53 protein-coding genes, 1 tRNA gene and 1 riboswitch (1 of these 55 cut by a window edge) are annotated in these 56506 nt (G+C 64.6%); of the genes, 26 read left to right on the plus strand and 28 right to left on the minus strand.

What is annotated here, in order from left to right; translation table 11 throughout:
* Positions 1-22: 22 nt before the first annotated feature.
* The 4 genes from H8A95_RS03630 to H8A95_RS03645 form a co-directional block, all read right to left on the minus strand.
* Positions 23-223, minus strand: coding sequence for a hypothetical protein (locus H8A95_RS03630; RefSeq protein ID WP_229181889.1), 201 nt, complete (start codon positions 221-223; stop codon positions 23-25).
* Positions 223-1326: a hypothetical protein gene (locus tag H8A95_RS03635; RefSeq protein WP_229181891.1), complete on the minus strand. Its 1104-nt coding sequence runs from the start codon at positions 1324-1326 to the stop codon at positions 223-225. Before H8A95_RS03635 ends, H8A95_RS03630 begins: the two co-directional genes overlap by 1 nt.
* A 123-nt stretch (positions 1327-1449) precedes the next feature.
* A complete protein-coding gene (locus H8A95_RS03640; RefSeq protein WP_229181892.1) occupies positions 1450-2379 on the minus strand; it encodes a dihydrodipicolinate synthase family protein in 930 nt (309 codons plus the stop codon).
* A 36-nt stretch (positions 2380-2415) separates the two neighbouring features.
* The gene (locus H8A95_RS03645) at positions 2416-3582 is read right to left on the minus strand and encodes an NADH:flavin oxidoreductase/NADH oxidase (protein ID WP_229181894.1); all 1167 of its coding nucleotides are present in this window, start codon (positions 3580-3582) and stop codon (positions 2416-2418) included.
* Between the two features lie 247 nt (positions 3583-3829).
* Between H8A95_RS03645 and H8A95_RS03650 the strand changes: the two genes are divergently transcribed.
* Complete coding sequence (locus tag H8A95_RS03650) at positions 3830-4849, plus strand: LLM class flavin-dependent oxidoreductase (protein ID WP_229181896.1); 1020 nt, start codon at positions 3830-3832, stop codon at positions 4847-4849.
* A gap of 526 nt (positions 4850-5375) precedes the next feature.
* On the opposite strand, the gene H8A95_RS03655 is transcribed toward H8A95_RS03650, so the two are convergent.
* The 3 genes from H8A95_RS03655 to H8A95_RS03665 all read right to left on the minus strand — a co-directional run bounded on the left by H8A95_RS03655 (position 5376) and on the right by H8A95_RS03665 (position 7395).
* Positions 5376-5627, minus strand: coding sequence for a DUF3551 domain-containing protein (locus H8A95_RS03655; protein ID WP_338027771.1), 252 nt, complete (start codon positions 5625-5627; stop codon positions 5376-5378).
* Positions 5628-5671: 44 nt separating this feature from the next.
* A tRNA-Gly gene (locus tag H8A95_RS03660) sits at positions 5672-5745 on the minus strand.
* 102 nt (positions 5746-5847) lie between these two features.
* Positions 5848-7395 carry a glycosyltransferase family protein gene (locus tag H8A95_RS03665; RefSeq protein ID WP_229181897.1) on the minus strand — a complete coding sequence of 516 codons (1548 nt, stop codon included), beginning with the start codon at positions 7393-7395 and terminating at the stop codon, positions 5848-5850.
* Positions 7396-7564: 169 nt separating this feature from the next.
* Here H8A95_RS03665 and H8A95_RS03670 point away from each other — a divergent pair, with 169 nt between their 5' ends.
* The 4 genes from H8A95_RS03670 to H8A95_RS03685 all read left to right on the plus strand — a co-directional run bounded on the left by H8A95_RS03670 (position 7565) and on the right by H8A95_RS03685 (position 9960).
* Positions 7565-8143: a methylated-DNA--[protein]-cysteine S-methyltransferase gene (locus tag H8A95_RS03670; protein ID WP_229181899.1), complete on the plus strand. Its 579-nt coding sequence runs from the start codon at positions 7565-7567 to the stop codon at positions 8141-8143.
* Between the two features lie 10 nt (positions 8144-8153).
* Positions 8154-8993 (plus strand): helix-turn-helix transcriptional regulator, encoded by an 840-nt coding sequence (locus H8A95_RS03675; RefSeq protein WP_229181900.1) that lies wholly within the window; start codon positions 8154-8156, stop codon positions 8991-8993.
* 57 nt (positions 8994-9050) lie between these two features.
* Positions 9051-9410: a VOC family protein gene (locus H8A95_RS03680; RefSeq protein WP_163153565.1), complete on the plus strand. Its 360-nt coding sequence runs from the start codon at positions 9051-9053 to the stop codon at positions 9408-9410.
* Between the two features lie 133 nt (positions 9411-9543).
* Positions 9544-9960 (plus strand): SRPBCC family protein, encoded by a 417-nt coding sequence (locus tag H8A95_RS03685; protein ID WP_229181902.1) that lies wholly within the window; start codon positions 9544-9546, stop codon positions 9958-9960.
* Positions 9961-10141: 181 nt separating this feature from the next.
* Here the strand turns inward: H8A95_RS03685 and H8A95_RS03690 are convergent, their stop codons facing one another.
* From H8A95_RS03690 to H8A95_RS03700, 3 genes are all read right to left on the minus strand, one after another.
* Positions 10142-11584, minus strand: a complete 1443-nt coding sequence (locus H8A95_RS03690) for an MATE family efflux transporter (RefSeq protein WP_229181903.1) — start codon at positions 11582-11584, stop codon at positions 10142-10144.
* Between the two features lie 120 nt (positions 11585-11704).
* Positions 11705-12760 carry a hypothetical protein gene (locus H8A95_RS03695; RefSeq protein ID WP_229181905.1) on the minus strand — a complete coding sequence of 352 codons (1056 nt, stop codon included), beginning with the start codon at positions 12758-12760 and terminating at the stop codon, positions 11705-11707.
* Between the two features lie 293 nt (positions 12761-13053).
* Positions 13054-14160, minus strand: coding sequence for a 2'-deoxycytidine 5'-triphosphate deaminase (locus H8A95_RS03700; protein ID WP_163162336.1), 1107 nt, complete (start codon positions 14158-14160; stop codon positions 13054-13056).
* 133 nt (positions 14161-14293) lie between these two features.
* Positions 14294-14373: riboswitch (SAM riboswitch) on the plus strand.
* 75 nt (positions 14374-14448) lie between these two features.
* On the opposite strand from H8A95_RS03700, the gene H8A95_RS03705 reads away from it, so the two are divergent.
* Positions 14449-15657 (plus strand): O-succinylhomoserine sulfhydrylase, encoded by a 1209-nt coding sequence (locus tag H8A95_RS03705; RefSeq protein WP_229181907.1) that lies wholly within the window; start codon positions 14449-14451, stop codon positions 15655-15657.
* 161 nt (positions 15658-15818) lie between these two features.
* Here H8A95_RS03705 and H8A95_RS03710 read toward each other — a convergent pair whose 3' ends face one another.
* From H8A95_RS03710 to H8A95_RS03730, 5 genes are all read right to left on the minus strand, one after another.
* Positions 15819-16592 carry an SDR family NAD(P)-dependent oxidoreductase gene (locus tag H8A95_RS03710; protein ID WP_163162334.1) on the minus strand — a complete coding sequence of 258 codons (774 nt, stop codon included), beginning with the start codon at positions 16590-16592 and terminating at the stop codon, positions 15819-15821.
* Between the two features lie 136 nt (positions 16593-16728).
* Positions 16729-17874, minus strand: a complete 1146-nt coding sequence (pimD, locus tag H8A95_RS03715) for a pimeloyl-CoA dehydrogenase small subunit (RefSeq protein ID WP_229181909.1) — start codon at positions 17872-17874, stop codon at positions 16729-16731.
* Positions 17875-18122: 248 nt separating this feature from the next.
* Positions 18123-19313, minus strand: a complete 1191-nt coding sequence (gene pimC, locus H8A95_RS03720; protein WP_195786408.1) for a pimeloyl-CoA dehydrogenase large subunit — start codon at positions 19311-19313, stop codon at positions 18123-18125.
* 204 nt (positions 19314-19517) lie between these two features.
* Positions 19518-21197 carry a dicarboxylate--CoA ligase PimA gene (gene pimA / locus H8A95_RS03725; RefSeq protein WP_229181910.1) on the minus strand — a complete coding sequence of 560 codons (1680 nt, stop codon included), beginning with the start codon at positions 21195-21197 and terminating at the stop codon, positions 19518-19520.
* A 157-nt stretch (positions 21198-21354) separates the two neighbouring features.
* Complete coding sequence (locus H8A95_RS03730) at positions 21355-23451, minus strand: 3-hydroxyacyl-CoA dehydrogenase NAD-binding domain-containing protein (protein ID WP_229181912.1); 2097 nt, start codon at positions 23449-23451, stop codon at positions 21355-21357.
* A 181-nt stretch (positions 23452-23632) separates the two neighbouring features.
* Between H8A95_RS03730 and H8A95_RS03735 the strand changes: the two genes are divergently transcribed.
* From H8A95_RS03735 to H8A95_RS03785, 11 genes are all read left to right on the plus strand, one after another.
* A complete protein-coding gene (locus H8A95_RS03735; RefSeq protein ID WP_163160473.1) occupies positions 23633-24499 on the plus strand; it encodes an IclR family transcriptional regulator in 867 nt (288 codons plus the stop codon).
* A gap of 69 nt (positions 24500-24568) precedes the next feature.
* Positions 24569-25366 (plus strand): ABC transporter ATP-binding protein, encoded by a 798-nt coding sequence (locus H8A95_RS03740; RefSeq protein ID WP_229181913.1) that lies wholly within the window; start codon positions 24569-24571, stop codon positions 25364-25366.
* Positions 25363-26076 carry an ABC transporter ATP-binding protein gene (locus tag H8A95_RS03745; protein ID WP_028339070.1) on the plus strand — a complete coding sequence of 238 codons (714 nt, stop codon included), beginning with the start codon at positions 25363-25365 and terminating at the stop codon, positions 26074-26076. The genes H8A95_RS03740 and H8A95_RS03745 overlap by 4 nt, the downstream gene beginning before the upstream one ends.
* Positions 26077-26088: 12 nt before the next feature.
* Complete coding sequence (locus tag H8A95_RS03750) at positions 26089-26967, plus strand: branched-chain amino acid ABC transporter permease (RefSeq protein ID WP_229181914.1); 879 nt, start codon at positions 26089-26091, stop codon at positions 26965-26967.
* Positions 26968-26969: 2 nt separating this feature from the next.
* Positions 26970-27992, plus strand: a complete 1023-nt coding sequence (locus H8A95_RS03755; RefSeq protein ID WP_229181916.1) for a branched-chain amino acid ABC transporter permease — start codon at positions 26970-26972, stop codon at positions 27990-27992.
* Positions 27993-28021: 29 nt separating this feature from the next.
* Positions 28022-29251, plus strand: a complete 1230-nt coding sequence (locus H8A95_RS03760) for an ABC transporter substrate-binding protein (RefSeq protein WP_229181917.1) — start codon at positions 28022-28024, stop codon at positions 29249-29251.
* A gap of 118 nt (positions 29252-29369) precedes the next feature.
* Positions 29370-30596: an ABC transporter substrate-binding protein gene (locus tag H8A95_RS03765; RefSeq protein WP_229181918.1), complete on the plus strand. Its 1227-nt coding sequence runs from the start codon at positions 29370-29372 to the stop codon at positions 30594-30596.
* 225 nt (positions 30597-30821) lie between these two features.
* Positions 30822-32051: an ABC transporter substrate-binding protein gene (locus tag H8A95_RS03770; RefSeq protein ID WP_229181920.1), complete on the plus strand. Its 1230-nt coding sequence runs from the start codon at positions 30822-30824 to the stop codon at positions 32049-32051.
* A 158-nt stretch (positions 32052-32209) separates the two neighbouring features.
* On the plus strand, positions 32210-33436 hold the full coding sequence (locus H8A95_RS03775; protein WP_229181922.1) for an ABC transporter substrate-binding protein: 1227 nt from the start codon (positions 32210-32212) through the stop codon (positions 33434-33436).
* A gap of 263 nt (positions 33437-33699) precedes the next feature.
* Positions 33700-34932 (plus strand): ABC transporter substrate-binding protein, encoded by a 1233-nt coding sequence (locus H8A95_RS03780; RefSeq protein WP_420839326.1) that lies wholly within the window; start codon positions 33700-33702, stop codon positions 34930-34932.
* A gap of 22 nt (positions 34933-34954) precedes the next feature.
* A complete protein-coding gene (locus H8A95_RS03785; RefSeq protein ID WP_229181924.1) occupies positions 34955-36238 on the plus strand; it encodes a glycerate kinase type-2 family protein in 1284 nt (427 codons plus the stop codon).
* A 123-nt stretch (positions 36239-36361) separates the two neighbouring features.
* On the opposite strand, the gene H8A95_RS03790 is transcribed toward H8A95_RS03785, so the two are convergent.
* Positions 36362-36880, minus strand: a complete 519-nt coding sequence (locus H8A95_RS03790) for a MarR family winged helix-turn-helix transcriptional regulator (RefSeq protein WP_163160463.1) — start codon at positions 36878-36880, stop codon at positions 36362-36364.
* Between the two features lie 179 nt (positions 36881-37059).
* Between H8A95_RS03790 and H8A95_RS03795 the strand changes: the two genes are divergently transcribed.
* Genes H8A95_RS03795 through H8A95_RS03805 form a run of 3 tightly spaced genes read left to right on the plus strand, consistent with a single transcriptional unit; the run spans position 37060 to position 40603 of the window.
* The gene (locus H8A95_RS03795) at positions 37060-38100 is read left to right on the plus strand and encodes a branched-chain amino acid ABC transporter permease (RefSeq protein ID WP_229181925.1); all 1041 of its coding nucleotides are present in this window, start codon (positions 37060-37062) and stop codon (positions 38098-38100) included.
* Positions 38101-38105: 5 nt separating this feature from the next.
* Positions 38106-39875, plus strand: a complete 1770-nt coding sequence (locus H8A95_RS03800) for a branched-chain amino acid ABC transporter ATP-binding protein/permease (protein WP_229181927.1) — start codon at positions 38106-38108, stop codon at positions 39873-39875.
* Positions 39872-40603 (plus strand): ABC transporter ATP-binding protein, encoded by a 732-nt coding sequence (locus tag H8A95_RS03805; RefSeq protein WP_229181929.1) that lies wholly within the window; start codon positions 39872-39874, stop codon positions 40601-40603. The genes H8A95_RS03800 and H8A95_RS03805 overlap by 4 nt, the downstream gene beginning before the upstream one ends.
* An 80-nt stretch (positions 40604-40683) precedes the next feature.
* Here H8A95_RS03805 and H8A95_RS03810 read toward each other — a convergent pair whose 3' ends face one another.
* The 9 genes from H8A95_RS03810 to H8A95_RS03850 all read right to left on the minus strand — a co-directional run bounded on the left by H8A95_RS03810 (position 40684) and on the right by H8A95_RS03850 (position 50011).
* Complete coding sequence (locus tag H8A95_RS03810) at positions 40684-41835, minus strand: ABC transporter substrate-binding protein (protein ID WP_229181931.1); 1152 nt, start codon at positions 41833-41835, stop codon at positions 40684-40686.
* 164 nt (positions 41836-41999) lie between these two features.
* Positions 42000-42419 carry an acyl-CoA thioesterase gene (locus tag H8A95_RS03815; RefSeq protein WP_050425479.1) on the minus strand — a complete coding sequence of 140 codons (420 nt, stop codon included), beginning with the start codon at positions 42417-42419 and terminating at the stop codon, positions 42000-42002.
* A gap of 61 nt (positions 42420-42480) precedes the next feature.
* Positions 42481-43242 (minus strand): SDR family NAD(P)-dependent oxidoreductase, encoded by a 762-nt coding sequence (locus H8A95_RS03820; RefSeq protein ID WP_229181932.1) that lies wholly within the window; start codon positions 43240-43242, stop codon positions 42481-42483.
* A 20-nt stretch (positions 43243-43262) separates the two neighbouring features.
* Positions 43263-45146 (minus strand): feruloyl-CoA synthase, encoded by a 1884-nt coding sequence (locus H8A95_RS03825; RefSeq protein ID WP_229181934.1) that lies wholly within the window; start codon positions 45144-45146, stop codon positions 43263-43265.
* Positions 45143-45946 (minus strand): crotonase/enoyl-CoA hydratase family protein, encoded by an 804-nt coding sequence (locus H8A95_RS03830; protein ID WP_229181935.1) that lies wholly within the window; start codon positions 45944-45946, stop codon positions 45143-45145. Before H8A95_RS03830 ends, H8A95_RS03825 begins: the two co-directional genes overlap by 4 nt.
* Before the next feature lie 496 nt (positions 45947-46442).
* Positions 46443-46904 carry a DUF3237 domain-containing protein gene (locus tag H8A95_RS03835; protein WP_229181937.1) on the minus strand — a complete coding sequence of 154 codons (462 nt, stop codon included), beginning with the start codon at positions 46902-46904 and terminating at the stop codon, positions 46443-46445.
* Between the two features lie 4 nt (positions 46905-46908).
* Positions 46909-48213 carry a TRAP transporter large permease gene (locus H8A95_RS03840; RefSeq protein ID WP_229182019.1) on the minus strand — a complete coding sequence of 435 codons (1305 nt, stop codon included), beginning with the start codon at positions 48211-48213 and terminating at the stop codon, positions 46909-46911.
* A gap of 18 nt (positions 48214-48231) precedes the next feature.
* Positions 48232-48741, minus strand: a complete 510-nt coding sequence (locus tag H8A95_RS03845) for a TRAP transporter small permease (RefSeq protein ID WP_229182021.1) — start codon at positions 48739-48741, stop codon at positions 48232-48234.
* Positions 48742-48988: 247 nt separating this feature from the next.
* Entirely contained in the window at positions 48989-50011 is a 1023-nt protein-coding gene (locus tag H8A95_RS03850) for a TRAP transporter substrate-binding protein (protein ID WP_229181938.1), read from the minus strand.
* A gap of 271 nt (positions 50012-50282) precedes the next feature.
* Here H8A95_RS03850 and pobA point away from each other — a divergent pair, with 271 nt between their 5' ends.
* The 3 genes from pobA to H8A95_RS03865 all read left to right on the plus strand — a co-directional run bounded on the left by pobA (position 50283) and on the right by H8A95_RS03865 (position 52803).
* Entirely contained in the window at positions 50283-51452 is a 1170-nt protein-coding gene (gene pobA / locus H8A95_RS03855; protein ID WP_229181939.1) for a 4-hydroxybenzoate 3-monooxygenase, read from the plus strand.
* Between the two features lie 194 nt (positions 51453-51646).
* Positions 51647-52225, plus strand: coding sequence for a glutathione S-transferase family protein (locus H8A95_RS03860; RefSeq protein WP_229181940.1), 579 nt, complete (start codon positions 51647-51649; stop codon positions 52223-52225).
* A 122-nt stretch (positions 52226-52347) separates the two neighbouring features.
* Positions 52348-52803: a PaaI family thioesterase gene (locus tag H8A95_RS03865; protein WP_229181941.1), complete on the plus strand. Its 456-nt coding sequence runs from the start codon at positions 52348-52350 to the stop codon at positions 52801-52803.
* Between the two features lie 17 nt (positions 52804-52820).
* Here the strand turns inward: H8A95_RS03865 and H8A95_RS03870 are convergent, their stop codons facing one another.
* Positions 52821-53714, minus strand: a complete 894-nt coding sequence (locus tag H8A95_RS03870; RefSeq protein WP_229181943.1) for a LysR family transcriptional regulator — start codon at positions 53712-53714, stop codon at positions 52821-52823.
* Between the two features lie 129 nt (positions 53715-53843).
* Here H8A95_RS03870 and H8A95_RS03875 point away from each other — a divergent pair, with 129 nt between their 5' ends.
* On the plus strand, positions 53844-54479 hold the full coding sequence (locus H8A95_RS03875; protein ID WP_229181945.1) for a pyridoxamine 5'-phosphate oxidase family protein: 636 nt from the start codon (positions 53844-53846) through the stop codon (positions 54477-54479).
* On the opposite strand, the gene H8A95_RS03880 is transcribed toward H8A95_RS03875, so the two are convergent.
* Positions 54476-55204: a glutathione S-transferase family protein gene (locus tag H8A95_RS03880; RefSeq protein ID WP_229181947.1), complete on the minus strand. Its 729-nt coding sequence runs from the start codon at positions 55202-55204 to the stop codon at positions 54476-54478. The genes H8A95_RS03875 and H8A95_RS03880 overlap by 4 nt on opposite strands.
* Before the next feature lie 64 nt (positions 55205-55268).
* Entirely contained in the window at positions 55269-55502 is a 234-nt protein-coding gene (locus tag H8A95_RS03885) for a hypothetical protein (RefSeq protein WP_229181948.1), read from the minus strand.
* 158 nt (positions 55503-55660) lie between these two features.
* On the opposite strand from H8A95_RS03885, the gene H8A95_RS03890 reads away from it, so the two are divergent.
* On the plus strand, positions 55661-56359 hold the full coding sequence (locus tag H8A95_RS03890; RefSeq protein WP_163160610.1) for a helix-turn-helix transcriptional regulator: 699 nt from the start codon (positions 55661-55663) through the stop codon (positions 56357-56359).
* On the plus strand, positions 56359-56506 hold the start of the coding sequence (locus tag H8A95_RS03895) for a YkgJ family cysteine cluster protein (RefSeq protein WP_229181950.1). Its footprint extends 188 nt past the window's final position; 148 of the gene's 336 nt are visible here — the first part of the coding sequence; the start codon lies at positions 56359-56361; its stop codon lies off the right edge, out of view. Before H8A95_RS03890 ends, H8A95_RS03895 begins: the two co-directional genes overlap by 1 nt.

The raw sequence follows: 56506 nt of genomic DNA on the forward strand, positions 1-56506 counted from the left end.
TGCTAGCGCGTTTCAGCCGAAGTCAGGGAAAGCGAATCCGCAGCAGCGGCAGCTGCTGAAGCCTGTCGAGCAGGCGCACGATCTGGCCTGCCGCCATGCCGAGGCAGGCGAGGATGAAGTGGCGGCGGGTCAAGCCGCGCTCGCGGTCCACGAATTGCAGGCGCTGAAGACGCGGTTCGGGAGGAGCGTGCGTACGCAGGGCAGGAAGCGTCGTCATCTGCATCAGCCGATCGGAATGCGGATTTCCGGCGCCGCGGTCATCTGCTCGATCGTGGCGTCGAACGACAGGCAATCCGGATTCTCGCCCGGCATCCGGCGCAGGGTCTCGGCCAATTGCTCCTGCTCCAGCAGGAACGAGCGGCCGTCGCGCAGGCGGGCGTAGGCGGCCCACGGCACGAATTTGGTGAACGGAAACCGGAATCCCTCGCGCGGCGACACGTCGATGTTCAGGCCGGAGACGAACAGGACATTCTTGGCCGCAAATGCCGGCTCGCGCAGAATGCTCCGGTAGGCGCGGTCGAACTCAGCCTGGGTAACGAAGCGGGCGGCATCCAATGCCGGATGCGGCGACGTCACCAGCGCCGGCATGACCGGAGCGAGCACTGCCTCGAGAATGTCGTGGCCCTCGGGACCCTCGGCCAGCGCACGGCGGAATTGAAACAGATCGGGTGACAACGCCGTGCCGATCGGCGCCGGCGTCTCGCGAAAGAACTCCTCGCCAAGCCGCTCGCGGATCGCCGGGCTCGCGCGAAACAGCTTCGACGTGCTCAGCACGTTGAGCGGCTGCAGCGGCGTCTCGACCATGCGGTCGAGCGACAGGAAGACGCCGTCGCTGCGGCTGTCGTCGAGATACTGATTGTCGATCTGCAACACCGGCTCGCCGTCGAGCCGGCCGCACTGCACCTGCCGGCACGCGAGCGCGTACTCGTCCTCGTACCAGCGCAGCACGCCGCAGAGCTTTCCGCAGCAGTCCCCGAACCTGCAATCTTCGGTGCGGTGGCGCTGATAGACACCGAAGCGGCCATCATCGGGATTGTAGCCGACATGGCTGGCCTGGATCAGCACCAGGTGCTCGCCGTGATGGGCAAAAGGCCCGTGGCGGTTGATCGCGACCTTGCCGCCGACCCGCCCGTGGTCGAACGGAAAGGTTCCGAAATGCTGGGCCAGCAGCATCACCGGATAACCCTGGCTCTCGTCCGAGCAAAAGGCGCGCGACGGCAGCAAGTGCTGCCGTTCGAAGCCGAGCGAACGGCAGTAATTGTAAAGCCGCGGCACGAAATGCCCGTAGCGCATCGCAAAACGGCCAACCCGGAAGGTTTCGATCATCCGCTTCCGCCTGACCGGTCCGACATATCCAGCGCGCGCGGGGACACCCCGCTCCCCATACCGGTCAGGAACGGTAGATGGCGTTGTTGACGGTTATGTGAATGCGGCAGCCGGGTGGAGAGCTCAGCGCCCCCAGCGCAGCACGACCGGATCGAGCGTGCGCGCGATCTCGATCAGCCCGGCGCGTGTCGCCGGATGCAGCGGTTGCAACGGGTGGCGCACCGCATCCGATTTGATGACGCCGCCCTCGCGCATCAGCACCTTGCAGGCCTGCAGCCCGCATTGCCGGTTCTCGTAATTGATCAGCGGCAGCCAGCGCGCATAGGCCTGCACGGCCTCGTCGCGGCGGCCGGCGAGGAACGGATCCATGATCTGGCGGATGCCGTCGGGATAGCCGCCGCCGGTCATTGCCCCGGTGGCGCCGGCATCGAGATCGGCCATCAGCGTGATCGCCTCCTCGCCGTCCCACGGCCCCTCGATGACGCTGCCGCCCTTCTCGATCAGGCCGCGCAGCTTGTTGGCGGCCATCGGCACCTCGATCTTGAAATACCTGACATTGGCGAGCTCCTTGGCCATCCGCGCCAGGAAATCGACCGACAGCGGCGTGCCTGCGACCGGCGCGTCCTGGATCATGATCGGGATACGAATCGCGTCGGAGACCACGCGATAGAACTCATAGATCGCCGGCTCGCCGACGCGGAAGGTCGCGCCGTGATAGGGCGGCATGATCATCACCATCGCAGCGCCGGCGGCCTCCGCCTCGCGGCTGCGCGCGGCACACACCACCGAGGAGAAATGCGTCGTCGTGACGATCACGGGGATGCGGCCCGCGACGTGCTCGAGCACGGCATGCATCACGGTCTCGCGCTCGGCATCGGTCAGCACGAACTGCTCGGAGAAATTGGCGAGGATGCAGATGCCGTGCGAGCCGGCATCGATCATGAAATCGACGCAGCGCCGCTGTCCGTCGAGGTCGAGGTTGCCGTTGGCGTCGAAGATGGTCGGCGCGACCGGGAAGACGCCGCGATAGGGACGCTTTGCGATTGTTGCCATATGACGACCTCCCAACTTTCTTGTCAGCTGTTCTCGTTAAACGTTGCGGAACGGCAGCGGCGGGCCTTCGAGCTTGCGCAGGCCCGGTTCGCGCCGTTCCAGCCACCAGCCATACTGCTTCGGCCAGGACGTGAACACTTCGCCGCTTCCGCCGCCAAGCGCAAGCTCGGCATGCAGCGGCCAGTTCGGATCGAACAACGCCTCGCGGCCGATCGCGACCAGATCGGCCTGACCGTTGGCCAGAACATCTTCCGCCTGCCGCGGATGCAGGATCAGGCCGACCGCGATGGTGGCGACCTCGGCGGAGCGGCGGATTTCATCCGCATAAGGCACCTGGAAGCTGTAGCCGCGTGGAATCCGCGCCGCGGTCGCCGAGCCGAGCAGGCCGCCCGACGAGCAATCGATCAGATCGGCGCCGCGCGCCTTGGCTGCCCTGGCGAACGCGATCTGGTCCTCGAGCGTCAGGCCGCCGTCGACACCGTCGACCGAGGAGATCCGCACCGACAGCGGCCGCTCCGCGGGCCAGGCAGCGCGCACGGTCTCGATGATCTCGAGCGGATAGCGCATCCGCCCGGCACGGTCGCCGCCATAGGCGTCGTTGCGCCGGTTCGACAATGGCGAGAGGAATTCGTGCAGCAGATAGCCATGCGCGCAGTGCACCTCGACGAACTCGAAGCCGGCCTCCACCGCGCGCAGCGTGGCGCGCCGCCATTGCTCGCGCAACGCTGCGAGCTCATCGACCTCGAGCGCGTGCGGCATCAGCCAGCCCTCCTCCATCGGGATCGCGCTCGGCGCCACCGTCCGCCACGGCAGATCGCCGCGGGCGTGGTCGGCCTCGTCGAGTGCGGCATTGCCGTACCAGGGTCGCTGCATGCTGGCCTTGCGGCCGGCATGCGCGAGCTGGATCGCGGGCACGGCGCCATTGTCCTTCAGGAAGGCGGCGATGCGCTCGAGCGGCGCGATCTGCTCGTCGTTCCAGATCCCGACATCGCCATGGGTGATGCGGCCCTCGGCGGCAACCGCCGCGGCCTCGACCATCACGAGCCCGGCGCCGCCCTGGGCAAATTTACCGAGATGAACAAGGTGCCAATCATTGGCGAGGCCGTCGGTCGCCGAATACTGGCACATCGGCGAAATCAGGATGCGGTTTCTGGAGGTCACGCCGCGAAGCGTGATCGGCTGAAACAGAAGCGGCTGCGACATCGGGACCTGCGGGAGCGTGTTGGCTGGAGAAATCGTGGCCGAAAGCTAGGCGGCGCGCCGGGGGATCGCAAGTCACACCGCGACGCAGGCGGCAAGACCTGCGCGCATGCGGCACGCACGCAGCGGCGCAATCGGCGAAACCCGCAACATTTGCTGCAGAAAATCATCGCGGCTGGTAAACACTTTCCGCCACCGTGGGGTCGAGCCACGGTTCGCAATTCGCACCGGACATGCCTACATAGCCGTCATGAAGAAAATCGGATTCCTTTCGTTCGGGCACTGGACGCCCTCGCCGCAATCCCAGGCCCGCTCGGCCGCAGATGTGCTCCTGCAATCCATCGACCTCGCGGTCGCCGCCGAAGAGCTGGGCGCGGATGGCGCGTATTTTCGCGTCCATCATTTCGCACGCCAGCTCGCCTCGCCCTTCCCGCTGCTGGCGGCGGTCGGTGCGAAGACCAGCCGGATCGAAATCGGCACCGCCGTGATCGATATGCGCTACGAAAATCCGATGTACATGATCGAGGACGCCGGCGCCGCCGACCTGATCGCGAGGGGACGCCTGCAACTCGGCATCAGCCGCGGCTCGCCCGAGCAGGTGATCGATGGCTGGCGCTATTTCGGCTATCAGCCCGGCGAGGGCGAGACCGACGCCGACATGGGCCGCCGTCATGCCGAGATCTTCCTCGATATGCTGCGCGGCGAGGGATTTGCGCAACCGAATCCACGGCCGATGTTTCCCAATCCGCCCGGGCTGCTGCGGCTCGAGCCGCTCTCGGAGGGCTTGCGCGAACGGATCTGGTGGGGCGCCGGCTCCAACGCCACCGCAGTCTGGGCGGCGAAGCTCGGGATGAACCTGCAAAGCTCGACGCTGAAGAGCGACGAGACCGGAGAGGCCTTCCACATCCAGCAGGCCGCGCAGATCCGGGCATATCGTGCCGCCTGGAAGGAAGCGGGTCACACCCGCGAGCCGCGGGTCTCGGTGAGCCGCAGCATCTTCGCGCTGGTCGACGATCGCGATCGCGCCTATTTCGGCAGCGGGCAGGAGGAAGACCAGATCGGCTTCATCGACGAGCGAACGCGCGCGATCTTCGGCCGCGGCTACGCCGCCGAGCCGGAGAAGCTGATCGAGCAGCTCAAGACGGACGAGGCGATCGCGGAGGCCGACACCCTGCTCCTGACCGTCCCCAATCAGCTCGGCGTCGCCTACAACGCGCATGTGATCGAGAGCATTTTGACTCACGTCGCGCCTGCCATGGGATGGCGGTGAGCTTGCGCACGATGCGGACCCGCGGCGGCCGTCCTTCCAGGGGGTGTGGTTGAAAGCGGACGACCAGCCGCGGGCTTGAACCGACCGTTCTCTGCCGGAGGCTGGCCGGTTCTACAGGGCCAATGCCGGAACCCGCGAGATCGTTCCGGCGGAACTCTGTTCTCAAACGCGGAGAACTACGGAAACATAACCGCGCGCTGTGAGAAGAACAGGTTGAGTACAGTTCGTTAGGCGTGCACGTTGCGTGAACAGATCGCCGTAGTATCCCGGGTTAATCGCGGGAGGCCTTTCCGCAGGCTTGCCTCGGTCAGGAATCCTGATCGCGATCACGGTGAGCGAGATCGTCGCGGAGGCGATCGACGCGCTCATCGAGCCGCCGGTTCAGTTCCTCATCCTCTGGCGAATTGCTGCTGCGACGGGCGCGAACGACAAATACGCATCCGACCAGAACGATCGCAAGGAGTGCGAAGTACCACCATTCCATGCATTGATCTCAACTGGGCGCTCGCGAGCGCGAGCACAAAAGTTATCGTTCAAGCCTGTAACGGCGCGCCGACCTTGGCGCGTAGTAGGGGTTGACCAGACAGGTCGCCGGCAGCCCGTTAGCGCCGACCTGGCACTGATCCAGAGACGTGAAGACACAGTCCATCCGCTCGCCGATCAACACGCCGTAAACATGCATGCAGACCGGGTAGCGCGGATCGTAGGTTTGTGCAGATGCCGGCCTTGTCATCCAAAGCACGCTCAGCGCAAGCAACAGCGCTCCCAGCAACTTCACGTCAGGTCTCCTGCGATTGCCCGTAAAATACTGCGCCCAGAGACTGGAGCGGGCGAAGGGAATCGAACCCTCGTATGCAGCTTGGGAAGCTGCCGTTCTACCATTGAACTACGCCCGCGATCTCAATTGCTTGAGGTCGACCCGCTCGGATGCCGGACCATAGCCCGGGCGGAGGCAGAGGATCAAGCGTACATTCTGGCGGATCGCCTTGCTGTCGCCGCTAGTGGCCCATTCTCACGAGCGCGTCATTGATGACGAAGGATGCGGCGGCGGATGCGTCGCAGGTGCCGCTGCGCGCGTAGATGCAGGCATCGGCGATGCCGACATGGGCGCAGCTCTGCCGTGAAAAATCCGCCGGCAAGTCGCCCGCTGCCTCGGGCCGCGCAAGGATGCGGTTGAAGGCCGGCTTGGTCGCCTGCAACAGCGGCGGCAGGATGAGCTCGGCGAGCGGATCGGCCGGCGCAAGCACGTAGAGCGGCACCGGGCCGACCAATCGTTCCCGCCCCGGCAACAGCTGGAAACGAACGTTGTAGAGCGCAAGGCCGCACATCTGCGGATCGCTGCGTAATTTGGCGGCGAGCTCCGCCGCGCCGACGCCGCGCGTCCAATAGTCGCGCATCTCCTCGCTGGCGCCGGCGAGCGCCATCGAGAGCAGCGCCCAGCCGCCCAAGACGATCGGCAACGCCCCGCGGCGCCATTTGTCGTTGGTGCGCACCGATTGCACCCAATCCGCCGACCCCAGCGCCGCGACGATGATGAACAGCACCACCGACAGGAAGACGAAGCGGTCTTCCTTGTGCGCGATCAGGCTGTGGAAGAGGAGGTTGGCGAGCGCTGTCGCCAGCAACAGCGGTGCGTGCCGCCAGCCGCGCCCGATCGCCGCGAGCGGCAGCACGATCGCAACCGACCATACGATCAGGAAATTGATGAGATACGCCGCAGGCGGTGTCACACCGAATTCGGTGGCGCGATCGTGCACAAGGTTTTCCTTGATATTCGCGATCAACCAGGCGAACGGCACCGCACCATGTGCAAGATCGATTGCGGCGGCAAGCAACAGCGCAACGAGCCCGCCGGCGACCAGCGGAATCAGGTTTCGCCAACGCGTCCAGCAGGCGCCGACGGCAAGCACGGCGATCGCGGGCGCATATTGAAAACGGCAGACAAAGGCGAACGCAAGCAAGGCGCCGCCGATTGCAAGACGCCGCCGCGACGGTTGATCGGTCACCAACAACGCCGCCGGCACGATCAGCGCTGTCGCCAACGGCTCGCCCAGCGTGTGCGGCGCGAGCATGATCAATTCGAACCAGACCGCGGCGGCGAAGCCTGCGACGACGGCATGGGTCCGCGAGACCCGCGCGCCGAATAACCACGCGCTGACCACGATCGATAGCGACGCACACGCGGCGACCAGACGCGGCACCAGGAAGGCACCAGCGCCATGAGGCGCAATCGCATCACCGAGGGCGACCGGCCCGGCCAGCAATGTCGGCAGGAACCAGCCGCGAATGCCGTCGCGCCATTCCCACGTCAGGATGCCGTCATGGCCAAGCATCCGCCCCGCCGGCTCGAGATATTGAAAGATCTCGTCGGGATACATCACGTTGGGCCAGACCGCGGCCGCAACGCGTATGAGCAGCGCCAACAACAGCACCGCAACGAGCGGGTGAACACGCCCGCTCGCGCGCCCGACCATTCCCGCGCTGCCGGGCGCTGGCTCGACGCTCGTGCCCGTCATCGTTCCGCCGATCGTCTTTTGGAGCAGCATGCTGGCGTCCAGATAGCGGGCAAAGCCTTTAAGATGCGTGACCGCAAGACCGTGACCGGACGTTGTCGAGGTCACACAGCACCGGCCGCGACATGCTTAACTAAACGTGAAGATTCCGGATGCGCCGGACCGCGGCGATGTTATGGTCGCGCTGGGGGTTGGTGGCGTCATGGCGGGGCGTGGGTACACCATTTTCGACACGGCAATCGGCCGATGCGGCATCGCATGGGGCGAAGGTGGCGTCGCCGGTGTCCAGCTTCCCGAGCTCCGCGAAATCGAGACCCGCAAACGGCTATTCCAGCTCCACCCCGACGCGCGCGAAATGCGGCCTCCCGAGGAGGTCGATGTCGCGATCGAGGGCATCGCGGCCACCTTGCGTGACGGCAATGGCGATCTCGGCGGCGTTGCGCTCGACATGAGCGGCATCTCCGCCTTCGACCAGCGCGTCTATCAGACTGTCCGCGCCATTCCCCTTGGCGAGACCCGGACCTATGACGAGGTCGCGAGCGCCCTGCGCACGTCCGGCGCGGTCTATTCGGTGGCACAGGCGCTCGGCCGCAACCCCTTCATGATCATCGTGCCCTGCCATCGCGTGCTCGAGGCTGGCCACTACGCCGACCGGATCTCGCCGAACGGCGGCAGCGTCTCCAAGCGGCGGCTGCTCTCGATCGAAGGCGCCCAGCCGACCACCAGCAAGACCCTGTTTGACGTGCTGCTGCCCGTTGCGCGGCCCCGCCCGCAAGCCTAGATCACGGGGTATGACCCACACCACGCTGTTGCAGCGCGATCGCATCACGGTGAACGAATTTCGCTGCACGGCAGCGCCCGGCGACAAGCCGTTCGCCGAGCAATTCGCCTGCCATTCCGTGTCCTATGTGCGCAGCGGCAGCTTCGGCTGCCATTGCCGCGGCCGCTTCCACGAGCTGGTGGCAGGCTCGATCCTGGTCGGCCATCCCGGCGACGAATACACCTGCACGCACGACCATGTGGTCGGCGACGAATGCCTGTCGTTCTTCCTGGACCCGGAGCTGGTCGAGACGATCGGCGACCGCACGTCGGTCTGGCAGGTCGGCTCGGTGCCGCCGCTGCCGGAATTGATGGTGATCGGAGAGCTCGCCCAAACGGCGGCAGGTGGCAATAGCGATGTCGGGCTCGACGAGGTCGGCCACCTCCTCGCCAGCCGCCTTGTCGAACTGGTGTCCGACCGCAAGGCAAGGCCCCTCACCGCGAGCCTGCGCGATCGCCGCCGCGCCGTCGAGGCTGCGCTGTGGATCGACGGCAATTCGCATCATCAGATCGATCTCGACGATGCCGCCGAGCAAGTGGGCTTAAGCACGTTCCATTTCCTGCGGCTGTTCTCCGCGGTGCTCGGCGTCACCCCGCATCAATACCTCGTGCGCTCGCGGCTGCGCCATGCGGCGCGGCGGCTCGTCGACGACGACAGCCCGGTCACCGACATCGCCTATGACGTCGGCTTCGGCGATCTCTCCAATTTCGTGCGCAGCTTCCACCGCGCCGCCGGCGCCTCGCCGCTGAAGTTCCGGCAGGCCTCCCGCGGCGACCGCAAGATTCTCCAAGAACGCCTTGCGCTGCAATAGCTAGGGTTCGTCCGGTTCGCGCGTCGATCGACGCGCCCAACGACTGGAGGTCCCATCATGTACGACCACATCGGATTGCGCGTTAGCGACCTCGACGCCAGCGTGCGCTTCTACACTGCGGTGCTGGCGCCGCTCGGCTTCGTGCTCTGCTCGCGTGACGACAGCGGCGCGGGTTTCGGTCCAAAGGGCGAGCCCGCGCTCTGGCTGCATCTGCACAAGGGCAAGAGCCAAGGCGGCGCGCATATCGCGTTCCGCGCACCGAGCCACGACGCGATCAAGACATTCCATACCGAGGGCCTCAAGACCGGCGGCAAGGACAATGGCGCGGCGGGCCATCGCAAGGACTACAGCCCGACCTACTACGCGGCCTTCCTGCTCGACCCCGACGGCAACAATGTCGAGGCGGTGAGCACCTAGCACCCCACAAACTCCGCCGTCATTGCGAGCGGAGCGAAGCAATCCATAGCGCCGCATGCGAGGAAGCATGGATTGCTTCGTCGCTTCGCTCCTCGCAATGACAGATTCACTATTTATCGAAGGACCCAATTCCATGGCTTCCATCCACAAGGACATCCCGATCGACGCGCCGGCCGACCACGTCTGGGACGCACTGCGCGATTTCGGCGCGCTGCATACCCGGCTGGTGCCGGGCTTCGTCACCGACACGCAGCTCGACGGCGACGTCCGCACCGTCACTTTCAGCAACGGCACCGTGGCGCGCGAGACGCTGGTCGATTGCGACGACAAACGGCAACGGCTGGTCTATGCGATCACCAGCGAACGGCTGAAGCAGCATTCCGCCTCGGTGCAAGTGTTTGCCGACGGCGACGCGCGCTGCCGGGTGGTGTGGATCGCCGACGTGCTGCCGCACGAGGTCGCGCCCTACATGGACGCGCAGATGGACCTCGGCGCGGCCGCAATGCAGGCCGCGCAGGCCCGATCGGCCAGGGGAGAGGACGCGGCGTAAGCTGTTGGGTTGCACGACCGGCCACGCAATCAGACCGTGCCCGTCACCCTGAGGAGGCCGCGAAGCGGCCGTCTCGAAGGGCGACAGCCCGGCTGCTTCCAGGAGCGAGCGCCGAAGCAGCGGGGCCGTCGATCCTTCGAGACGCCGCTTCGCGGCTCCTCAGGATGACGGGTGTAACGGCCTACGACAGCGCCGGCTGCACTTCTGCGACCGGCGCAGACTTGCCCCAGCGCGTCAGGATCACGCTGAGGCAGGACAGCACGCCGAGCACACCCATCGAGGCGGCGGCGAGTGTGAAGAAGTTTTGCGCACTCGCCTCATGTGTCGAGAGCCACCAGCCGCCGGTGCCGATGAAGATCAGCCGCGCGGTCTGTGCCAGCACTGGGCCGAGCACCTTCGCCGCGCCCTGCGAGGAGAAATACATCGACATGGCGAGGCCGATGAAAGCGTACATCGGCGCGGCAGTCGACAGGTACTGATGGCTGGTCGCCCGCACATGCGGATCGCTGGTGAACAGATTGACCCAGAGGTCGGGGAACACGGCGATGAAGCTGCCGACGATGCCGACCGAAAGGAACGACAGCGTGCCGGCGGTCCAGGCGGTCCGCCGGGCACGCGCGACGCGGTCGGCGCCGACCGCCATGCCGATCATCGGCACCGAGGCGATGCCGACCGCGAACGCGACCGAGGTCAGCATGAATTCGAGCCGCGCGCCGATGCCGTAGCCGGCGAGCACCGCGGTGCCGAACTGCGCCAGCATATGGGTGAAGATCGAGATCGTCAGAACCGATTGCAGCGGCGAGAAGCAGGAGACCGCGCCGACCCTGAGGATGTCGATGAACATCACCCATTGCACGCGCAGCCCCCTCAGCTTCGGCTTCACGCGGGCGCGGCCCGAGAACAGGTACCAGCCCATCACGCTGATGCTGATCGAATAGGCGATCAGCGAACCCGCGGCGACGCCGCGCATGCCGAACTGCGGCACTGGACCGAGGCCGAGCCCGAGCGTGCCGCCGAGAATGATCTGGCACACCGCCGAGGACAGGATCATGGTCGACGGCAGCTTCATGTTGCCGGTGCCGCGCAGGATGCCGGCCATCGTGTTCATCAGCCACGGCAGGATCGCCCCGCCGAAGAAGATCTGCGAATAGGCGATCGCCTGCGCCAGCACGTTGCCGCGGCCGCCGAGCAGTTCGAGCAGGCGCGGACCGAAGATCAGCATGCCGAACATGAACGTCAAACCGAAGGTCAGGCCGATCATCAGCGCATGCATTGCGAGCGTCGAGGCACGCTCGATCTCGCCGGCACCGAGCGCACGCGCAATCGCGGATGCGACGCCGCCACCCATCGCGCCGCCCGACATCGTCATGGTCAGGATCACGCAGGGAAACAGCAGCGCCATCGCCGCGAGCGACTCGACGCCGAGCCGGCCGATATAGGACGTCTCCGCGATCACCACGCAGGTGCCGGCCGAGAGCGCGATCACGTTCGGCCAGGCCAGCCATAACAGCGTGCGCAGGATCGGCCCGTCGAGCAGCGCGTTGCGCGCCGGTCTGGTCACCGGCGGCGGCAGCGGCCGCTCTTGTTCGTCGACAGGTATTTCGGCGAGGCCGAGGTCGGACATTTCTACTCCCACGCGCGCAGTCTGGGAGCCGCGCCATGGTGTTTCCCTACCATGGCAGCGGCGGAATCCACGTGCGCGGGACGCAAGGGGGGCCTGCGCGATTGCAGGTGAACCTCTAATCTAGCCGACCGACCAGACGAACGGCGCGCCGGCGCTGCTATTCGGCTTCAGATGCACCGGAATGTGCCGTCCGCAGCCGGCCGCCAGCCCTTCAAGCAGACCTGTCAGCACGCTGGCGCAGGCCGGATGATAATCGGCGACATCGGCCATCAGCTTCCAGCCCTGCTGGCGGATTTCGAACTGGCCCTCGGACTCGCTGATGACTGCGACATCGTCCTGCGACTCGAAGAGCGTGCGCAGGAATGCGGCAAATTCCGTGGCGCGGCCACGGCTGCCGCCGAGCGCCTGCGCGACCTCGTCGAAATACTGCATGCCAATCAGCTTACCGGTGAGATGCAGCAGATAGCTCGCATCCTCGGGCCCGAACACCTGCACGATGACAGGCGCGGCCGTCTTCACATATTCCATCGCGTAGTTGCGATAGGCCTTCTCCAGCCGCGGCTTCGGCCAGCTGTCGACCGGCAGCGCCGGTGCGGTCTTCGCATCGAACAGTGGCGCCTCGAGATGGCGCGCGAACACCAGGCGCTGGTCGAGTTCGAGCGGATGATCATATTCGCAGTAATAGCCCTCGAGCCCGTCCTGGCCGTCGACGCTCTGCTTGGTGCAGACGAAGCCGAGCCGGAGATCGCCGAGCGCGACACCATTGTTGGCGTGCCAGCCACGCAGCATCGCGCGCGAGACCTCGCCGGGCACGCCGCAAATCGCGGTGCCCTTCCAGATCCAGCGCGGCGGCGGATAGCGGATCCAGGCCTTGCGGTCGGTCTCGTACATGTATTCGACATGCACGCCGCCGATCCAGTTGGAGAGATAGTGATACTGCGCGGCCGCGACCGCCGGCGGCAGGCCGTCGAGGCCGAGCTTCTTCAAGCCGGGCAGGAAGCGCTCCTGCTGCTGGCGGCGAAACACGCGGAAGACGAATTCGGCGGCGTCAGCCGTGCCGCGCCGCGTGACCACGGTGAGGATCAGCCCGGTGAAGAAGGCGTGATAGAGATCGGCGACGCTGCGCCACTTCCGCCACTGCGCCTCTTGCTGCGCTGAATCTGTTGCGGCGTTCATGTTCACTCCCGGTTTGTTGTTTTCTGGAATGTGTCATCGCCGAAGCGACGGCGCAACCAACACACACACCGTCATCGCCCGACTTGCCGCCTCCGCTGAAGCTCCGGCGCGCCTGAGACAGTTGGCCGCGTCGAAGCCTTGGCGTAGACGGGATCGGGCGATCCAGTATTCCAGAGACAGTCGTTGTCGATGGAGAGGCCGCGGCGTACTGGATTCCCCGCTTTCGCGGGGAATGACGGCGGAGAATGATGCGAAATCCGGGCTACGGAATTACACGCGCGCGCGAAATGGAATTACACGCGAAAATGCTTGGAGAGCTTCAAGCCCTGCGCCTGGTAGTTCGAGCCGATCCGCTGGCCGTAGAGCGCGTCGGGACGCTCCAGCATGCGCTCATAGACGAGACGGCCGACGATCTGGCCGTGCTCGAGAATGAACGGCACCTCGCGCGAGCGTACTTCCAGCACGGCGCGCGCGCCCTTGCCGCCGGCGCCGGCATAGCCGAAGCCGGGATCGAAGAAGCCGGCATAGTGGACACGGAATTCGCCGACCAGCGGGTCGAACGGCACCATCTCCGCGGCGTAATCCGGCGGCACCTGCACGGCCTCTTTTGAAGCCAGGATGTAGAACTCGCCGGGATCGAGGATGAGGCTGCCGTCGGAGCGCGCCTTGATCGGCTCCCAGAATTCGTCGACCGAATAGCCGCCGCGGCGATCGACGTCGACCACGCCGGTGTGGCGCTTGGCGCGATAGCCGACGAAACCGCCCGAGTTCTCGCCGGAGAGATCGACCGACAGCGCGACACCATGGGTGAGATCGGCATTGTCGGCATCGACCAGCCGCTCGGCGGCATGCAGCGCATCGAGCTCGTCGGCGGTCAAGGTCGCCTCACCGATCCGGAAGCGGACCTGGCTGAGCCGCGAGCCCTCGCGCAGCAGCACGGGAAACGTCTTCGGTGAGATCTCGGCATAGAGCGGGCCGTGATAGCCGGCGCCGATCATGTCGAAGCGGCGGGTGCCGTCGGCGATCACACGGGTGAAGACGTCGAGCCGTCCGGTCGAGCTCTTCGGGTTGGCGGCAGCCACGATCTCCGGCGGCAGCGCCAGGCTTTCGAGCAGCGGGACGATGTAGACGCAATTGGTCTCCAGCACCGCGCCGTCGGAGAGATCGATCTCATGCAGCTTCAGCTGGTCGATCCGCTCGGCGACGGTGGCATCGGGCCCCGGCAGGAAGCTGGCGCGGACGCGGTAGGCGATGTCGCCGAGACGCAGATCGAGGCTCGCCGGCTGGATCTGGCTCTCGACAAAGTCGTAGGCGGGCAGAATGAGGCCGGCCTCCGCCATCTCCGCGATCATGCGGTCGGGCAGAATTCCGTTGGATTCATCTTCCAGCGTGAACGACACGATGCGGTCCCTCGGCGATCCCTCGAGATGGCCCAAAATCAACCTCTGAGCGGCCATCAAGCCCCAAAATATGGGCTTTTACGGGTTATCCGATGACCGTCTTGACGGAAAGGGCGCGAGGGAATATCAGCTGCACTTATCCCGTGGTGATTTGAGCCGGCCGGCTTGCAGCCACGTTAAATAAGTCGCTAAACAGGCCGGGGACAGTGTGATCCCGGCTTGTGGAGGTTTCTCCAGGCCGGTTTTTTTGTGGCCATTTTCAGAGGAAATGGCCACTTCGGAGGTCACATGTCTGAGTCCAAATCTTCTGAAGCCAAGACTACCGCCCATTTTCGTCCCGAAACCCGCCTCGTCCATGGCGGCACGCTCCGCTCGCAATTCGGGGAGACGTCGGAAGGGCTGTTTCTCACCCAGGGTTACGTCTACGACACCGCCGAGCAATGCGAGGCGCGCTTCAAGGGACAGGATCCCGGCTTCATCTATTCGCGCTATTCCAATCCGACGATTGCGATGTTCGAGCGCCGCATGATCGAGCTCGAGGGCGCGGAAGCCGCGCGCTCGACCGCGACCGGCATGGCCGCTGTGACCACTGCGATCCTCGCGCCGCTGAAGGCCGGCGATCACGTGGTGGCGTCGAAGGCGCTGTTCGGCTCCTGCCTTTACGTCGTGCAGGACCTGCTGCCGCGTTACGGCATCGAGACGACGCTGGTCGACGGCCTCGATCTCGACCAGTGGCAGCGCGCGTTGCGGCCGAACACCAAGACCTTCTTCCTGGAGAGCCCGACCAACCCGACGCTCGACGTGCTCGATATCGGTGCGATCGCAGAGATCGCGCATAGCGGCGGCGCCCGGCTGATCGTCGACAACGTGTTCGCGACGCCGATCTGGCAGAGCCCGCTGTCGCTCGGCGCCGACGTCGTGGTCTATTCCGCGACCAAGCACATCGACGGCCAGGGCCGCTGCCTCGGCGGCGTCATCCTGTCGTCGGAGGCCTTCATCGCCGAGCACATCCACAATTTCATGCGCCAGACCGGCCCGTCGCTGTCACCGTTCAACGCCTGGGTGCTGCTGAAGGGGCTGGAGACGCTCGGCGTCCGCGTTCGCGCGCAGACCGAGAACGCGGCGAAGATCGCCGAGGCGCTGGCGAAACATCCGAAGATCACGCGGCTGGTCTATCCCGGCCGCCCCGACCATCCGCAGGCCGCGACGGTGAAGAAGCAGATGGGCGCCGGCTCGACGCTGGTCGGCTTCGAGGTGAAGGACGGCAAGGCCGGCGCCTTCCGCTGCCTCAACGCGCTGAAGATCTCGCGCATCTCCAACAATCTCGGCGACGCCAAGAGCCTGGTCACCCATCCTGCCACCACGACGCATCAGCGTCTGGTGCCCGAGGCCCGCGCCGAGCTCGGCATCAGCGAGGGCTTTATTCGCTTCTCGGCCGGGCTGGAGCATCCCGACGATTTGATCGAGGATTTCGAGCGGGCGCTGGAGCAGGTCTGAGGCTGCTTGAGCGAAGATCTCTAGACGTCGTCATGGCCGGGCTTGTCCCGGCCATCCACGTCTTGCTCGCAGCAACCGCCAAAGACGTGGATGCCCGGCACAAGGCCGGGCATGACGAATTTGTGGAGTGGCAGCGCGCTATTCCGTAAGGCGACCGAACCTTACGTCGCCGCCGTCGTCACACCGCCGTCGACCACGATGGTCTGGCCGGTCATGAACGTCGAGGCGTCGGAAGCGAGATAGGCCACGGCGCCGGCGATCTCGTCGGGCTCGCCGATGCGGCGGAGCGGCGTCGACGCGGTGCGGCGCTTCAGATTGTCCGGATCTTCCCACAGCGCGCGGGCGAAATCGGTTTTCACGAGGCCCGGCGCCACGCAATTGACCCGCACGCCCTTCGGTCCCCATTCGCCGGCGAGGCTGCGGCACAGCGCAAAGTCCGCCGCCTTGGAGATGCCGTAGGCGCCGATCACGGTCGAGCCGCGCAAGCCGCCGATCGAGGAGATGATCACGACCGAGCCCTTGCCGCGTTCGGCCATCTGCGGGATCGCCAGTGCGGAAAGCCAGATGTTGCTCTTGACGTTCGAGCCCATGATCTTGTCGAAGGCTTCGTCGGTGATGTCGAGCAGCGGGCCGTAGTAGGGATTCACCGCGGCGTTGCAGACCAGGATGTCGATCTTGCCGTAATGCTTGATGGTGCCCGAGACCAGCGCCTCGACCTCCGCGCGGCGCGCGATGTTGCAGGGAATGACGAGCGCGTCACCGCCGGCCTTCTTGATGCCGTCGGCAACCTCCTGGCAGGCATCCGCCTTGCGCGAGGAGACCACGACCTTGGCGCCGAGCTTGGCCAAAAGCTCCGCCGAGGAGCGGCCGATGCCGCGGCTCGAGCCGGTAATGACGGCGACCTGGCCGGTGAGATCGAACGGGGTGTTTTTCATTGTTGTTGCCTCCCGGATCGGCCGTCATTCCGGGGCTCGCGAAGCGAGAACCCGGAATCCATTGGGCCGCATCATTGGTGGTGAAATGGATTCCGGGTTCGCCGCGTTGCGGCGCCCCGGAATGACGTGAGTGGGCTCAGGCCAACAGCCCGCCGCCTTCGCTGACGCGACGGAGGTGGTAGTCGGTGTCGCCGAGTGTGTTCTCGATCATGGTCAGCCGCTTGAAGTAGTGGCCGATCTTGGCTTCCATGGTCATGCCAATGCCGCCGTGAAGCTGGATCGACTGCTGGCCGACGAACTTCAGCGACTTGCCGACTTGCACCTTGGCGGCCGCGACCGCGGACGAACGCTCCTTGGCATCGGTGAAGTCGGACGCCATGGTCGCGAACATCGACATGCTGCGGGCCTGCTCCAGCGCCACGAACATGTCGGCGGCACGGTGCTGCAGGCTCTGGAAAGAGCCGATCGCAACGCCGAACTGCTTGCGGGTCTTGATGTACTCGACGGTCTCCTTCAGCGACTCGTCCATCGCGCCGACCGCTTCCGCGCACAGCGCAATGCGGGCTTCGTCCGCGACGCGCTCGATCAACGGCAGGCCGTTCTCGGGATCGCCGATCGCAGCGTCAGCACCGACCTCGACATTGGTGAAGGTGATGTCGGCCGCGTGCAGGCCGTCCTGCGTCGGATAGCCCTTCCTGGTGACGCCCTTGGCATCCGCCGGGACGAGAAATACGCCGATGCCGGCCTTGTCGCGCTGGCCGCCCTTGGTGCGCGCGGTCACGACAAGCGTGTCGGCGTTCTCGCCGTTGAGCACGACGAACTTCTCGCCGTCGATCACCCAGCCGTCGCCCTTCTTCTTGGCCGTGGTCACGACGTCGAACAGGTCGTAGCGCGAGTTCTTCTCGAGCTGGGCAAAGCCGAAGGTCTTGCTGCCGTCGATGATGCCCGGGATGTACTTGGCCTTCTGCTCGGCCGAGCCGCCATGGCGCAGGAAGCCGCCGGCGACCACGACAGTGGCCAGATACGGCTCGACCACCAGCGCCTTGCCGAGTGCTTCCATCACGATCATGGTCTCGACCGCGCCGGCGCCGAAGCCGCCATCGGTCTCCGCAAAGGGCAGACCAAGCAGGCCCTGCTCGGCGAGCTTGCCCCAGAGCGCTTTGCTCCAGCCGCCCTTCTCCTTCATGTACTTCTTGCGCGCATCGAAGTCGTAGGCATCCGCCAGCAACCCGTCGACGCTTTCCTTGAGAAGCCGCTGCTCCTCGGACAGATCAAAATCCATGTTCGTTCCCTTAAACTGAAAGTCGTTAGCGAAACCGGGACCTCTTCACCTCGCCCCGCTTGCGGGGAGAGGCGTAGGCCGCCTCCGGCGGCCGTTCCTGAAGAACGCCGAAGCGAAGCTTCGGCTACGTCGCATCGCCAGATGCGGTCCGGGTGAGGGGGTACAGGTCTCTCCGCAATTCCCTGCGCGGAGAGAAGCCCCTCACCCCAACCCTCTCCCCGCAAGAGCGGGGCGAGGGAGCAGAGAAATCAAAGTCCCAGCACGGCCTTGCTGATGATGTTGCGCTGGATCTCGTTGGAGCCGCCGTAGATCGAAACCTTGCGGTTGTTGAAATAGCTCGGCGCGATCTGCGCGGTCCAATCCATGCTCTCGTTGGAGCCGGCATCGCCGTGCTCGTCATAGGGCGCGGCGAACGGACCGATGATCTCCATCAGCAGCTCGGTCGTGGTCTGCTGGATTTCCGAGCCCTTGATCTTGAGCACCGAGGACGCCGGGTTGGGCTTGCCCTTGCCGTGCTTGCCCTCGTCGGCGACGACGCGGAGCTGGGTCAGCTCGAGCGCCTTCAGCTCGATCTCGCAGGCCGTGAGCTTCTCGCGGAACGCCGGATCCTCGATGACGGGACGGCCGCCGGACTCGACCTTGGAGGCCAGCGCGCGGATGCGGCGCAGCCGCTCCTTCGACACGCCGACCCGGGCGATGCCGGTGCGCTCGTTGCCGAGCAGGAATTTGGCATAATCCCAGCCCTTGTTCTCCTCGCCGATCAGGTTCTCGTAGGGTACTTCGACGTCGTCGAAGAACACCTCGTTGACCTCGTGGCCGCCGTCGATGGTCTGGATCGGACGCACGGTGACGCCCTTCGACTTCATGCTGAACACGATGAAGGAGATGCCCATCTGCTTCTTCGCGTTGTTGTCGGTGCGGCAGAGGCAGAAGATCATGTCGGCGTGCTGGGCCAGCGTGGTCCAGGTCTTCTGGCCGTTGATGATCCACTTGTCGCCACGGCGCTCGGCCTTGGTCTTCAGCGAGGCAAGGTCCGAACCCGAACCCGGCTCCGAGAAGCCCTGGCACCACCAGTCGTCGACGCTGGCGATGCGCGGCAGGTATTCCTTCTTCTGCTTCTCGTTGCCGAAGGTGTAGATGACCGGGCCGACCATGCTGACGCCGAAGGCGAGCGGCTGCGGCGCGGGATAGGATTGCAGCTCTTCATTGAAGATGTAGTGCTGCACGGTGGTCCAGCCGGTGCCGCCATATTCCTTCGGCCAGTGGGTGACGCCCCAGCCCTTCTTGTTGAGGATGCGCCACCAGGTGACCATCTCGTCCTTCGACAGATGACGGCCTTCCTGCAGCTTGCGCCGGGTCTCCGGCGGCACGTTGTTCTTGAAGAACTCCCGTACCTCCTCGCGAAACGCTATCTCTTCCTTGGTGAAAGCGAGATCCATCGGATCCTCCTTTTGAAGTTCAATAAGTTCACAACGCGCTCGCCGTCGTCCCTGCGAAAGCAGGGACCCATAACCACCGGCCATCGCAACTGGCAAAGCCGGTTGCCGCGTGTGCCTTTTGCAGAGGCCGCGGCGTATGGGTCCCGGCTCGCGCTTCGCTTGGCCGGGACGACGGAATGACTGCAACAGCTCGAACAGGCCCGGTCATGAGCGAGACACCGATGCGTGTTGCGGCTGAGATGCTTTCGGCTGCTGCTGGCGCAGTTCGTGACGCGACAGCTTGCCGACCGGGGTGCGCGGCAGTTCGGCGACGAACTCGACCGCCGCCGGCAATTCATGCTTGCCGACCTTGCCGGTAAGGAATGTGCGCAGCTCGTCGACCGAGAACGCCTTCTCGCCGTCGCGCAGCTTGATGAAGGCCTTGGCCGCCTCGCCGCGGTAATCGTCGGGAATGCCGATCACGATTACCTCCTGCACGGCCGGATGGGTGTAGATCGCCTGCTCGATCATCTGCGGATAGACGTTGAAGCCGCCGGAGATGATCATGTCCTTCTTGCGGTCGACCAGATAGAAATAGCCGTCCGTGTCCATGTAGCCGATGTCGCCGGTCAGGAAGCGGTCGCCGACGAAGGCCTCCGCGGTCTCCGCCTGCCTGTTCCAGTAACCCTTGGTGACGTTCGGGCCGCGGATGCGGATTTCACCGACCTCGCCGACCGGCATCACCCTGGTGGAATCCTCCAGCGACACCACGTCCATCTCGATGCCGGGCAGCATCAGTCCGATCGAGCCCGGCTTCTCCGGGCCTTCCTTGGGGTGGCCGGTGCCGGGCGAGCAGGTCTCGGTCATGCCCCAGCCGCTCTTCAACTTCATGCCGACGCGGCGCTCGAACACCTTTGCGACCTCGACCGGCAGCGGCGCGCCGCCGGAGCCGGCGACCACCAGCGAGGAGAGATCGCGCTTGTCGAGATCGGGCAGCGAGGCGATCGCGATCCACATCGTCGGCACGCCGGGAAACACCGTCGCGCGCTTGACCTCGATATCGCGCATCACGGCTTCGACGTCGAAGCGCTGGTGCAGCGAGATCAGATGGCCGCGCCGGATCGCCGACAGCAGCACGACGGTCAGCGCATAGATATGAAACAGCGGCAGCACGCAGATCACGCGCTCGACCGCATTGCGTTCGAGCCGCGCGGGCTTGCCCCAGACATCATAGATCGACACCGCCGCGGTGAGATTGCCGTGGCTGAGCATGGCGCCCTTGGGCAGGCCCGTGGTGCCGCCGGTATATTGCAGCAGCGCGACGTCCTCGACGTCGACCGCGGGCCACTGCGCCGGCCTGGTCGCGCCGTCGATGAACTGCTTGTGCGTGATGATCGCAGGATTGTCGGGCAACGCCGTCTGCGGCGTGCCGGCCTTGCCCCAATTGTCGTCCTCGCAAACGATCAATCGGTCGAGCAGACCCTTGGCGAGGAATTTCAGCGCAGTCGGCAGCAGCGCCGCGAGGTTGCTGGTGACCAGCACGCGCGCGCCGGAATCAGAGAGCTTGTGCGACAGCGCGATCTCGCCGTCGAGCGGCGACAGATGCACCACGCGGGCGCCGGCCTTCAGCGCGCCGAAGAAATTGATCGGATGGTCAGGCGAATTGCCGAGAAACAGCGCGACCGAGGTGCCCTTGCCGTAACCGGCGCGCAGGAAGGCGGCGGCGGCGGTCTCAACCAGCGACTCGAGCTCGCTGTAGCTGATCGGCCGGTCGCGGAATTCGAGCACCGGGCGCGCGCCATATTCGGCGGCCGCGGTCGAGAGCAGATCCGGCAGCGTGCCGCGCGTGATCCCGTCGCTCCACTTCACGCCGCTCGGATAATATTGTTCGCCGGGATAGGTCATGGATGCCTTCGCAGGGACTCTATGAAGTCGTCATTCCGGGATGGCCCGAAGGGCCAGACCCGGAATCCATCAATCCACACGCGCCGGGGCCCGATGGGTTCCGGGTTCATCGCTTTCGCGATGCCCCGGAACGACATGTGATCAGGCCTTCGGCCAATCACGCCGCCTTCGACGCCGCGGCGAGCGAGGCGAAGGTCTTGCCTTCGTCGGCGAGCTTCTTGAGCAGCGGCGCCGGCTCGAGCGAGGGATCGTTGGTCTCCTTGGCGTAGAAGGCCAGGCGATCGGCGATGTGCTTGAGACCGACAGTGTCGGCCCAGAACATCGGGCCGCCGCGATAGATCGGCCAGCCATAGCCGTAGAGCCAGACCACGTCGATGTCGGACGGACGCGCCGCGATGCCTTCGGCGAGGATCTTCGCGCCCTCGTTGATCATCGGGTACATCATGCGCTCGAGGATCTCGTCGTCGCTGACGACGCGCTTCTTGCGGCCGAGGCGCGCGAGCGTCTCGTCGATCAGCTTCTCGACTTCCGGATCGGGTAGCGCCGCGCGCGAGCCCTGCTCATACTTGTAGTAGCCCTTGCCGGTCTTCTGGCCGAAACGGCCGGCTTCGCAGAGCGCGTCCGCGATCTCAGACTTGATGCCGCGGTCCTTACGTGAGCGCCAGCCGATATCGAGGCCGGCGAGATCGCCCATCGCGAACGGGCCCATCGGCATGCCGAACTTGGTGACCACCGCGTCGACCTGCTGCGGCAGCGCGCCTTCGAACAGCAGCTTCTCGGACTGCTTGCCGCGCTGCGCCAGCATGCGGTTGCCGACAAAGCCGTCGCAGACACCGACAACTGCCGGCACCTTGGCGATCTTGCGGGCGATTGAAACCGCAGTCACCAGCGCGTCCGGCGCGGTCTTGTCGGCGCGCACGATCTCGCACAGCTTCATGACGTTGGCCGGCGAGAAGAAGTGCATGCCGAGCACGTCCTGCGGACGCTTGGTCGACTGCGCGATCTCGTCGATGTTGAGATAAGAGGTGTTGGAGGCGAGCACCGCGCCCGGCTTGGCATACTGATCGAGCTTGCCGAACACTTCCTTCTTGACCGCCATGGTCTCGAACACCGCCTCGATCACGAGATCGGCGTCGCCGACGTTCTCGATGCCGACGACACCGTTGATCAGCGCCATCCGCTTGGCGGGCGCGTCCGCCGGGATGCCACCGCGCGCGGCGGTCGCCTCGTAGTTCTTCTGCATGATGCCCATGCCGCGCTTGAGCTGCTCCTCGCCGGTCTCGATCAGCGTGACCGGGATGCCGGCATTGACGAACGACATCGCGATGCCGCCGCCCATGGTGCCGGCGCCGAGGATGGCGACGCGCGCGACGTTGCGGCCCTTGGTGCCTTCGGGGACGCCGGAGATCTTGGCGGCCTCGCGCTCGGCGAAGAAGGCGTAGCGCTGCGCCTTGGACTGGTCGCCGTTCATCAGCTTGAGGAAGCCCTCGCGCTCCTTCTTCAGGCCTTCGTCGAACGGCAGGTCGATCGCGGCGCCGACGGCGTCGGCAGCGGCGAATGGCGCCTCGAGCCCGCGCGACTTCTTGGTCAGCGCAGCGACTGCATTGGTGAAGATCGAACGATCGGCCTTGGCCGCGGCGAGCTTGGAGTCGTCATCGCGCAGCTTACGCAGCGGACGCTTCTCGGCGACCACCTTGCGCGCAAATGCCTCACCGCCCGAGGCCGGGCCTTCGACGATCTCCTCGATCAGGCCGGCCTTCAGCGCAGCGTCAGCGCTGATCGGGTCACCGCCGACGATCATCTTGACCGCGAGCTCGGGACCGACCGCACGCGGCAGGCGCTGGGTTCCGCCGGCACCCGGCAGCAGGCCGAGCTTCACCTCGGGCAGACCGAGCTTGGCGTCCTTGGTGGCGACGCGATAGTGGCAGGCCAGCGCGACCTCGAGGCCGCCGCCGAGCGCGGTGCCGTGGATCGCGGCAACGATCGGCTTCGGCGAGCTTTCCATCAGGCTCAGCACGTCGGCGAGGCCGGGCGGCTTCGGCGGCTTGCCGAATTCGGTGATGTCGGCGCCGGCGATGAAGGTGCGGCCGGCACAGGTCAGCACGATGCCCTGAACCTGCGCGTCATCGATCGCGGCCTTGATGCAATCGAAGATGCCGCCGCGCACGGCCGCGCTCAGCGCGTTCACTGGCGGACTGTTAACCGTGACGACGGCAATGTTGTCATGACGTTCGAGCTTGACGACTTCACTCACCGGGACTCTCCCTGGATGCTTGTTCTTGAACTTGTGTTGAGTAGCTGCCCGACTTGCGTCGAGCCGCTACGACTAGACCAATTTCGCACTGCGAAATTTAATTCCACATCTTGACACGGAGGGTTATTTTGAAGCACGAGCCTTGTCAACGAGCATAACAAGGGCAGGACAAGGATTAGGGATGAAGCGCGCCAGCAAGAAAGCAGCGACCGATCGCAATTTCGTCGTCGCGCTTTCCCGCGGACTGGACGTCCTGCGCGCATTTCAACCCAATGACGGGCTGCTCGGCAATCAGGAGATTGCAGCCCGCACCAAACTACCGAAGCCAACCATTTCCCGGCTGACCTACACGCTAACCAAGCTGGGATACCTTACACCTGTACCGAAATTCGAGAAGTATCAGCTCGCGCCGTCGGCGATGGCGCTCGGCTATGCCGCGCTCGCCAATCTCGGCGTTCGGCATTTGTCCGAGCCCTATCGAGAAGAAGTGATGCGCGCGACCGGCGGTGCCGTCGCGGTCGGCGGCCGCGACCGTCACAGCATGATCTATTTCGGCCAGAGCCGGAACGGCCTGGCGCTCGGCGTGCAGCTCGACGTCGGCTCGCGGGTGCCGATCGCGACCACCGCAATGGGACGTGCCTATATTTGGGCATTGCCACCCGAAGAGCGTGCGGCTTTATTACGCGAGCTGCGGGATCACTACGGCAGCCGCTGGGCCAAGATGCGCGACGGCATCGAGCGCGCCGGCGAGACGGTGGCGAAGCACGGCTTCACCATGTCGACCGGCGACTGGCAGAACGACGTCGCCGCGGTTGGCGTTGCATTGAGACTGAACGACGGAACCGGTCCTTACGCCTTCAATTGCGGCGCGCCGGCATTCCGCTTCACGGAAGATAGATTGCTCAACGACATTGGACCTCGTCTTGTCGCGATGGTAAGGAACATCGAGCAGGCGCTCGGTGGGATGGCGCCGCAATCCAAAAAAGAACAAAGCAAAAAGTCTAGAGTAGGAGGGAAAGTTGCACGTTTGGCCGAGGGGATCAGATAGCCTCAATCACGTCCGGCGAAGCACACCGCAGGATAGCTCGCACCGCTCGAAGACGGCGGGCGAGACGAGATGACGCAGGCACAGCTCGCGCAGGGGAATGATCCCCTGCTCGCGGTTCGCGACGTCAGCGTCGTGTTCGGCGGCATCATCGCACTCAATGGCGTGTCGTTCGACATGCGCCATGGACAGATCCTCGGCTTGATCGGGCCGAACGGCGCCGGCAAGACGACGCTGTTCAATTGCCTGTCGCGGCTTTATCAGCCGTCGTCCGGCGACATCCTGATGGAAGGCAAGAGCATCCTGTCGCGGCCGCCGCATCGGATCGCCGAGATCGGCATCGGCCGCACCTTCCAGAACGTCGCGCTGTTTCCCAACCTGTCCGTGATCGACAATGTGCGCGTCGGCGCGCATGCGCGCACCTCGAGCGACATCGTCAGCGACTCGCTGCGGCTCGCCTGGGTCCGGCGCGGCGAGAGCGACATGAACAAGAAGGTGCACGGCATCCTCGGCTATCTCGATCTCGAGGACGTCGCCCACACCGTGGTTTCGGGACTTCCCTTCGGCACTCAGAAGCGCGTCGAGCTGGCGCGCGCTTTGGCCGCGGATCCGAAGATCCTGCTGCTCGACGAGCCGGCCGGCGGCCTCAATCACGAGGAAGTCTATGTGCTCGGCGACCTGATCCGCAAAATCCGCGACGACCGTAAAATTACGGTGCTGCTGGTCGAGCATCACATGGGTCTCGTGATGTCGATCGCCGACCACGTCGTCGCGCTCAATTTCGGCCGCAAGCTGGCCGAAGGCACGCCGGCCCAGGTCCAGGCCGACCCTGATGTCATCAAGGCCTATCTGGGGAGCAAGGACCAATGACCACGATGCTCAACGTCAAGGACCTGCGCGCCTATTACGGCCAGGTCCAGGCCCTGCACGGCCTCAGCTTTTCCCTCAACGAGGGGTCGCTGACCACGCTGCTCGGCGCCAACGGCGCCGGCAAGACCACCACGCTGCGGGCGATCTGCAACATGGTGCGCTCGACCGGCGCGATCGAGTTCGAGGGCAAGCCGATCGGCACGCGCTCGACCGAAAACGTGGTCCGGCTCGGCATCGCCCATGTGCCGCAAGGCCGCGGCACCTTCACCAACATGACGGTGGAGGAAAACCTGCAGCTCGGCGCCATCAGCCGTCCGGACAAGAAGGCAATCGGCTCCGACATCGAGCGGATGTACGAGCATTTCCCGGTGCTGAAGCAGCGCTACACCCAGCAGGCCGGCACGCTGTCCGGTGGTGAGCAGCAGATGCTCGCGGTGGCGCGCGCGCTGATGCTGCGGCCGCGCCTGATGCTGCTCGACGAGCCGTCATTCGGCCTCGCGCCGCTGATCGTGCGCGACCTATTCCGCATCCTCGGCAAGATCAATCGCGAGGAAAAGGTGACCATCCTGGTGGTCGAGCAGAATGCGCAGCTCGCGCTCGAGCTCGCCGACCAGGCCTATGTGATCGAAACCGGACGGATCGTGATGTCGGGCAATGCCAAGGACATCGCGAACAACGAAGACGTCCGCAAATCCTATCTCGGCTACTGAGGAGCTGGCACAATGGAGCTTTTTGCCAACCAGGTCCTGGCCGGCATCGCCACCGGCGCGATCTATGCCTGCATGGCGCTCGCGGTCGTGATGATCTACCAGGCCATCGACCATCTGAATTTCGCCCAGGGCGAAATGGCGATGTTTTCGACCTTCGTGTCCTGGCAGCTGATGCAATGGGGTGTGCCGTATTGGGGCGCCTTCGTGCTCACCGTCGCCTTTTCGTTTGCCGCCGGCATCGTCATCGAGCGGTTGCTGTTCAAGCCGCTGGCCAAGGCGCCGATCCTGACCAATGTCGCCGGCTTCATCGCGCTTTACGCGATCATCAACTCGGTCGCCGGACTGATCTGGGACTTCACCATCAAGCAGTATCCGACGCCGTTCGGCTCCTCACCGTTCCTCGGCAGCCAGCTGATCTCGACCCACCAGGCCGGCATGATCGGCATCACGCTGTTGATGCTGGTCCTGCTGTTCTTCTTCTTCCGCTTCACCCGGGTCGGCCTTGCGATGCGCGCCGCCGCATCGCTGCCGGAATCGGCCCGCCTGGTCGGCATCAACACCTCGTGGATGATCGCGTTGGGCTGGGGCATGGCCGCGGCGATCGGCTCGATCGCCGGCATGATGATCGCCCCCGTGGTGTTCCTCGAGCCCAACATGATGCTCGGCGTGCTGATCTACGGATTTGCCGCAGCCGTGCTCGGCGGCCTGACCAGTCCGTTCGGCGCTGTGATGGGCGGTTTCCTGGTCGGCATCTTCGAGAACCTGGTCGGCACCTACATCCCCGGTGTCGGCAATGAACTGAAACTTCCGATCGCGCTTGCGCTGATCATCGTCGTCCTGGTCGTTAAACCGGCAGGCCTGTTCGGCCGCGCCATCGTCAAGCGAGTTTGATCATGAGCGCCGCTGAAGAAGTCGAAGTTGTCACCGAAGGCCAGGCTGTCGAGGCCGTTCCCAAGCGCGCCATGACGCTCGGCTACGGCACCTCGCTTATCGTGCTCGCCGTGCTCATCCTGATCCCGCTGTTCGTGAAGAACTTCATCATCTTCCAGATGACGATGCTTCTGATCTACGCCCTTGCGGTGATGGCGCTCAACATCCTGACCGGCGGAAGCGGCCAGTTCTCGCTCGGCCAGAGCGCGTTCTACGCCGTCGGCGCCTATACGTCGGCGATCCTGATGGAGCATGCGGGCATGAACTATGCCCTCACGCTGCCGGTCGCGGGCATCGTCTGCTTCGGCTTCGGCTTCCTGTTCGGCCAGCCGGCGCTGCGGCTATCGGGCGTCTATCTGGCGCTCGCGACCTTTGCGCTCGCCACCGCAATGCCGCAGCTCCTCAAGCTCGGCTATTTCGAGCACTGGACCGGCGGCGTGCAGGGCCTCGTCGTCACCAAGCCGGATGCCCCGTTCGGGCTGCCGATGGGGCAGGACATGTGGCTCTATTATTTCACCCTGGCGGTCTCGATCGGAATCTACCTCGCCTCGGTGAACCTGCTGCGGTCGCGCTCCGGCCGCGCCTTCATGGCGATCCGCGACAACGAGATCGCGGCCTCCGCGATGGGCGTTGACGTCGCGCTGTACAAGACGCTGGCGTTCGGCGTCTCGGCCGGCATCACCGGCGTTGCCGGCGGTCTCGGCGCCATCGCAGTGCAGTTCGTGGCGCCGGATGGCTACACCATCCAGCTCGCGATCTCGCTGTTCCTCGGCATGGTGGTCGGCGGCGTCGGCTGGCTGCCCGGCTCGATCGTCGGAAGCGCCTTCATCATCTTCGTGCCCAATATCGCGGAAGGCATTTCCAAGGGCCTTTCCGGTGCCGTGTTCGGCGTGCTGCTGTTCCTCGTCATCTTCCTCGTGCCGCACGGCGCCAGGCAGGTTGCGATCATCGCCCAGCAACTGGCCGCAAAGCTCAAGAAAAACTAAGAATCCTTAGAACCCAACCAGGAGACATTATGCGTTCTACCGTTCGGATCGCCGCGATTTCCGCGGCGATCGTCGCTGTTGCCGCGACGTCCACTGCCGCATTCGCCCAAAAGAAATACGACACCGGCGCGAGCGATACCGAGATCAAGGTCGGCAACATCATCCCCTATTCGGGACCGGCCTCCGCCTACGGCGTGATCGGCAAGACCGAAGAAGCCTACTTCAAGATGATCAACGATCGCGGCGGCATCAACGGCCGCAAGGTCAATTTCGTCAGCTATGACGACGCCTATTCGCCGCCCAAGGCGGTCGAGCAGGTGCGCAAGCTGGTCGAGAGCGACGAGGTGCTGCTGGTCTTCAACCCGCTCGGCACGCCGTCCAACACCGCGATCCAGAAGTACCTGAACTCCAAGAAGATCCCGCAGCTGTTCGTCGCCACCGGCGCGACCAAGTGGAACGACCCGAAGAACTTCCCGTGGACCATGGGCTGGCAGCCGAGCTACCAGAGCGAAGCCCAGATCTACGCCAAATGGCTAATGAAGGAGAAGCCCGACGCCAAGGTCGCGATCCTCTTTCAGAACGACGATTTCGGCAAAGACTACCTCAAGGGTACCAAGGATGGATTCGGCGCCAAGGCCGCCTCCAGCATCATCATGGAGGAGAGCTACGAGATCTCCGAGCCGTCGATCGACAGCCACATCGTCAAGATCAAGGCCGCCAATCCGGACGTCCTGCTGATCTACACGACGCCGAAATTCGGCGCGCAGACCATCAAGAAGACCGCCGAGCTCGGCTGGAAGCCGCTGCAGATCATCACCAACGTGTCGGCCTCGGTCGGCAGCGTGATGCAGCCGGCCGGCTTCGACAACGCCCAGGGCGTGCTGTCGGCAGCCTATGCCAAGGACGGCGCCGATCCGCAGTGGGCCAACGATCCGAACATGAAGAAGTGGGCTGAGTTTCTCGACAAGTACATGCCGGGCGCCGACAAGACCGACGGCGGCTACGTCTACGGCTATGGTGCCGCGCAGACGCTTGCCAAGGTGCTCGAAATGTGCGGCGACGACTTGACCCGCGCCAACGTCATGAAGCAGGCCGCGAGCCTGAAGGACTTCACGCCCGATACCCTGCTGCCCGGCGTCAAGATCAACACCTCGGCCACCGACTTCGCCCCGATCGCCCAGCTGCAGATGCAGCGCTTCAAGGGTCAGAAATGGGAACTGTTCGGTGACATCATTTCCGGCGACGTTCCCTCAGAATAACGTTGCACTGCGGAAATAAACAACGGGCCTCCGCGATATCAGTCGCGGGGGCTTTTTGTTGACGCCCTGTGCCGATCGTATTGAATACTCAGAACCAAGAACCTGAGGTGGGGAAAACATGACTGCCGTACGTCCGTCCCTGACGGCGCTGTTGTCCGCATTCGCTCTAATCCTGACGAGCTGCAATGTCGCGCTGGCGCAGAAGAAATACGACACCGGTGCCAGCGACACCGAGATCAAGATCGGCAACACCGTGCCCTACAGCGGTCCCGCCTCCGCCTATGGCGTGATCGGCAGGACCGAGGCCGCCTACTTCAAGATGATCAACGAGGCCGGCGGCATCCACGGCCGCAAGATCACGTTCATTTCCTATGACGACAGCTACTCGCCGGCCAAGACCGTGGAGCAAACCCGCAAGCTGGTCGAGGACGACGAGGTGCTGCTGGTGTTCGGCTCGGTCGGTACCGCAACCAACGCTTCGATCCGAAAGTACATGAACGAGAAGGAGGTGCCGCAGCTGTTCGTCGGTTCCGGCGGCTCCAAGTGGAACGACCCCAAGAACTATCCGTGGACCATGGGCTGGCAGCCGTCCTACCAGGACGAGGCGCGGGTCTACGCAAAATACATCATGAAGCACAAGCCCGACGCCAAGGTTGCCGTGCTCTACCAGAATGACGATTTCGGCAAGGACTACCTCAAGGGCCTGAAGGACGCCTTCGGCGACAAGGCTTCGATGATCGTCGCCGAGGAGGCGTATGAAACCTCCGAACCCGCGATCGACAATCACATCGTCAAGCTGAAGGCCGCCGGCGCCGACACCTTCATCAGCATCACGTCACCGAAATTCGCCGCGCAGGCGATCAAGAAGGCCGCCGAGATCGCATGGACGCCAATGCAGATCGTCGCCAATGTCTCGGCCTCGGTCGGCGGCGTGATGCAGCCGGCCGGCTTCGAGAATTCGCAGGGCATCCTGTCGGCGTCTTATCTCAAGGACGGCGCCGATCCGCAATGGAACAAGGATCCCGGCATGGAGAAATTCCTGGCCTTCCTCAAGAAGAATTATCCCGACGCCAACAAGCTCGACGGCGCGACTTCCTACGGTTACGCCGCCGCGCAGACCATGGTGCAGGTGCTGGAGATGTGCGGTGACGATCTCACCCGTGCCAACATCATGAAGCAGGCCGCGAGCCTGAAGGATTATGTCCCCGGCACGCTGCTGCCGGGCATCAGCATCAACACTTCGGCCACCGATTTCGCGCCGATCAAGCAATTGCGCTTGATGCGGTTCAAGGGCGAGAAGTGGGAGTTGTTCGGCGACATCATTTCGAGCGGGCTCAGCAACTAGGACGACGCACGGTCTTCACGCAAACGCTTCGCGTGTGTCGTGAGGCGATTCCGCGGCGCCGGCTTCCTCACATCGCGTTCGACTAAATGACGCCCTCCGCGGCAGCGCCGCGGGGGGCTTTCTGTTGCTGGCACCAGACGAAAGGTATTCAATGCCGCGAGGAGCCGCGAAGTGCTCCCACTCCAAAAATCGTGACACATTCACCGTGATCCATGGGAGATCAAAATGCCTGCTATCCATTTGCGGTTGGGGGCCTTTTCGGCTGCCCTCGCATTGCTCGCGGCAACCACGACCCCCTCCGTCGCCCAGAAGAAATACGACACCGGCGCCAGCGACACCGAGATCAAGATCGGCAACATCATGCCCTACAGCGGAGCGGCTTCCGCCTATGGCGTGATCGGCAAGACCGAGGAGGCCTATTTCCGCAAGCTCAACGCCGAGGGCGGCATCAACGGCCGCAAGATCACCTTCATCAGCTACGACGACGCCTACACGCCGCCGAAGACGGTCGAGCAGGCGCGCAAGCTGGTCGAGAGCGACGAGGTGCTGATGATCTTCAATTCGCTCGGCACGCCGCCGAACTCGGCGATCCAGAAATACATGAACCAGAAGAAGGTGCCGCAACTGTTCGTCGCCACCGGCGCCACCAAGTGGAATGACCCGAAGGAGTTTCCGTGGACGATGGGCTGGCAGCCCAACTACCAGAGCGAGTCCATCATCTATGCGAAGTACATCCTGAAGAACAAGCCGAACGCCAAGATCGCGGTGCTCTACCAGAACGACGATTACGGCAAGGATTATCTGAAGGGATTCAAGGACGGGCTCGGCAGCAAGGCAGCGTCCATGATCGTCGCCGAGGACAGCTACGAGGTGACGGAGCCGACCATCGACTCCCACATCGTCAGGCTCAAGGCCTCCGGCGCAGACGTGTTCTTCAACATCACGACGCCGAAGTTCGCCGCGCAGGCGATCAAGAAGAACGCCGAGCTCGGCTGGCATCCGCTGCACTTCCTCAACAACGTCTCGTCCTCGATCGGCAGCGTGATCAAGCCGGCCGGCTTCGAGGCCGCCCAGGGCATCATCTCGTCGCAGTACCTGAAGGATCCGACCGATCCGCAGTGGAAGACCGACAAGGCAATGATCGCCTGGAACGAATTCCTCGATAAGTATTATCCGGAAGCGAACCGGGCCGACGCCTCCGTGATGTACGCCTACATCGTCTCGCAAGGCCTGGTGCATGTGCTCAAGGCCTGCGGCGACAATCTGACCCGCGAGAACATCATGAAGCAGGCGGCCAGCATTCGCGATTACGAACCCGGCGGCCTGTTGCCCGGCGTCAAGGTCAACACCTCGGCGACCGACTTCGCGCCGCTTTCCCAACTGCAACTGATGCAGTTCAAGGGCGAGACCTGGGACCGCTTTGGTGAAATTTTGAGCGGCGACGTCGGCGGCTAGCCGGGAATTGTCGACTAAAGACGCGGCCCCTGCGGCATTGTCGCAGGGGCTTTTCATTGAGGCGACCCGCCTAAGCTGGTAATTTCACCCGATAACAACAGAGCCCTCGAAACAGGGGGCCATGACACATTCGTCTGACAACAGGGAGAGAGACATCAATGTCCGCTACCACACGACTTGCGGTCCTCGGGGCCGCACTGGCGCTCGTCGCGACGTCGGGCAGCGCTGCGTTTGCCCAGAAGAAATACGACACCGGCGCCACCGACACCGAGATCAAGATCGGCAACATCATGCCCTACAGCGGACCCGCGTCCGCCTACGGCATCATCGGCCGCACCGAGGCCGCCTATTTCAAGAAGATCAACGACGCCGGCGGCATCAACGGCCGCAAGATCAACTTCATCTCCTACGATGACGCCTACTCGCCGCCAAAGGCGGTGGAGCAGGCCCGCAAGCTGGTCGAAAGCGACGAGGTGCTGCTGATCTTCAACTCGCTCGGCACGCCGTCGAACTCGGCGATCCAGAAATACATGAACTCCAAGAAGGTGCCGCAGCTGTTCGTCGCCACCGGCGCCACCAAATGGAACGACCCGAAGGACTTTCCCTGGACCATGGGCTGGCAGCCCAACTACCAGAGCGAGACCCAGATCTACGCAAAATACATCCTGAAGAACATGCCGAACGCCAAGATCGCGGTGCTGTTCCAGAACGACGATTACGGCAAGGACTATCTGAAGGGTTTGAAGGACGGCCTCGGCCAGAAGGCCGCGAGCATGATCGTCGCCGAGGAGAGCTTCGAGACGTCCCAGCCGACCATCGACAGCAACATCGTCAAGCTGAAGGCGAGCAACGCCGACGTCTTCATCGACATCGCGACGCCGAAATTCGCCGCCCAGGCGATCAAGAAGGTCGCCGAGATCGGCTGGAAGCCGACCCACTTCCTCAACAACGTGTCGGCCTCGGTCGGCAGCGTGATCAAGCCGGCCGGCTTCGAGAACGCGCAGGACATCATCTCCGCCGCCTATCTGAAGGATGCTTCCGACAAGCAATGGGACAATGATCCCGGCATGAAGGAATTCTACGCTTTCATGGCCAAGGACTTCCCCGAGGGCGACAAGCTCGACGGCGGCACCGTGGTCGGCTTCGGCGTGGCGCAGACGCTGGTCCAGGTGCTCAAGCAGTGCGGCGACAACCTCACCCGCGAGAACATCATGAAGCAGGCGGCGAACCTGCAGGACTTCCGCACTGAAGTGCTGCTGCCCGGCATCAAGATCAACACCGCCGCGAACGATTTCGCGCCGATCAGTCAGTTGCAGCTGATGAAGTTCAAGGGCGAGAAATGGGAACTGTTTGGTGACATCATCAGCGCCGACGTCGGCGGCTGATTTCCCGCCAACGATCGACTGAAAATGGCCCCCTGCGATATCGTCGCAGGGGCTTTTCATGCGAGCGTTTTCAAGCGAAGCGGATACCGGTCCGCGCCGAGAAAACACGTCCAAAACAATAGCCTAGAGCCATGGCGCCGCCTCAGACCGGCCCGGGGCGATGCCTGCTTACACTTTGCCCGCCAATGCGCTAGGAAATCCGCCAAGAACCGAAGAGAACCCGGCGCCCCTGCGCGCCGGCAACAACAAGGAGTTTTCGGGAAATGCCGAAGCCGATCCGTCACCGTGTTGCAACCGCCCTGCTCGGCCTCGCCGTCGCCGCCATGACCGGCAATGCCGCATGGGCGCAGAAGAAGTACGACACGGGCGCCACCGACACCGAGATCAAGATCGGCAACATCGTGCCCTATAGCGGCCCGGCGTCGGCCTATGGCGTGGTCGGCAAGGCGATGGCCGCGGTGTTCAAGAAGGTCAACGACGACGGCGGTATCAACGGGCGCAAGATCACCTTCGTCTCCTATGATGACGCCTATTCGCCGCCGAAGGCGGTCGAGCAGGCGCGCAAGCTGGTCGAGAGCGACGAGGTGCTGTTCCTGTTCGGCACGCTCGGCACCGCCTCCAACACCGCGATCCAGAAATATCTCAACGCCAAGAAGGTGCCGCAGCTGTTCGTCGCCACCGGCGCGACCAAGTGGAATGACCCGAAGACCTTCCCATGGACCATGGGCTGGCTGCCCAGCTACCAGAGCGAGTCGCGGATCTACGCGAAATATCTGCTCAAGGAGAAGCCCGCCGCCAAGGTCGCGGTGCTCTACCAGAACGACGACATGGGCAAGGACTACCTCAAGGGCCTGGAGGACGGCTTTGCCGGCGATCCGGCGCGGATCGTCGCCAAGGAAAGCTACGAGGTCGCCGAGCCGACCATCGATTCCCACGTGGTGCGGCTGAAATCATCCAACCCCGATGTCATCATCTTCTTCACCACGCCGAAGTTCGGCGCCCAGGCGATCAAGAAGCTCGGCGAGATGAACTGGAAGCCGGTGACGATCGTCTCCAACGTCTCTGCCTCCACCGCAACGGTGATGCGTCCGGCCGGGCTCGACAATGCGCAGGGCGTGATCTCGGCGGCCTACGCCAAGGATGCCAGCGATCCGCAGTGGAAGGACGACGCCGGCATGAAGGCGTTCGACGAGCTGCTCGCCAGGTACATGCCCGACACCAACCGCGTCGATGCCTCGGCGATGACCGGCTACAACATGGCGACCACCATGGTCGAGGTGCTGCGCCGCTGCGGCGATGACCTCACCCGCGCCAATGTGATGAAGCAGGCCGCAAGCCTGAAGCAGTTTGCGCAAGGTGGACTGTTGCCGGGCGTAACGCTGTCGACCGGCCCGAGCGACTTCCAGCCGATCGAGCAACTGCAACTGATGCAGTTCAAGGGCGAGCGCTGGCAATTGTTCGGCGACGTCATCAGCGGCGAGATCGCCGCAAACTGATCCGTCTTACAAAGGCACAACCATGACCGACCGTCGTCCTTTCCTGCGTTCGATCTTCGATGCTGCGGTAGCGGCTGCGCATCCCGATGTCGTGCTGGCATCGCGACTGCGGCCGGCGCCGAAAGGCCGCGTGATCTGCCTCGCCGCCGGCAAGGGCGCCGGCGCCATGGCGGCGGCGGCGGAGCGGCACTATCTCGACACGCTCGGCCTCGAACCGTCGCGGCTGGTCGGGATCGCCACCACCCGCCACGGCCATGGCGTGCCGACCCGCCGCATCAAGGTGGTCGAGGCCGGCCACCCCGTGCCCGATGAAGCCGGCCTGCGCGGGGCCGACGATACGCTGCGGCTGGCGGCTGAAGCTGCGCCCGACGATCTGCTGCTGGTGCTGCTGACCGGCGGCGGTTCGGCCAACTGGATCGCACCGGTCGAGGGCGTGAGTTTCGCCCAGAAGCAGCAGGTCAACCGCGCGCTGCTGCGCTCCGGCGCGCCGATCGGCGAGATGAACATCGTCCGCAAGCATCTGTCGCGGATCAAGGGCGGGCGGCTGGCGCGCGCCGGCCGGCACGCCGCCGAGATCGTCACGCTGGCGATCTCGGACGTGCCGCATGACGATCCGTCCGCGATCGCCTCGGGCCCGACGGTGCCGGATCCGACCACGCTCGCCGATGCCCGCGCGCTGGTCGCCAAATACAATCTCTCCGTCGATGACGCGGTCCGCCGCGCGCTCGACGATCCCAGGAATGAGAGCTGCAAGCCCGGCGATCCCGCCTTTGCGCGGGCGACATTCGAGTTGCTGGCGAAGCCGAAAGCCTCGATCGACGCCGCGGTGAAGGTCGCGCAGGACGCCGGCTACGAGACGATCGCGCTCGGCGCCGATCTCGAAGGCGAAGCCCGCGACATCGCGGCTGCGCACGCGCAGCTCGCCTTGAAGGCGCGCAGCGAAGGCAAGCGCGTCGCGATCATCTCCGGCGGCGAGCTCACGGTGACCGTGCGCGGCAACGGCCGCGGCGGTCCCAACCAGGAATACGCGCTGGCGCTGGCCGACCTGCTCAAGGACGCGCCCGACATCGCGGCGCTTGCCGCCGACACCGACGGCGCCGATGGCGGCGCCGGCAGCGCGACCGATCCCGCCGGCGCGGTGATCGATCAGGCGACATTCGCCAAGATGAAATCGATCGGCCTCGATCCCAAGGCCTATCTCGAGAACAACGATGCCACGGGCTTCTTCGCGCAGACCGGGGATTTGCTGCTGACCGGGCCGACGCTGACCAACGTGAATGATGTCAGGGTGATCCTGGTGGATTGATGCGCACTGCTCTCTCCCCGTCATTGCGAGCGCAGCGAAGCAATCCATCGCGCCGCTTGCCGAGACATGGATTGCTTCGTCGCTGTCGCTCCTCGCAATGACGCGGAGGGGCCGTCGCGCCCCTCAAAACTCCTGCGCGAGCTTTGCCAGCATCTCCAGCAGCGCGGCGTGGTTGGCCGGGCCGAGCACCTCGATCAGCCGGGCCTCGTGCTTGTTGGCGACCAGCTTCTTGGCGCGCGCCAGCACGGCGCGGCCCCTGTCGGTCAGGACGAGGATGTGGGAGCGGCGGTCGTTGGTCGAGCGCATCCGCGCGCAAAGGTCGCGGCTCTCCAGCGCGTCGAGCATCGCGACGAAATTCGGCCTGAGGATGCCGAGCGTGTTGGCGATCTCGGTCTGGTTGCGGCCGGGATTCTTGTCGAGCAGCAGCAGCACCGAGAACTGCGCCGGCGTCAGCTGCAACGGCGCAACGCAGCGCAGGAAGTCCTCGAATACCCTGAGCTGCGCACGCTTCAGCGAATAGCCGAGCAATCCGGACAGTTCGCCCAGTTGCAGCATGCTGTCGTCCCCGGCAGGATCGACCGGTTCCTTGCGCAGGGCACGCGACGATCGGACGGCATCGGAGGCGGTCTTGGAAACAGTCATCGCTCCAGGCTCGCAATCCCGGTACAAAAACCCGGCGGGACGATCGGGGACCTTGAGATTATATCTAATAATTGTTATCCGCTATATCTAATATCAGCGGCTATCAACAGCCGATATCGGCCGACCCGACCGGCATAGCCGGCTGCGGCGGCCCGACGCTTAAGGGGGAGCGCTCGGCCTTGAACACAACGATCATGCTGTTCCTGCTGCAGGACGGCATCACCAATGGCGCGATCTACGCACTGCTCGGGCTGGCCCTGGTGCTGGTGTTCGCCGTGACGCGGGTGATCCTGATCCCGCAGGGCGAATTCGTGACCTACGGCGCGCTGAGCTACGCCATGCTGGCGACCGGGCAGGTACCGGGCACGGCGCGGCTCGCGGTCGCGATGGGCCTCGTCGCTTTCGCCCTCGACCTGTTCTTCGCCCGCAAGGCGCTGCATGCCCGGCTGGTGATGCGCTCGGTCGCGCTCAACATTGTCTTCCCTGTGGCGCTGCTCGGCCTCGTCTATGCGCTGGTTGGCCCCCATACGCCGGTCGCCGTCAACATCGCGCTCGCCCTCCTGATCGTCGCGGCGATCGGACTGTTTCTCTATCGCATCGCCTTCCAGCCGATCGCGCACACCTCCGTGCTGGTGCTGCTGATCGCCTCGGTCGGCTGCCATCTGGCGTTGCAGGGCCTGGGCCTCGTGTTCTTCGGCGCCGAAGGCCTGCGCGGCCCGGCGCTGTCGGGTGCCGCGGTGACCGCGGGTCCGCTGCGCTTCACCGGCCAGAGCCTTGCCGTCTACGGCCTGACGGTCGGCTTCATCGTCGCCCTGTGGCTGTTCTTCGGCTACACCAGGACCGGCAAGGCGCTGCGCGCCACCGCGGTCAATCGCCTCGGCGCCCGCCTGGTCGGTATCCGCACCACGCTATCGGGCCAGATCGCATTCCTGCTCGCTTCCGTGATCGGCGCGATTTCCGGCATCCTGATCGTGCCGATCACCACGCTCTATTACGACACCGGCTTTTTGATCGGCCTGAAGGGCTTCATCGCCGCGATCATCGGCGGCCTGGTCAGCTATCCCCTGACCGCGGTCGCGGCCATCGTGGTCGGCATCGTCGAGGCCTTCTCGTCGTTCTACGCCAGCAATTTCAAGGAAGTCATCGTGTTCACGCTGATCCTTCCCGTCCTGGTGCTGCGTTCGCTCGCAGCGCCCCAGGTCGAAGAAGAGAAGGATTGAGCGCGATGACGCAGCGGCTCCCTCTCATCATCTTCGCGCTCGTGCTGGCGGTGATCCCGCTTCTGCCGGGCATCCCGCCGTTCTGGATCGTGCTGCTCGACAATATCGGCCTCGCCGCGCTGGTCGCGATGGGGCTGGTGCTGCTCACCGGCGTCGGCGGCCTCACCTCGTTCGGGCAGGCTGCGTTCTGCGGCTTCGGCGCCTACACCACCGCGGTGCTGACTACCGCCTATGGCGTGTCGCCATGGCTGACGCTGCCGGCTTCGCTCTTGGTCAGCGGCATTGCGGCCGTGCTGCTCGGCCTCGTCACGGTGCGACTGTCCGGCCATTATCTGCCGCTCGGCACCATCGCCTGGGGCATCGGCCTGTTCTATCTGTTCAGCAAGCTCGAATTCCTCGGCCGCAACGACGGCATTTCCGGCATCCCGCCGCTCTCGATCGGCTCGTTCAAGATGCTGAGCCCGGATACGATCTATTACGCGATCTGGGTCGCGGTACTGCTCGCGGCGCTATTGACCATGAACCTGCTGGACTCCCGCACCGGGCGCGCCATCCGCGCGCTGCGGCGCGGCCATATCGCCGCTGAAGCGTTCGGCGTCCAGACGCCGCGCGCGAAGCTCCTGGTGTTCATCTACGCGGCGGTGCTGGCCGGCCTGTCCGGCTGGCTCTATGCGCATTTCCAGCGCGCCGCCAACCCGACGCCGTTCGGCGCGCAGGCCGGCATCGAGTATCTGTTCATCGCCGTCGTCGGCGGCGCCGGCTACGTCTGGGGCGGCGTGCTCGGCGCAGGGATCGTCGTGATCCTCAAGGAAGTGCTGCAGAGCTACTTGCCCTACATCTTCGGCGGCCAGAGCCAGCTCGAGACCATCGTGTTCGGCATCATGCTGGTGCTGCTGTTGCAGCTCGCACCGCAGGGCGTCTGGCCCTGGCTGATGTCGAAGCTGCCGTTCAAGCCGGCCCGCAAGACCCCGGACACGTCGGTGAAGCTGGAACACCGCGAACGGGCGCCGGGAACGTCATCGGTGCTGCTGCACATCGACAAGGCGCGAAAACAGTTCGGCGGCGTGCTCGCGGTGAACGACGTGTCGTTCGACGTCAACGCCCGCGAGATCGTCGCGCTGATCGGCCCAAACGGGGCCGGCAAGAGCACGACCTTCAACCTGATCACCGGCGTGCTGGCCGCAACCGGCGGCAAGATCTCCGTGCTCGGCAACGAGGTCGCGAACGCCCCGCCCCAGGAAGTGGTCAAGCTCGGCGTCAGCAGAACGTTCCAGCACGTCAAGCTGGTGCCCGACATGACCGTGCTGGAGAACGTCGCGATCGGCGCGCATCTGCGCGGCAATTCCGGCGCGATCTCCAGCATGCTGCGGCTCGACCGCACTGACGAGGCGAAGCTGCTGGCGGAGGCGGCGCGGCAGATCGCGCGCGTCGGGCTGTCCGACCAGATCGATCAGCTCGCCGGTTCGCTGTCGCTCGGGCAGCAGCGCATCGTCGAAATTGCGCGCGCGCTGTGCGTCGATCCGATGCTGCTGTTGCTCGACGAACCGGCCGCCGGCCTGCGCCACATGGAGAAGCAACGGCTGGCCGCGCTGCTCCGGCAATTGCGCGACGGCGGCATGTCGGTGCTCTTGGTCGAACATGACATGGGGTTCGTGATGGATCTCGCCGACCGCATCGTGGTGCTGGATTTCGGCACCAAGATCGCCGAGGGCACGCCGGCCTCGATCAAACGCAACCCCGACGTGATCAAGGCCTACCTCGGAGCCGCCGCATGAGCGCACTGCTGTCGGTAACCGACGTCCACATCTCCTACGGCAAGGTCGAGGCCGTGCGCGGCGTCTCGCTCGACGTCGCTGCCAATGAGATCGTCACCATCATCGGCGCCAACGGCGCCGGCAAGACCACGCTTCTGAACGCCGTCATGGGTGTGCTGCCGCTGAGGGGCCGCACCACTTTCGCCGGCGTCGACATGGCGCCGCTCGATATCGAGGATCGCGTCGCCACCGGCCTGAGCCTCGTGCCGGAGCATCGCGAGTTGTTCGGCACCATGAATGTCGAGGACAATCTCGAGCTCGGCGCCTTCCGGATTGCAAAATCGACGGCGGCCGTCTCGCTGGAGCGGGTCTACACGCTGTTTCCGCGGCTCAAGGAACGGCGCAAGCAGCTCGCCTGCACGCTGTCCGGCGGCGAGCAGCAGATGCTGGCGATGGGCCGCGCGCTGATGGGCGCGCCGAAACTCTTGATGCTGGACGAGCCGAGCCTCGGCCTCGCCCCGATCATCGTCGCCGACATCTTCCGCATCGTCGGCGAGCTCCGCTCAGCCGGCGTCTCGGTGCTGCTGGTCGAGCAGAATGCCCAGGCGGCACTACAGATCGCCGACCGCGCCTATGTGATGGAGCTCGGCGAGTTCGTGCTGTCCGGCACCGCCAAGGACATCGCCGCCAACAAGGGCGTCGCCGCGAGCTATCTCGGCTTCCAGCACGAAGGCGAGAGCGCGATTTAGACTCTGCCCACTCAGGGGAGGGTAAGAAAAAGCCGGCCCATATCGGGGCCGGCGTCTTCGTTTCACGGATGGCGACCAGCTCACATTGCCGGGACGTATTTGCCGTCCTTGACCGTCAGCAGGATGCGCGAGCGGTCATCGAGGCCGTAGCGGTCCTTTTCGGTCCAGTTGTAGACGCCCTGGGTCGCGACGATCTCCTTCTCGGAAATCAGCGCCTGGCGGATCGCCTCGCGGAATTCCAGCGTGCCCGGCTTGGCGGTCTTCAGCGCCGTCGGGATGACGCGCTTCAGCACCTGGAACGCGTCGTAGGAGTGACCGGCGAACTGGCTGCGGCTGTTGGCGCCGTATTTAGCTTCATAGGCCGTGTTCAGCTCGAGGCCCGGCTTCTTGGTCAGCGCGCTGTCCGCCTGGGTCTCCGGCGACATGATCGGGCCGGCCGACATGATGACGCCTTCCGCGGACGCACCTGCGATGCGGATGAAGTCCATGCTGGCGGCGCCGTGGGTCTGGTAGATCAGGCCCTTGTAGCCGCGCTCGCGCAGTGAACTCTGCGGCAGCGCCGCGGCGGTGCCGGAGGCGCCGATCAGGATGGCGTCGGGATTGGCGGCGACGAGCTTCAGCACCTGGCCGGCGACCGAAGTATCCGGACGCGCGAAGCGCTCCTCATCGGTCATGGTCAGACCCATCGGCACGGCCTGCGCCTTGAAGTCGTTGACCCAGAGGTCGCCGTAGGAATCCGAATAACCGATATAGCCGACGGTCTTGATGTTGTGCGCCTTCATGTGCTCGTAAAGCACCTTGCCCATGATCGGGATCGACTGCGGCAGGTCGACCGACCATTTTGCGCGGGCGTCGTTGATCGGGAACGGCGCGAGACCGAAATGCGGGATGCCGGCCTCGTTGGCGACCGTCGACACCGCGATCGTCGTCGGCGTGATGCAGGAGCCCATGATGATGTCGGCCTTGGACTCGGTGACGAAGCGCCGCGCGTTGGTGGTCGCAGCCGTCGGATCGCCGCCGTCGTCGAGCACGATCAGCTTCAGCGGCACGCCGGCGATCTCCTTCGGCACGAAATCGAGCGCATTGCGCTCGGGGATACCGAGCGCCGCGGCGGGGCCCGTGGTCGAGAGCGAGATGCCGATCGTGATTTCATTGGTCTGCGCCAGTGCGGGCGCGCCCGGCAGCGCGATGACGGCTGCGAGCGCTGCTGCGGCGAGAGTGGCCTTCCTCATTCATTCCTCCCTGCGGATAAGTTTTTTGGTTTAAACCGATTTTGCGGGCCAATTCAGCCCCTTCTTTAGAGCATGATCCCGAAAAGTGGAAACCGGTTTTCCGAGAGGATCATGCTCCAAAAGTCGAGTCATGAGGGGCCGCGAGTCAGCCCATCACGAACACGTCAGCCATTCATGAAGCGGTCGATGATCTCCTGCGGAAACGGCGCCGATTTCAGCCTGGCCGGATCGTCCGGGTGACGACCGACCAGTACCCTGGTCTCGAACGCCTCGATCGCCAGCGCCTCGCCCTTGAACACGCGGTGCACAACCTCGAAGCTCGAGCGCTTGATGCTCTCGATCCGGCTCTCGATGGTAATCCAGTCGCCATGGGTCGACGGGATGTGGAATTTCGCCCGCGTGTCGACCATGGGAATGCCGACCAGGCCGTATTTGTGAACGAGGTCCTGCTTCGAGCAACCGGCGGCCTCGAACATGATCGAGGTCGAGTCGTCGAACATCGCGAAGTAGCGCGGGTAATAGACGATGTTGGCGGGGTCGCAGTCGCCCCACTGGATCTGCACGTCGCGCCGATTGACGAACATGGTTTATCCTCGATTGAGCATGAGCGATCCGGAAGCGCGTCAAGCTCTTCCGGATCATGCGTCAGCGCGGCGCCATTCGGAGCGCGGCATCGAGCCGCACCACTTCGCCGTTCAGATAGGGATTGTCGATCATGTGCAGCACCAGCGAGGCGAACTCGTCGGCCTGGCCGAGCCGGCGCGGGAACGGGATCGCGGCGGCGAGTGAATCCTGCGCTTCCTGTGGCAGGCCGGCCAGCAAGGGCGTCATGAACAGGCCGGGCGCAATCGTCAGCACGCGGATGCCGAATTGCGCGAGCTCGCGCGCGATCGGCAGCGTCATCGCGACGATGCCGCCCTTGGAGGCCGAATAGGCCGCCTGCCCGATCTGGCCGTCATAGGCTGCGACCGAAGCCGTCGAGATCACGACGCCGCGCTCGCCGGTTGCGAGCGGCTCGAGCTTGGCCATCTCCGATGTCGCAAGCCGCAGCATGTTGAAGGAGCCGATCAGGTTGACCTTGATCACCTTGTCGAAATCGGCCAGCGCCATCGGCCCTTCGCGGCCGATCACGCGTTTTGCCACCCCGATGCCGGCGCAGTTCACCAGCACGCGCGCCGGGCCATGCGCCTTGGCGGCGGCAGCGACCGCGGCTTCAGCGGCCGCCGCATCGGCGACGTCGCAGACCACGGCAATGCCGCCGATCTCGGCCGCGACGCTCTCGGCGAGCTTGGCGTTGAGATCGCAGACCGCGACCTTGGCGCCCTGCGCAGCCAGCCGGCGCGCGGTCGCAGCCCCCAATCCCGATGCGCCGCCGGTGACGATGGCGCCTTGGTCCTTCAACTGCATGGCATTCTCCTCTTCGAGAGTCAGACTGACGTGATCACCGATGCCGGCGGCACCGGCGCATAGAGCGCTTCGATGATGTCGGTGCGATGCTCCAGCACCGCGCGCTGGTTGATCGAGCCCTTGTCGGTGACCTCGCCGCGATCGATCGACAGCGGCGTATCGAGCAGGATCGCCCGCGCGATCCGGTTCGACGAACCGGTGGCGCTCGCAAGCACGCGCGCGAAGCGTTCGCGAAAGGCGGCACGCACCAGCGGATCATTGGCCGCGGCGGCGATGTCGCCGGAGGCAAGCGCCGGATTGATCAGGCGGCAGCCATCGAGATCGAGGATCACGATCGCTGCAAGCTCGTCGCGATTGAGCCCCGCAATCACGACGTCGCGCACCAGCGGCGCGCAGGTGCCGACAAAGCGCGCCCGCAACGGCCCGACGCTGACCCAGGTGCCGCTCGCCAGCTTGAAATCCTCGGCGATGCGGCCGTCGAAATCGAAACCGGCATCGAGATCACCAGGGTTGGCGGGCTTCAGCGCATCGCCGAACTTGTAGAAGCCTTCCTCGTCGAACGCCTTGGCGGTCAGGTCCGGCTGCCGCCAGTAGCCGGGCGTCACGTTCGGGCCCTTGGCGCGGACCTCGAACTTGCCGTTGTTGGGGACGAGCTTCGCGTCATTGCCCGACACCGGAAGCCCGACATGGCCGGAACGGCTGGTATCGGGCCGCACCGACATGAAGAACGGCGAGGTCTCGGTGGCGCCGAGCCCTGTCAGCATGGGCACGCGATAGCCTTTCTCCTGCACGGCGAGCGCATCGAGGCTGTTCCAGACGAACGGCGACAGCGCGGCGCCCGAAAAGAACATCGCATGCAGCCGGTGGAAGAATTTCGCCCGCAGGGCCGCGTCATCGCGCAGATAGGGCAGCAGCGATTCATAGCCCTTGGGCACGTTGAAATAGACCGTCGGCGAGATCTCGCGCAGGTTTCGCACGGTCTCGTCGATGCCGCCGGGCATCGGCTTGCCCTCATCGAGATACATCGAGCCGCCGTTGAACAGCGTCAGCCCGACATTGTGGTTGCCGCCGAACGTGTGATTCCACGGCAGCCAGTCGACGATGACAGGCGGCTCGTCCTTCAGGAACGCCAGCGTCTCGCGCAGCATCACCTGATTGGCGCAGATCATGCGCTGGGTGTTGATGACAGCCTTGGGATTTCCGGTCGAACCCGACGTCAGCAGGAACTTCGCGATCGTATCCGGCCCGATCGCCGCATGGGTCGCGTCGAGGCGCGGATCCTCGGGCGTCGCCATCAGGCCGGCGAGCCGCGTCACCTCGCGGCCCGGCACTGCGCCGCGGCTTGCCGCGATCTCGACATCGGGTCCGACATTGGCGCGCAGCGCATCGGCAAATTTGTCGGCGTCGTCGACGAAGACCAGGCCCGGCGTCAGCAGCTTAATGACGAAGCCGAGCTTGCCGTAATCGCGCGACACCAGCGAATAGGCCGGCGAGACCGGGCAGAACGGAACGCCGGCATAGAGCGCGCCGAGTGCGATCAGCGCGTGATCAATCGAATTGCCCGACAGGATCACGATCGGCCGCTCAGCCGACAATCCGCGCGCGATCAGCGCGGAAGCGATGCGCCGCGTGGCCTCATACAATTGCGCGTAGGTGATCTGCCGCCAGCCGCCGCCGGCTGCGCGCTCGGCCATGAACACGCGGTTCGGCTCGGCGTTTGCCCAGTGATGCAGGCGGTCGGTGAGGCGAACCGGAAACTCGGCGAGCCTGAGCTTCGGACGGAGATAGATCGTACCGTCGTCGCGGCGCTCGACGGTGACATCAGGATTGCCGAACGAGATCGGACGCAGCGGATGCGCGCTCGCAGTGGACGCGGACGCAGATATGTCAGCCCTGGCACTCATGTCGGCTTCACCTTGGCGGTCTTGCGATCCAGGAACGCGCGGATCCGCTTCTTGGCTTCCTTGTCGCTCTGCGCCACCGTCGCCATCAGCGATTCCATCAGGAGGCCGGTCTGCGGATTGGCTTCGGCGATCATCGGCAGCGCCTGCAACACGGCGAAGTTGGTCAGCGGCGCGTTGGCGGCGACGCGCTCGGCGAGTTCCAGCGCTTTCGGCAGCGCGCCGTCGGCCTCGGTGAGATATTGCGAGAAACCGTAGGCGGCGCCCTCGGTTGCCGAATAGACGCGGCCGGTCAGCATCATGTCCGCCATCCGCGGCACGCCGATCAACCGCGGCAGCCGCACCGATCCGCCGCCGCCGACGAAGATGCCGCGCTGGCCCTCGGGCAGCGCGAAATAGGCCGACGGCTCGGCAACCCGGATATGCGCGGCGCAGGCCAGCTCCAGCCCGCCGCCGATCACCGCGCCCTTCAGTGCTGCGATAACGGGCACGCGGCAATACTGGATGCGGTCGAACACCCGGTGCCACATCTGGGAATGCACCAGGCCCTCGGTGGCGTCACGCTCGGTCAATTCGGAGAGATCGAGGCCCGACGAGAAATGGTCGCCGACCCCGTGGATGACGACGGCTCCGACCGTGTCGGGAATCGCGGAAAAGCAATCCTGCAGCGCCAGGATGATGCCGTCGTTCAGCGCATTGCGCTTGGCAGGCCGGTTGAGCCCGACCGTCAGCACCGCCCCTCGCGTCTCGATCCTGAGCAGCGAGGCGTCACCCGCGTCGGCAGCGTCGGCAGCGTTTCCCATGGCGTTATTGTTTCCTGTTCAGAATAGTTATGTTTTATAACTATCATCGCAGGAGTCAAGATGGGTCGATCGAGACATCCGAGAGCAACCGTCGGCATTGCGCCCCCACACGACCGCCGACCCATCATCGGTTCGAGCTGATACACGCAACTCCCTCCAGTCGTCGTCCCTGCGAAAGCAGGGACCCATAACCACAAATGGTCATTGTTGCGCGACGCGGAACGACGAGTCCCGTTCACAACGCAGGCCGCGGAGTATGGGTCCCTGCTTTCGCAGGGACGACGGTGAGGATGGGTCTCGATCCAAGATGCCGACCAACGCAATGTCATCACCCGCCTTCGCTTTCGCGGGTGATCCAGTATTCCAGAGACAGCAGCGCTTGAGCCGAGAGGCCGCGGCGTACTGGATCGCCCGGTCGAGCCCTACGATGACAGTGCGGGTGCCTCCGCCTTCTCGTCATTGTCCGATACGCAACTGCGCACCTGAGGGCGCGCCCTCACAACACCTGATGCAAGTCGATCACGACGCGGTCGGCGTGGCGGGCGGCGGAGCCGATGAAGATGTGCTCCATCAGCCAGCGGTACTGTTCGGCACCGGTTTCGAATTTCGGCACGGTGCGGAAATAGATCAGCTTCGGATCGACCGGCTCGCCGCGCTTCAACCTCTCGAGCAGATCGACCGGCCCGAAGCGGATGCCCTTGTTCTCGACATAGACGACGGCGCCGTCGTCGGTTTCGAAGGCATATTTTGCCTCCAGCTCGATCAGCTCGTTGGGCCGGATGATCTGGAAGTCTGCGCCGAAGCCAAGCACCTTGCCATTGATGCCCTCGCCTTTCACCTCACCGCCGATGATCGGAATGATGCGGCGGACGCCGGTGCCGATGTCGCCGGCGGAGGTCACGTCGGCAATCCGGGCGGTGATGGTGAAGACGTACTTGGTGAGCAGCTCGGGGGCCATGGAGCTAACCTATCATGCGCTGTGGCAACCATGTCGCGAGCAACGGGAACAGGATCAGGATCACCAGCCGGATCAGATCGGTGATCACGAACGGCAGCACACCGACAAAGATCGTCGACATGTTGACGTCCTTGATCACGCTCTTGATCACGAACACGTTCATGCCGACCGGCGGATGGATCAAGCCGAGCTCCACCGTCATGACGATGATGATGCCGAACCAGATCGGGTCGAAGCCGAGCGCCGTCACCACCGGAAACACGATCGGCACGGTGAGGATCACCATCGCCATCGCATCCATCAGGCAGCCCAGCACCAGGTACATCAGAAGGATCAGCGCCAGCACGCCATAGGGGCCGATACCGAGCCCGGTGAGGAATTCGGTGACGTTCTGCGGCGTCTGGGTGATGGTGAGGAAATAGCCGAAGCAGAGCGCGCCGATCAGCACGGTGAACACCGCCGCCGCGGTGCGCGTCGCCTGCAGCAGCGATTGCAGGATGCCCTCTTTGGTCAGCTTGCCTCTGAGGATGCCGATGATGAAGGCACCGACTGCGCCGACCGCGCCGGCTTCGGTTGGAACGAAGAAGCCGCCATAGAGGCCGCCGATCACGAACAGGAACAGCAGCAGCGGCGACCAGACGTCGCGCATGGCCATCGCACGCTCGCCCCACGATGCCTTCTTGCCCGCCGGCAGGAAGCCCGGCCGCGTCACGCCGATGATGCCGATCGTGATCATGTGCATCAGGATCGCGAGCAGACCCGGGACCACGCCCGCGATGAACAGCTTGCCGATGTCCTGCTGGGTGATGATGCCGTAGACCGCGAGCACGGTGGACGGCGGCAGCATCGCCCCGAGCGTGCCGCCGACTGCGATCACGCCGGTGGAGAAGGATTGCGGATAGCCGAAGCGGCGCATCTCGGGATAGGCCACCGCCGAGAAGGTCGCGGCGGTCGCGACCGACGAGCCCGAGATCGCGGCAAAGCCGCCGCAGGCCGCGATGGTCGCAATGCCGAGCCCGCCCTTCCAATGGCCGACGAAGGTGTTGGCAGCACGGAACAGCTCGCGGCTGATGCCCGAGACGGACACGAAGGCGCCCATCAAGAGGAACATCGGGATCACGCCGAAGGAGTAATCCGTCACCGTGCGCATGGTGGTCTGGCCGACCAGCTTGAGCGCCGGCGCGAAGCCCGTGAGGTAACCGAAGCCGGTGATGCCGACGAGGCCCATCGCCATGCCGACGGGCACGCGGAGCAGCATCAGCGCGAACAGGCAGACAAAGCCGATGACGGCGACAGCCTCGGGACTCAGATCAAGACTCATGGACCTCTACTCCGCAGTCTTGATCTTGGCATCGTGGATATCTTCCGGATGGAAGATCAGGCGGTAGGTGCGGATCGCGATCAGCAGCACGGCGGAGACGTCGCCGATCCACGACACCAGGAAGAACGGCCAGACCGGCACGCCGAGATCCATGGTGACGATGTGGCTGTTTTTGGTGTCGATCACCTTGTCGACCAGCGTGTAGGTCTGCACGCTCACCACGAACAGCAGCACCAGCGTCGCGAAGATGTCGATCCAGCGCTGGTAGCGCGGCGTGGCATTGGCCCAGACCAGATCGACGGTGATGTGGGTACCGCGATAGCTGGTCGCCGCGATGCCCCAGAAGATCAGGATGCCGAGCAGGAACTGGCCGAAATTATAGTAGTCCGGGATCGTCACCGCGAAGAACTTGCGCATGAACACCGCGGTGAAGGTGTTGAGCGCGACGACGCCGACGAAGAAGGCCGCCACCCATTCGATCGAATCGATGAAGCGGTCCATGAAATTCTTGCGCACCGGCTCGGGTGGCCCGGTGATCGCGCCGTCCTGGGTGACTTCGGCAGATTGCGTCATGCGCTGCTCGATAGGCTCCCTCGCCCCGCTCTTGCGGGGAGAGGGTTGGGGTGAGGGGCTGCTTCCACGTGTCGTGAATGCGGTGAGACCTGTACCCCCCTCACCCGGATCGCACCGGACAATGCTTCGCATTGCCGGGGGCGATCCGACCTCTCCCCGCAAGCGGGGAGAGGTGAAGGGGCGCGCGAGATCAGATCCCCGCTTCGTACTTCTTCAGCGTGGCCTGCAGATCGGCATCGATCTTCTCTGCGTCGCCGCCGGCCTTCTTCACGGCCTCGGCCCAGCTGTCGTGCAGCGGCTTGACCGCCTTCTTCCACTCGGCGAGCTGGTCAGGAGTCAGCGGATAGACCTCGTGGCCTTGCAGCGCCTTCATCTTGGTGCGGCCGTTGGCCTCGAAATCGATCCAGGGGTCTGTGACCTTGGAAGCCCATTCCGGCGAGCAGTGATCGTCGATCACCTTCTTCTGGGCATCCGACATCGAGTTATATTTGGCGAGGTTCATGTTGTAGGTGAACACCGTCGTGTAAAGCGGCACGTCCATGTGGTACTTCACCACCTTGTCGATGCCGAACAGGAAGATCGAGCCCCAGGGGAAGGTGATCTCGTCGGCCACGCCGCGCTCGATCGCGTCGCGAGATTCCGGCGCGGAGGCCTGCACATTGGTGCCGCCGAACATCTTGACCATCTCGCCGATCGTGCTCTGCGCGGGACGCACTTTGATGCCGGAGAGGTCGCTCGGCAGCACGATCTTCTTCTTGCCGTGCAGCGCGCCCGGATCGTGGATGAAGGCGAAGCAGAGCTTGGTGTCCTTCATCTCGGTCGGCGCGTATTTGTGGTACCACTCGTTCAGCGCCAGCGTGCCCTTCTTGCCGTCGGAGAACACGAACGGGAGCTGACCTGCGGCGGCGATCGGGAAACGGCCCGGCTGATAGCCGGGATTGACATAGGTGACGTCGGCGATGCCGTCGCGCGCCATGTCGTAATGGTCAAACGCCTTGCCGAGCTGCTCGGACGGGAACACGGTGACCTTGATGGTGCCGCCCGACGCCTTCTCGATGTCGGCGGCCCAGGCCTGCGTCGCCGGCACCAGCGGATGCGCCGGCGGGACCCATAGCGACACCTTAAGATTGACGGTCTTGTCCTGCGCCACGGCAGGTGCCGCGGCCGGCACGATGGCGGCCGCCATCAGCAGCGCCAGCAAACTCTTCCTCATCACGTCTCCTCCTCTCCAGGACGGCGGGCTTCGTGCCCGGTCTCATTACTTAACATGTTATCTAATTCGCGCGAATATTCAAGCCGAAATCCGCCGGGCGGACGCCACGTCGCACCCGGCCCCTCCGGCATCTTGCGCTGCGGCGAACGCACGCCCCCTGCAAATCCGCCTTGCCAAAACTGTTATATGATATAGTTGCCTTGGCAAGTTGACGGCGCTCGCCGAGGTGCGGGCGCCCGGATCAAGCCTATCCGATCGGGAGGAGCACGTATTGCGGACAAAAGTAGCAATCATAGGCGCCGGTCCGGCTGGACTGTTGCTTGGGCAACTACTTCATACTTTCGGCGTAGACAACGTCATTCTTGAGCGGCAGACCCCGGATTACGTGCTGGGACGGATTCGCGCCGGCCTGCTCGAGGAAGGCACGGTGTCGCTGCTCGACAGTGTCGGCGCGGGGGCCCGCCTGCACCAGGAAGGCCTGGTCCATCACGGCGTCGAGCTGGCCTTTGGCGGCGCGCGGCACCGCATCGACATGCATGCGGCGACCGGCAAGACCGTGACCATCTACGGCCAGACCGAGGTCACGCTCGATCTGATGAACGCCCGCAAGGCCGCCGGCCTGACCACGGTCTACTCCGCCGCCGACGTCAAGCCGCATGATTTCGACACCGATCATCCGCGCGTCACCTACGTCAAGGACGGCGTCAGCCGCGAAATCGCCTGCGATTTCATCGCCGGTTGCGACGGCTTCCACGGCGTCAGCCGCGCCAGCGTGCCGGCGTCGGCGATCACGAGCTACGAGCGGGTGTATCCGTTCGGCTGGCTCGGGATCCTGTCGGAGACGCCGCCGGTCTCGCCGGAGCTGATCTACAACAACCACGAGCGCGGCTTTGCGCTCTGCACGATGCGCTCGAGCCATCGCAGCCGCTACTATGTGCAGTGCCCGCTCGACGATCATGTCGATCAATGGTCGGACGAGCGGTTCTGGGATGAATTGAAGCGGCGCCTCGACCAGAAGGCCGCCGACGAGATCGTTACCGGCCCCTCGATCGAAAAGAGCATCGCACCGCTGCGCAGCTTCGTCGCCGAACCGATGCGGTTCGGCCGCATGTTCCTGGCCGGCGACGCCTCGCATATCGTGCCGCCGACCGGCGCCAAGGGCCTCAACCTTGCCGCCAGTGACGTGCATTATTTCTCTCAGGCGCTGCGCGAATATTACGACGAGAAATCCTCCGCCGGCCTCGACGGCTATTCGGCCAGGGCGCTGGCGCGGGTCTGGAAAGCGGTGCGCTTCTCCTGGTGGATGACCTCGATGCTGCACAAATTCCCCGACGAGGGCGAATTCGCCGCGCGCATCCAGATCGCCGAGCTCGACTATCTCGTCAGCTCGAAGGCGGCGTCGACCTCGCTGTCGGAGAACTATGTGGGGCTGCCGTTCTAGGCTCGAGACGATCCCCGGCCCTTCATCCTTGTAAGTCAGGACGCGTCTCGAAGGATGCACGGCCACCGACCGGGCCGTCGACCCTTCGAGACGGCCGCTCCGCGGCCTCCTCAGGGTGACGGGATCGAGATCGTGCTTGCATCGTGCGATCGCGGCGTCCAGCTTCCGCATCACACGATCCGGGAGCGGCCCCCATGTTCACCCTCTATTTCGCACCGGGCGCGAGCTCGATGGCCGTGCACATCGCCTTGCACGAGATCGGTATCGGCTTCGAGGCCCGGCCGATGTCGTTCAAGCGAAACGACATGCAGGCGCTGGGCTATCTCGCGCTCAATCCGGAAGGTAAGGTCCCGACGCTCGTGATCGACGGCCGGCCGCTGACCGAGGTCGCGGCGATCCTGTTCTATCTTGCGAGGTGCTTTCCCGAAGCAAACCTGCTGCCGCGCGACGATCTCGAGGCCGAGGCGCAGGCGCTGTCATGGATGTCCTTCATCGCTTCGACACTGCATCCGGCAAGGGCGCGCGGTCTCGATCACGCGAAGGCGGTGTGGGGCATCGCCGACCGTCGCCTGGGCAGCGGCTGGGCGATCGGCAGCTACTCGATCGCCGATATCCATCTGTTTCGTCTGTACTGGCGGCTCGCCAATTCGCTGAAGCTGCCGCCGGACACGTTCCCTCACCTCACGGCGCATTACGAAAGGATGATGGCGCGGCCTGCGGTGCAGAAGACGATCGAGGTCGAAAGCGACGTCGGCTACGAATTGCCGACGTGACCGATCGGCGCGTTGCCGCATTCAAACACGAACGCAAATCCCGTTTAAAACTTTGTAGGCGGTGAAACCGTCATCGACATCGCGTTCAATGGCGTCAACCCAACGTCACAAGCGAGATTCAGATGACCACCGAAACGCAAGTCGCCCCCGACATCCCCCAGGACGTCCCGCAAGGCTTCGAGCCGCTGTTCCGCAAGAGCCCGCTCACCGAGCCATGGGAGCCGCTGTACCAGAAGAAAACCGAGAGGTCCGTCATCATCGGTCTGCGGCTGGCGAGGCCGCACACCAACGGGCGCGGCCTGATCCATGGCGGGCTGATCGCAGCGCTCGCCGACAACGCGATGGGCTATAGCTGCGGCCAGGCGACCGGCTGGACCACCTCGTATGTGACGATCTCGCTGACGATCGATTTCGTCGGCTCCGCCAATGTCGGGCAGTGGCTCGCGATCGAGAGCGATGTGATCAAGACCGGCAGCACGATCTGCTTCGCGCAGAGTTTGATCAAGGCCGATGGCGTGATCATCGCGCGTGCCAGCGGCACTTTCCGCGTCGTGCCGAAGAAGCCGCCGGTGAGCTAAAGCGCTTTCGCGCTGATCTAGCCGAAGTGCCAGTCGGTAATCTCGGTGACGAGATCGATGAAGGTCCGCACCTTGGCCGACAGCAGCCGGGATGTCGGGTAGACGACGTGGATCGGCACCGGCGGCTGCTCGAACGCGGCCAGCACGATTCGGACCCGCTTCGCCTTCAGTGATTCGGCGGCCTGATACGCCATCACCCGCGTCAGCCCGCCGTCCTGCTCGGCGTACTGGATGGCGGCATCCGAACTGTTGCTGGTGAAGCGCGGCGTAGGTGCGATGCGAATTTCCTGGCCGTCTTCCATAAAGCGCCAATCCGGCACAGCCGTCATGGCGCCGAACTGGATCGTGTCATGGGCAGTGAGCTCGGCCGGCCGCTTCGGCTCGCCACGAAGCTTGAGATAGCCGTGCGAGGCCACCACGATGCGGCGCATCTGGCCGACATGCCGTGCCACCAGCGTCGAATCCGGCAGATGCCCGAGCCTGACCGCGAGGTCGACGCCGTCCTCGACGAGATTGATCCGGCGGTCCGACAGCCGCAGGTCGACGCCGACATCGGGATAGCGTTTCAAATAGGCTGTCACGACCGGGCTGACATGCAGCCGCCCGAAGCCGAACGGCGCCGAGATCACGAGGCGGCCTTCGGGGCGGGTACGCTCGCTCTCCACGGCGTCCTCGGCCTCCTCGACATCGGCGAGGATCCGCCGCGCCCGCTCCAGATAGCGGGAGCCGGCGTCGGTGAGCGTCACCTGCCGCGTGGTCCGCTGCAGCAGCCGCGCGCCAAGCCGCTCCTCCAGCGCTGCGATCAGCCGCGTGATTGCAGAGGGCGACAGGCCGAGCTTGCGGGCGGCGGGGGCAAACCCCTCGAGGTCCGCCACCGCGACGAAGGCCTGCATGGCATCGATCCGGTCCATGGAACTATTGCATAATCGGCAATAGTGAAGTGTCAATTCACAAGATTGCTTGCGATCCGGAAACACCCATCTTAGGCCGTGGAAAGGACCGTTTGGCGCCGGTCATGGCACCCTTCCAGGGAGGCTCAGATGTCAGACGTTCGCAGCTACGCGAGCGATATCGCATTCAGTCCGGCGGTGAAGGCGATCCAGACCCGCAAGGGCTCGCGCGACACCTATGCCGAGGTCGAGGCGCACCGCGGCTGGCGCACCGAGGTCGATGAGAACCTGGCCGCCTTCCTCGCCAACACCAACAGCTTCTATTTCGCGACCGCCTCGGCCGATGGCCAACCCTACATCCAGCATCGCGGCGGGCCGAAGGGCTTCATCAAGGTGCTCGACAAGGACACCATCGCGTTCGCCGATTACAGCGGCAACCGGCAGTTCATCACGCAGGGCAATCTCTCGGAGAATGCGAAGGCCTATATCTTCGTGATGGATTATGCGCACCGCCAGCGCGTGAAGCTGTGGGGCGAAGCGCGCATCGTCGAAGACGATCCGGCGCTGACACGCGCGCTGATGCCGCAGGGCTATCGCGCGCGGCCCGAGCAGGTGATCCTGTTCAAGATCGCGGCGTGGGACACCAACTGCCCGCAGCACATTCCGCAGAAGTTCGACGCGGCCGACGTGGCAGCAGCGCTGACCTCACGCGACCAGCGCATCGCCGAACTCGAGGCGGAGCTGGCCGCATTGAAGGGCCAGCCCGCTCCCACGGCAACAAGCTAGGCCGCCTGCTGTAGCGGTGCCCAGGCGAACTCCGGATAGTATTGCTGCATCATCCGGCCGACATAGGCGGTGAGATTGTCGAACTTCTCGGTGCGTTCGCGCAGCGGCGAATCGAAGAATGGCGTCAGGATTCCCGCCAAGGCGCCGAACGCGGTGGCATCGGTGCCGCACGGGGCGTTGCCCATCAGATAGGGCTTGTCGCCGAGCTGCACCGACAGCGCAAACAACGAGCGGAGCGCGAGATCGACGTCCTCGTCGGGGCCGTGACGGCCGAGACCGCTGAGCAGATAGTTCTCGGCAACGCGGAACTGGGCATCCTCGCGCATCTTGTCACGCATGTGATCGGGCGCGCCGTCGAAGAAATGCGCAGGCCCCTTGGCGAAATTCGTGTCGTCGACCCAGCGCGCGCCGACCAGCGCCCAGTAGACGTGATGCTCGATCATGCGCTCGAAGGCCCAGGCCTGAGCGCGCGCCTGCAGGCTCAGCGGCGCATCGAAATCGAAGCCGTATTTGCCCTCGATGTGGGCGCGGATGAAGGTCGAATCGGCGATCGTCTCGCCGTCGTCGGCGATGAACGGCAGCTGGCCCTTGGGAGAGGCCGGCGGCATCGCCTTTTCCTTGGTGTAGGCAAGCCCGGCCATCTTGAGCTGGACCTCGGTCTTGGTCACGAAGGGGCTGATTTCAGGCAGACCGAAGCCCGTGCCAAAGCCAAAAAGCGTAATCATATGAAGCTCCCGATCGCCTGTAGTCATGAATTGAAGCTAGCGGCCCCCTGCTGCCAGCATGGTGTCAGCAGTAGTGGCATTCACTGTCGAGCGGGCCGACGGGCGCGAGGCGGCGAACCGCCTCGCGAACGCGCTTGACCAGCCGTGCCCGCCCGTAGGACCAAACCGTGCTGATCGACTGTGCGATCAGCGCGACCAGGGCCCAGCGCAGGTCGCCGGAGGTGGAGTAGACCGTGACCATTTGTTCCAGCGCGAAGCTGTGCGCTTGCCGGAAACCGAGTTCATCAAGATTCGTCATGGACAAATTCCCTTCACTTGAGGTGTTGTCCTGATATAGCCCCCACCTGCTGCCAACATGCTGTCAGCAGCAGTGACAGGGGGCGCGAAAAGGCGACGGGTCGAGACACCACGAGATCCGTCAAGACACTCGTCAAGAGAGCGATCAAGAGAGTTGCAATGAGGCGCGCCGACCGGCTGTTTCAGATCATCCAGGTGCTCCGCCGCACCCGTAAGCCATTGACCGCAGATGCGATCGCGGCCGAGCTCGAGACCTCGAAGCGGACGATCTATCGCGACATCGCAAGCCTGATCGAGCAGCGGGTGCCGATTCGCGGCGAGGCCGGCATGGGCTACATCCTGGAGAAGGGTTTCGACCTGCCGCCCCTGATGCTGACACCCGATGAGATCGAGGCCTGCGTGCTCGGCGCGCAATGGGTGGTCGGTCACGCCGATCCGGCGCTGGCGCGCGCGGCCGAGGACCTGATGGCCAAGATCGCCGAGACCGTGCCCGATCGCCTGCGGCCGTTTGTGCTGGAGCCGGCGAGCCGCGCCCGCTCGGCCTGGAACCGGGAGCCGGACCGCATCGATATGGTCCGGACCCGCAGCCAGATCCACGAGGGCAAGAAGATCACGCTCAATTATCGCGACGAGCATGGCCGCGACTCAGAGCGCACCGTCTGGCCAATCGCGGTCGGCTATCACGAGGCGGTGCGGCTGCTCGCCGCCTGGTGCGAGCTGCGCAGGGATTTCCGCAGCTTCCGCACCGACCGCGTGGTCACGGCGGTCTATCACGACGAGAAATATCCGGAGCGGCGCGACCTGCTCAGGGCACGCTGGCGGCGCAGCCTGGTCTGGGAAGCACCGAAGGACACCTGATGGCCGGCGACGCAATCGACATGGCCGGCGAAAGCCCCTGCCAATCCTGCGGTGCCTGCTGCAGTTATTCGGAGAACTGGCCGCGCTTCACGATCGAGGATGACGCGCAGCTCGATCTGATTCCGGCGCAATTCGTCAATGCGCGAC

This window comes from Bradyrhizobium oropedii (genome assembly GCF_020889685.1).
In the GTDB taxonomy this organism is placed as follows: Bacteria; Pseudomonadota; Alphaproteobacteria; order Rhizobiales; family Xanthobacteraceae; genus Bradyrhizobium; species Bradyrhizobium oropedii.

Excerpts from the sequence above, each read along its gene's own strand:
- H8A95_RS03735 (WP_163160473.1), top strand. The coding sequence starts at position 23,633 with ATGAAGCGCGCCAGCAAGAAAGCAGCGACCGATCGCAATTTCGTCGTC.
- H8A95_RS03740 (WP_229181913.1), top strand. The coding sequence starts at position 24,569 with ATGACGCAGGCACAGCTCGCGCAGGGGAATGATCCCCTGCTCGCGGTT.
- H8A95_RS03835 (WP_229181937.1), bottom strand. The coding sequence starts at position 46,904 with ATGGCCCCCGAGCTGCTCACCAAGTACGTCTTCACCATCACCGCCCGG.
- H8A95_RS03755 (WP_229181916.1), top strand. The coding sequence starts at position 26,970 with ATGAGCGCCGCTGAAGAAGTCGAAGTTGTCACCGAAGGCCAGGCTGTC.
- H8A95_RS03850 (WP_229181938.1), bottom strand. The coding sequence starts at position 50,011 with ATGAGGAAGAGTTTGCTGGCGCTGCTGATGGCGGCCGCCATCGTGCCG.
- H8A95_RS03870 (WP_229181943.1), bottom strand. The coding sequence starts at position 53,714 with ATGGACCGGATCGATGCCATGCAGGCCTTCGTCGCGGTGGCGGACCTC.
- H8A95_RS03780 (WP_420839326.1), top strand. The coding sequence starts at position 33,700 with ATGCCGAAGCCGATCCGTCACCGTGTTGCAACCGCCCTGCTCGGCCTC.
- H8A95_RS03790 (WP_163160463.1), bottom strand. The coding sequence starts at position 36,880 with ATGACTGTTTCCAAGACCGCCTCCGATGCCGTCCGATCGTCGCGTGCC.
- H8A95_RS03665 (WP_229181897.1), bottom strand. The coding sequence starts at position 7,395 with ATGCTGCTCCAAAAGACGATCGGCGGAACGATGACGGGCACGAGCGTC.
- H8A95_RS03760 (WP_229181917.1), top strand. The coding sequence starts at position 28,022 with ATGCGTTCTACCGTTCGGATCGCCGCGATTTCCGCGGCGATCGTCGCT.
- pimD (WP_229181909.1), bottom strand. The coding sequence starts at position 17,874 with ATGGATTTTGATCTGTCCGAGGAGCAGCGGCTTCTCAAGGAAAGCGTC.
- H8A95_RS03815 (WP_050425479.1), bottom strand. The coding sequence starts at position 42,419 with ATGTTCGTCAATCGGCGCGACGTGCAGATCCAGTGGGGCGACTGCGAC.
- H8A95_RS03875 (WP_229181945.1), top strand. The coding sequence starts at position 53,844 with ATGTCAGACGTTCGCAGCTACGCGAGCGATATCGCATTCAGTCCGGCG.
- pimA (WP_229181910.1), bottom strand. The coding sequence starts at position 21,197 with ATGACCTATCCCGGCGAACAATATTATCCGAGCGGCGTGAAGTGGAGC.
- H8A95_RS03785 (WP_229181924.1), top strand. The coding sequence starts at position 34,955 with ATGACCGACCGTCGTCCTTTCCTGCGTTCGATCTTCGATGCTGCGGTA.
- H8A95_RS03810 (WP_229181931.1), bottom strand. The coding sequence starts at position 41,835 with ATGAGGAAGGCCACTCTCGCCGCAGCAGCGCTCGCAGCCGTCATCGCG.
- H8A95_RS03770 (WP_229181920.1), top strand. The coding sequence starts at position 30,822 with ATGCCTGCTATCCATTTGCGGTTGGGGGCCTTTTCGGCTGCCCTCGCA.
- H8A95_RS03640 (WP_229181892.1), bottom strand. The coding sequence starts at position 2,379 with ATGGCAACAATCGCAAAGCGTCCCTATCGCGGCGTCTTCCCGGTCGCG.
- H8A95_RS03830 (WP_229181935.1), bottom strand. The coding sequence starts at position 45,946 with ATGGGAAACGCTGCCGACGCTGCCGACGCGGGTGACGCCTCGCTGCTC.
- H8A95_RS03680 (WP_163153565.1), top strand. The coding sequence starts at position 9,051 with ATGTACGACCACATCGGATTGCGCGTTAGCGACCTCGACGCCAGCGTG.
- H8A95_RS03825 (WP_229181934.1), bottom strand. The coding sequence starts at position 45,146 with ATGAGTGCCAGGGCTGACATATCTGCGTCCGCGTCCACTGCGAGCGCG.
- H8A95_RS03860 (WP_229181940.1), top strand. The coding sequence starts at position 51,647 with ATGTTCACCCTCTATTTCGCACCGGGCGCGAGCTCGATGGCCGTGCAC.
- H8A95_RS03650 (WP_229181896.1), top strand. The coding sequence starts at position 3,830 with ATGAAGAAAATCGGATTCCTTTCGTTCGGGCACTGGACGCCCTCGCCG.
- H8A95_RS03885 (WP_229181948.1), bottom strand. The coding sequence starts at position 55,502 with ATGACGAATCTTGATGAACTCGGTTTCCGGCAAGCGCACAGCTTCGCG.
- H8A95_RS03820 (WP_229181932.1), bottom strand. The coding sequence starts at position 43,242 with ATGCAGTTGAAGGACCAAGGCGCCATCGTCACCGGCGGCGCATCGGGA.
- H8A95_RS03705 (WP_229181907.1), top strand. The coding sequence starts at position 14,449 with ATGTCTGAGTCCAAATCTTCTGAAGCCAAGACTACCGCCCATTTTCGT.
- H8A95_RS03675 (WP_229181900.1), top strand. The coding sequence starts at position 8,154 with ATGACCCACACCACGCTGTTGCAGCGCGATCGCATCACGGTGAACGAA.
- H8A95_RS03670 (WP_229181899.1), top strand. The coding sequence starts at position 7,565 with ATGGCGGGGCGTGGGTACACCATTTTCGACACGGCAATCGGCCGATGC.
- H8A95_RS03630 (WP_229181889.1), bottom strand. The coding sequence starts at position 223 with ATGCAGATGACGACGCTTCCTGCCCTGCGTACGCACGCTCCTCCCGAA.
- H8A95_RS03690 (WP_229181903.1), bottom strand. The coding sequence starts at position 11,584 with ATGTCCGACCTCGGCCTCGCCGAAATACCTGTCGACGAACAAGAGCGG.
- H8A95_RS03695 (WP_229181905.1), bottom strand. The coding sequence starts at position 12,760 with ATGAACGCCGCAACAGATTCAGCGCAGCAAGAGGCGCAGTGGCGGAAG.
- H8A95_RS03800 (WP_229181927.1), top strand. The coding sequence starts at position 38,106 with ATGACGCAGCGGCTCCCTCTCATCATCTTCGCGCTCGTGCTGGCGGTG.
- H8A95_RS03865 (WP_229181941.1), top strand. The coding sequence starts at position 52,348 with ATGACCACCGAAACGCAAGTCGCCCCCGACATCCCCCAGGACGTCCCG.
- pimC (WP_195786408.1), bottom strand. The coding sequence starts at position 19,313 with ATGGATCTCGCTTTCACCAAGGAAGAGATAGCGTTTCGCGAGGAGGTA.
- H8A95_RS03645 (WP_229181894.1), bottom strand. The coding sequence starts at position 3,582 with ATGTCGCAGCCGCTTCTGTTTCAGCCGATCACGCTTCGCGGCGTGACC.
- H8A95_RS03685 (WP_229181902.1), top strand. The coding sequence starts at position 9,544 with ATGGCTTCCATCCACAAGGACATCCCGATCGACGCGCCGGCCGACCAC.
- H8A95_RS03890 (WP_163160610.1), top strand. The coding sequence starts at position 55,661 with ATGAGGCGCGCCGACCGGCTGTTTCAGATCATCCAGGTGCTCCGCCGC.
- H8A95_RS03710 (WP_163162334.1), bottom strand. The coding sequence starts at position 16,592 with ATGAAAAACACCCCGTTCGATCTCACCGGCCAGGTCGCCGTCATTACC.
- H8A95_RS03765 (WP_229181918.1), top strand. The coding sequence starts at position 29,370 with ATGACTGCCGTACGTCCGTCCCTGACGGCGCTGTTGTCCGCATTCGCT.
- H8A95_RS03775 (WP_229181922.1), top strand. The coding sequence starts at position 32,210 with ATGTCCGCTACCACACGACTTGCGGTCCTCGGGGCCGCACTGGCGCTC.
- H8A95_RS03635 (WP_229181891.1), bottom strand. The coding sequence starts at position 1,326 with ATGATCGAAACCTTCCGGGTTGGCCGTTTTGCGATGCGCTACGGGCAT.
- H8A95_RS03805 (WP_229181929.1), top strand. The coding sequence starts at position 39,872 with ATGAGCGCACTGCTGTCGGTAACCGACGTCCACATCTCCTACGGCAAG.
- H8A95_RS03745 (WP_028339070.1), top strand. The coding sequence starts at position 25,363 with ATGACCACGATGCTCAACGTCAAGGACCTGCGCGCCTATTACGGCCAG.
- H8A95_RS03880 (WP_229181947.1), bottom strand. The coding sequence starts at position 55,204 with ATGATTACGCTTTTTGGCTTTGGCACGGGCTTCGGTCTGCCTGAAATC.
- H8A95_RS03750 (WP_229181914.1), top strand. The coding sequence starts at position 26,089 with ATGGAGCTTTTTGCCAACCAGGTCCTGGCCGGCATCGCCACCGGCGCG.